The sequence below is a fragment of the Nakamurella flava genome (assembly GCF_005298075.1).
GTDB classification, from domain to species: domain Bacteria; phylum Actinomycetota; class Actinomycetes; order Mycobacteriales; family Nakamurellaceae; genus Nakamurella; species Nakamurella flava.
The window spans coordinates 1,322,800-1,379,336 of the sequence record NZ_SZZH01000001.1; the positions used below are offsets into that span (position 1 = coordinate 1,322,800).

53 protein-coding genes and 2 tRNA genes (2 of these 55 only partly in view) are annotated in these 56,537 nt (G+C 71.6%); 23 read left to right on the plus strand and 32 right to left on the minus strand.

Translation table 11 applies throughout. From position 1 onward, the window contains the following. The 4 genes in view from FDO65_RS05935 to FDO65_RS05950 are tightly spaced (at most 41 nt apart) and all read left to right on the plus strand, a layout consistent with a single transcriptional unit that may run on beyond the window. Nucleotides 1–433, plus strand: the 3' portion of a protein-coding gene (locus tag FDO65_RS05935; protein ID WP_205849805.1) for a CaiB/BaiF CoA transferase family protein. Its footprint begins 770 nt before the window's first position; only the last 433 of its 1,203 coding nucleotides appear in the window; the start codon falls outside the window, past its left edge; it ends in the stop codon at nt 431–433. Then, complete coding sequence (locus FDO65_RS05940; protein ID WP_137448472.1) at nt 430–1,242, plus strand: enoyl-CoA hydratase-related protein; 813 nt, start codon at nt 430–432, stop codon at nt 1,240–1,242. The genes FDO65_RS05935 and FDO65_RS05940 overlap by 4 nt, the downstream gene beginning before the upstream one ends. Then, entirely contained in the window at nt 1,239–2,144 is a 906-nt protein-coding gene (locus tag FDO65_RS05945; protein ID WP_137448473.1) for a dihydrodipicolinate synthase family protein, read from the plus strand. The genes FDO65_RS05940 and FDO65_RS05945 overlap by 4 nt, the downstream gene beginning before the upstream one ends. Before the next feature lie 41 nt (nt 2,145–2,185). Next, a complete protein-coding gene (locus tag FDO65_RS05950) occupies nt 2,186–2,959 on the plus strand; it encodes an SDR family oxidoreductase (protein ID WP_137448474.1) in 774 nt (257 codons plus the stop codon). 19 nt (nt 2,960–2,978) lie between these two features. On the opposite strand, the gene mutM is transcribed toward FDO65_RS05950, so the two are convergent. The 11 genes from mutM to FDO65_RS06005 form a co-directional block, all read right to left on the minus strand. Then, nucleotides 2,979–3,923, minus strand: a complete 945-nt coding sequence (gene mutM, locus FDO65_RS05955; RefSeq protein WP_137448475.1) for a bifunctional DNA-formamidopyrimidine glycosylase/DNA-(apurinic or apyrimidinic site) lyase — start codon at nt 3,921–3,923, stop codon at nt 2,979–2,981. A 36-nt stretch (nt 3,924–3,959) separates the two neighbouring features. Beyond that, nucleotides 3,960–4,673, minus strand: coding sequence for a ribonuclease III (rnc, locus tag FDO65_RS05960; protein ID WP_205849806.1), 714 nt, complete (start codon nt 4,671–4,673; stop codon nt 3,960–3,962). Between the two features lie 65 nt (nt 4,674–4,738). Next, nucleotides 4,739–4,918: a 50S ribosomal protein L32 gene (gene rpmF / locus FDO65_RS05965; protein WP_137448476.1), complete on the minus strand. Its 180-nt coding sequence runs from the start codon at nt 4,916–4,918 to the stop codon at nt 4,739–4,741. 77 nt (nt 4,919–4,995) lie between these two features. Beyond that, entirely contained in the window at nt 4,996–5,628 is a 633-nt protein-coding gene (locus tag FDO65_RS05970; RefSeq protein ID WP_137448477.1) for a YceD family protein, read from the minus strand. 204 nt (nt 5,629–5,832) lie between these two features. After that, the gene (locus tag FDO65_RS05975; RefSeq protein ID WP_137448478.1) at nt 5,833–6,561 is read right to left on the minus strand and encodes a DivIVA domain-containing protein; all 729 of its coding nucleotides are present in this window, start codon (nt 6,559–6,561) and stop codon (nt 5,833–5,835) included. Between the two features lie 225 nt (nt 6,562–6,786). Next, on the minus strand, nt 6,787–7,272 hold the full coding sequence (gene coaD, locus FDO65_RS05980; RefSeq protein ID WP_137448479.1) for a pantetheine-phosphate adenylyltransferase: 486 nt from the start codon (nt 7,270–7,272) through the stop codon (nt 6,787–6,789). Next, nucleotides 7,269–7,850 carry an RsmD family RNA methyltransferase gene (locus tag FDO65_RS05985; RefSeq protein WP_137448480.1) on the minus strand — a complete coding sequence of 194 codons (582 nt, stop codon included), beginning with the start codon at nt 7,848–7,850 and terminating at the stop codon, nt 7,269–7,271. Before FDO65_RS05985 ends, coaD begins: the two co-directional genes overlap by 4 nt. A gap of 4 nt (nt 7,851–7,854) precedes the next feature. Beyond that, nucleotides 7,855–11,268, minus strand: coding sequence for a pyruvate carboxylase (locus FDO65_RS05990; RefSeq protein ID WP_137448481.1), 3,414 nt, complete (start codon nt 11,266–11,268; stop codon nt 7,855–7,857). Between the two features lie 69 nt (nt 11,269–11,337). Next, nucleotides 11,338–11,652: a hypothetical protein gene (locus FDO65_RS05995; protein ID WP_137448482.1), complete on the minus strand. Its 315-nt coding sequence runs from the start codon at nt 11,650–11,652 to the stop codon at nt 11,338–11,340. Between the two features lie 208 nt (nt 11,653–11,860). Beyond that, the gene (locus tag FDO65_RS06000; RefSeq protein WP_137448483.1) at nt 11,861–14,200 is read right to left on the minus strand and encodes an ATP-dependent DNA helicase RecG; all 2,340 of its coding nucleotides are present in this window, start codon (nt 14,198–14,200) and stop codon (nt 11,861–11,863) included. 86 nt (nt 14,201–14,286) lie between these two features. Further along, nucleotides 14,287–15,219 (minus strand): hypothetical protein, encoded by a 933-nt coding sequence (locus tag FDO65_RS06005; RefSeq protein WP_137448484.1) that lies wholly within the window; start codon nt 15,217–15,219, stop codon nt 14,287–14,289. 310 nt (nt 15,220–15,529) lie between these two features. Here FDO65_RS06005 and rpmB point away from each other — a divergent pair, with 310 nt between their 5' ends. Beyond that, nucleotides 15,530–15,721 (plus strand): 50S ribosomal protein L28, encoded by a 192-nt coding sequence (rpmB, locus tag FDO65_RS06010; RefSeq protein ID WP_137448485.1) that lies wholly within the window; start codon nt 15,530–15,532, stop codon nt 15,719–15,721. Nucleotides 15,722–15,867: 146 nt separating this feature from the next. Here the strand turns inward: rpmB and FDO65_RS06015 are convergent, their stop codons facing one another. The 3 genes from FDO65_RS06015 to FDO65_RS06025 are packed head-to-tail and all read right to left on the minus strand — an operon-like array spanning nt 15,868 to nt 19,334. Next, on the minus strand, nt 15,868–16,965 hold the full coding sequence (locus FDO65_RS06015) for a branched-chain amino acid aminotransferase (RefSeq protein WP_137448486.1): 1,098 nt from the start codon (nt 16,963–16,965) through the stop codon (nt 15,868–15,870). Between the two features lie 9 nt (nt 16,966–16,974). Continuing rightward, entirely contained in the window at nt 16,975–18,591 is a 1,617-nt protein-coding gene (locus tag FDO65_RS06020; RefSeq protein ID WP_137448487.1) for a HAMP domain-containing sensor histidine kinase, read from the minus strand. Continuing rightward, nucleotides 18,588–19,334, minus strand: a complete 747-nt coding sequence (locus FDO65_RS06025) for a response regulator transcription factor (protein WP_205849807.1) — start codon at nt 19,332–19,334, stop codon at nt 18,588–18,590. Before FDO65_RS06025 ends, FDO65_RS06020 begins: the two co-directional genes overlap by 4 nt. 211 nt (nt 19,335–19,545) lie before the next feature. Between FDO65_RS06025 and FDO65_RS06030 the strand changes: the two genes are divergently transcribed. Then, entirely contained in the window at nt 19,546–20,280 is a 735-nt protein-coding gene (locus tag FDO65_RS06030) for a hypothetical protein (RefSeq protein WP_137448488.1), read from the plus strand. A 58-nt stretch (nt 20,281–20,338) separates the two neighbouring features. On the opposite strand, the gene gcvT is transcribed toward FDO65_RS06030, so the two are convergent. Next, nucleotides 20,339–21,448: a glycine cleavage system aminomethyltransferase GcvT gene (gene gcvT, locus FDO65_RS06035; protein WP_137448489.1), complete on the minus strand. Its 1,110-nt coding sequence runs from the start codon at nt 21,446–21,448 to the stop codon at nt 20,339–20,341. A gap of 141 nt (nt 21,449–21,589) precedes the next feature. Between gcvT and FDO65_RS06040 the strand changes: the two genes are divergently transcribed. Then, nucleotides 21,590–23,134, plus strand: coding sequence for a leucyl aminopeptidase (locus FDO65_RS06040; protein WP_240757452.1), 1,545 nt, complete (start codon nt 21,590–21,592; stop codon nt 23,132–23,134). A 22-nt stretch (nt 23,135–23,156) separates the two neighbouring features. Here the strand turns inward: FDO65_RS06040 and FDO65_RS06045 are convergent, their stop codons facing one another. Further along, nucleotides 23,157–23,513: an oxidoreductase gene (locus tag FDO65_RS06045; protein ID WP_137448490.1), complete on the minus strand. Its 357-nt coding sequence runs from the start codon at nt 23,511–23,513 to the stop codon at nt 23,157–23,159. Between the two features lie 542 nt (nt 23,514–24,055). Here FDO65_RS06045 and lpdA point away from each other — a divergent pair. From lpdA to FDO65_RS06060, 3 genes are all read left to right on the plus strand, one after another. Then, complete coding sequence (gene lpdA / locus FDO65_RS06050) at nt 24,056–25,432, plus strand: dihydrolipoyl dehydrogenase (RefSeq protein ID WP_137448491.1); 1,377 nt, start codon at nt 24,056–24,058, stop codon at nt 25,430–25,432. 124 nt (nt 25,433–25,556) lie between these two features. After that, the gene (gene sucB, locus FDO65_RS06055; RefSeq protein WP_137448492.1) at nt 25,557–27,356 is read left to right on the plus strand and encodes a 2-oxoglutarate dehydrogenase, E2 component, dihydrolipoamide succinyltransferase; all 1,800 of its coding nucleotides are present in this window, start codon (nt 25,557–25,559) and stop codon (nt 27,354–27,356) included. Nucleotides 27,357–27,486: 130 nt separating this feature from the next. Beyond that, nucleotides 27,487–28,371, plus strand: coding sequence for a TIGR01777 family oxidoreductase (locus tag FDO65_RS06060; RefSeq protein WP_137448493.1), 885 nt, complete (start codon nt 27,487–27,489; stop codon nt 28,369–28,371). Between the two features lie 13 nt (nt 28,372–28,384). Here FDO65_RS06060 and FDO65_RS06065 read toward each other — a convergent pair whose 3' ends face one another. From FDO65_RS06065 to recO, 4 genes are read right to left on the minus strand one after another with little or no spacing between them, the layout of a single operon-like run. Continuing rightward, nucleotides 28,385–29,296 carry a TIGR03943 family putative permease subunit gene (locus FDO65_RS06065; protein ID WP_137448494.1) on the minus strand — a complete coding sequence of 304 codons (912 nt, stop codon included), beginning with the start codon at nt 29,294–29,296 and terminating at the stop codon, nt 28,385–28,387. A gap of 36 nt (nt 29,297–29,332) precedes the next feature. Continuing rightward, a complete protein-coding gene (locus FDO65_RS06070) occupies nt 29,333–30,373 on the minus strand; it encodes a permease (RefSeq protein WP_137448495.1) in 1,041 nt (346 codons plus the stop codon). Continuing rightward, nucleotides 30,370–31,236, minus strand: coding sequence for an isoprenyl transferase (locus FDO65_RS06075; protein WP_137448496.1), 867 nt, complete (start codon nt 31,234–31,236; stop codon nt 30,370–30,372). The genes FDO65_RS06070 and FDO65_RS06075 overlap by 4 nt, the downstream gene beginning before the upstream one ends. Before the next feature lie 3 nt (nt 31,237–31,239). Beyond that, a complete protein-coding gene (gene recO / locus FDO65_RS06080; RefSeq protein WP_137448497.1) occupies nt 31,240–32,061 on the minus strand; it encodes a DNA repair protein RecO in 822 nt (273 codons plus the stop codon). A gap of 210 nt (nt 32,062–32,271) precedes the next feature. Here recO and FDO65_RS06085 point away from each other — a divergent pair, with 210 nt between their 5' ends. The 3 genes from FDO65_RS06085 to FDO65_RS06095 all read left to right on the plus strand — a co-directional run bounded on the left by FDO65_RS06085 (nt 32,272) and on the right by FDO65_RS06095 (nt 34,467). Continuing rightward, the gene (locus FDO65_RS06085; RefSeq protein ID WP_137448498.1) at nt 32,272–32,766 is read left to right on the plus strand and encodes a GNAT family N-acetyltransferase; all 495 of its coding nucleotides are present in this window, start codon (nt 32,272–32,274) and stop codon (nt 32,764–32,766) included. Between the two features lie 67 nt (nt 32,767–32,833). Further along, entirely contained in the window at nt 32,834–33,658 is an 825-nt protein-coding gene (fdhD, locus tag FDO65_RS06090; RefSeq protein WP_137448499.1) for a formate dehydrogenase accessory sulfurtransferase FdhD, read from the plus strand. 161 nt (nt 33,659–33,819) lie between these two features. Further along, entirely contained in the window at nt 33,820–34,467 is a 648-nt protein-coding gene (locus tag FDO65_RS06095; protein ID WP_137448500.1) for a hypothetical protein, read from the plus strand. An 84-nt stretch (nt 34,468–34,551) separates the two neighbouring features. Here the strand turns inward: FDO65_RS06095 and clpX are convergent, their stop codons facing one another. The 6 genes from clpX to FDO65_RS06125 form a co-directional block, all read right to left on the minus strand. Beyond that, nucleotides 34,552–35,820, minus strand: coding sequence for an ATP-dependent Clp protease ATP-binding subunit ClpX (gene clpX / locus FDO65_RS06100; protein ID WP_137448501.1), 1,269 nt, complete (start codon nt 35,818–35,820; stop codon nt 34,552–34,554). A gap of 232 nt (nt 35,821–36,052) precedes the next feature. Then, a complete protein-coding gene (locus FDO65_RS06105) occupies nt 36,053–36,703 on the minus strand; it encodes an ATP-dependent Clp protease proteolytic subunit (protein ID WP_137449524.1) in 651 nt (216 codons plus the stop codon). Nucleotides 36,704–36,740: 37 nt separating this feature from the next. Beyond that, complete coding sequence (locus FDO65_RS06110; RefSeq protein ID WP_137449526.1) at nt 36,741–37,334, minus strand: ATP-dependent Clp protease proteolytic subunit; 594 nt, start codon at nt 37,332–37,334, stop codon at nt 36,741–36,743. Between the two features lie 282 nt (nt 37,335–37,616). Next, nucleotides 37,617–39,050 (minus strand): trigger factor, encoded by a 1,434-nt coding sequence (gene tig, locus FDO65_RS06115; RefSeq protein WP_137448502.1) that lies wholly within the window; start codon nt 39,048–39,050, stop codon nt 37,617–37,619. A gap of 521 nt (nt 39,051–39,571) precedes the next feature. Further along, nucleotides 39,572–39,648, minus strand: a tRNA-Pro gene (locus tag FDO65_RS06120). Nucleotides 39,649–39,695: 47 nt separating this feature from the next. After that, nucleotides 39,696–39,766: transfer RNA gene (locus tag FDO65_RS06125), tRNA-Gly, on the minus strand. A 160-nt stretch (nt 39,767–39,926) separates the two neighbouring features. On the opposite strand from FDO65_RS06125, the gene FDO65_RS06130 reads away from it, so the two are divergent. Continuing rightward, nucleotides 39,927–41,381 carry a cytochrome ubiquinol oxidase subunit I gene (locus FDO65_RS06130; RefSeq protein ID WP_137448503.1) on the plus strand — a complete coding sequence of 485 codons (1,455 nt, stop codon included), beginning with the start codon at nt 39,927–39,929 and terminating at the stop codon, nt 41,379–41,381. A gap of 11 nt (nt 41,382–41,392) precedes the next feature. After that, complete coding sequence (gene cydB, locus FDO65_RS06135) at nt 41,393–42,448, plus strand: cytochrome d ubiquinol oxidase subunit II (protein ID WP_137448504.1); 1,056 nt, start codon at nt 41,393–41,395, stop codon at nt 42,446–42,448. On the opposite strand, the gene glgX is transcribed toward cydB, so the two are convergent. Beyond that, nucleotides 42,363–44,546 carry a glycogen debranching protein GlgX gene (glgX, locus tag FDO65_RS06140; RefSeq protein WP_137448505.1) on the minus strand — a complete coding sequence of 728 codons (2,184 nt, stop codon included), beginning with the start codon at nt 44,544–44,546 and terminating at the stop codon, nt 42,363–42,365. The two genes, cydB and glgX, sit on opposite strands and share 86 nt — an antisense overlap. A 133-nt stretch (nt 44,547–44,679) precedes the next feature. Between glgX and FDO65_RS06145 the strand changes: the two genes are divergently transcribed. The 3 genes from FDO65_RS06145 to FDO65_RS06155 all read left to right on the plus strand — a co-directional run bounded on the left by FDO65_RS06145 (nt 44,680) and on the right by FDO65_RS06155 (nt 46,796). Further along, nucleotides 44,680–45,621: an aldo/keto reductase gene (locus FDO65_RS06145; RefSeq protein WP_205849808.1), complete on the plus strand. Its 942-nt coding sequence runs from the start codon at nt 44,680–44,682 to the stop codon at nt 45,619–45,621. Nucleotides 45,622–45,642: 21 nt separating this feature from the next. After that, the gene (locus FDO65_RS06150) at nt 45,643–46,086 is read left to right on the plus strand and encodes a MerR family transcriptional regulator (RefSeq protein WP_137449530.1); all 444 of its coding nucleotides are present in this window, start codon (nt 45,643–45,645) and stop codon (nt 46,084–46,086) included. Between the two features lie 212 nt (nt 46,087–46,298). Beyond that, on the plus strand, nt 46,299–46,796 hold the full coding sequence (locus FDO65_RS06155) for a hypothetical protein (protein ID WP_137448506.1): 498 nt from the start codon (nt 46,299–46,301) through the stop codon (nt 46,794–46,796). Here FDO65_RS06155 and FDO65_RS06160 read toward each other — a convergent pair. Then, nucleotides 46,793–48,514: a sensor histidine kinase gene (locus FDO65_RS06160; protein ID WP_137448507.1), complete on the minus strand. Its 1,722-nt coding sequence runs from the start codon at nt 48,512–48,514 to the stop codon at nt 46,793–46,795. The two genes, FDO65_RS06155 and FDO65_RS06160, sit on opposite strands and share 4 nt — an antisense overlap. A gap of 148 nt (nt 48,515–48,662) precedes the next feature. On the opposite strand from FDO65_RS06160, the gene FDO65_RS06165 reads away from it, so the two are divergent. Next, complete coding sequence (locus FDO65_RS06165) at nt 48,663–49,664, plus strand: zinc-dependent alcohol dehydrogenase family protein (RefSeq protein WP_137448508.1); 1,002 nt, start codon at nt 48,663–48,665, stop codon at nt 49,662–49,664. A 148-nt stretch (nt 49,665–49,812) separates the two neighbouring features. Here FDO65_RS06165 and FDO65_RS06170 read toward each other — a convergent pair whose 3' ends face one another. Continuing rightward, nucleotides 49,813–50,418, minus strand: coding sequence for an Rv1733c family protein (locus FDO65_RS06170; protein WP_137448509.1), 606 nt, complete (start codon nt 50,416–50,418; stop codon nt 49,813–49,815). Nucleotides 50,419–50,668: 250 nt separating this feature from the next. Between FDO65_RS06170 and FDO65_RS06175 the strand changes: the two genes are divergently transcribed. Beyond that, a complete protein-coding gene (locus tag FDO65_RS06175) occupies nt 50,669–51,727 on the plus strand; it encodes a zinc-dependent alcohol dehydrogenase (protein ID WP_137448510.1) in 1,059 nt (352 codons plus the stop codon). Here FDO65_RS06175 and FDO65_RS06180 read toward each other — a convergent pair. Beyond that, a complete protein-coding gene (locus tag FDO65_RS06180; protein ID WP_137448511.1) occupies nt 51,716–52,408 on the minus strand; it encodes a response regulator in 693 nt (230 codons plus the stop codon). The genes FDO65_RS06175 and FDO65_RS06180 overlap by 12 nt on opposite strands. Before the next feature lie 186 nt (nt 52,409–52,594). Here FDO65_RS06180 and FDO65_RS06185 point away from each other — a divergent pair, with 186 nt between their 5' ends. Together FDO65_RS06185 and FDO65_RS06190 are read left to right on the plus strand one after the other, a co-directional pair. Continuing rightward, nucleotides 52,595–53,413 carry a DUF6544 family protein gene (locus FDO65_RS06185; RefSeq protein ID WP_205849809.1) on the plus strand — a complete coding sequence of 273 codons (819 nt, stop codon included), beginning with the start codon at nt 52,595–52,597 and terminating at the stop codon, nt 53,411–53,413. Nucleotides 53,414–53,457: 44 nt separating this feature from the next. Beyond that, nucleotides 53,458–54,369, plus strand: a complete 912-nt coding sequence (locus FDO65_RS06190) for a universal stress protein (RefSeq protein WP_137448512.1) — start codon at nt 53,458–53,460, stop codon at nt 54,367–54,369. A 64-nt stretch (nt 54,370–54,433) separates the two neighbouring features. Here the strand turns inward: FDO65_RS06190 and FDO65_RS06195 are convergent, their stop codons facing one another. Both FDO65_RS06195 and FDO65_RS06200 read right to left on the minus strand, forming a co-directional pair. After that, a complete protein-coding gene (locus tag FDO65_RS06195) occupies nt 54,434–54,640 on the minus strand; it encodes a hypothetical protein (RefSeq protein ID WP_137448513.1) in 207 nt (68 codons plus the stop codon). Between the two features lie 100 nt (nt 54,641–54,740). After that, nucleotides 54,741–54,959 (minus strand): DUF1918 domain-containing protein, encoded by a 219-nt coding sequence (locus FDO65_RS06200; protein ID WP_137448514.1) that lies wholly within the window; start codon nt 54,957–54,959, stop codon nt 54,741–54,743. A 204-nt stretch (nt 54,960–55,163) separates the two neighbouring features. Here FDO65_RS06200 and FDO65_RS06205 point away from each other — a divergent pair, with 204 nt between their 5' ends. Beyond that, nucleotides 55,164–56,537: the 5' portion of a SulP family inorganic anion transporter gene (locus tag FDO65_RS06205; RefSeq protein WP_137448515.1), read on the plus strand. The gene runs 369 nt beyond the window's last position; the window shows 1,374 of its 1,743 coding nt (coding positions 1–1,374); the start codon lies at nt 55,164–55,166; the stop codon falls past the right edge of the window.

Consider the following 56,537-nt stretch of genomic DNA (forward strand, 5'->3'; position numbering starts at 1 on the left):
GCTGCGTGACCTCTGCGGTGCCCTGGACCTCGACGACGAACTCTGGCAGCGCCCCGAACTGCAGGACCATGACGGTCAGATGGCCAACAAGGCCGAGCTGCAGGAGGTCTTCCGGCGGGCATGCGCCACCAACACGACCGCGCACTGGATTGAACGCCTGGAGGCGGCCGACCTGCTGTGCGCTCCGGTGCTGTCGATGGTCGAGGCGCTCGCCGACAAGCAGACCGAGATCAACGGGATGATCGTGAAGATGGACCACCCGACCGAGGGCACCGTCGAGGTGCTGAACGCGCCCATCGGACTGTCCGCGACCCCGGCCTCCATCCGGCACCGGGCACCCACCCTGGGGGAGCACTCGGCCGAGATCCTGCGTGACCACGGCTTTTCCACCGACCGCATCGCCCGGCTGACGCAGGACGGGGTGATCTCGTGACGACGGACCAGGATCCCGGCGCCGGGATCGACTGGCAGGTCCAAGACGGCGTCGGCCGGCTCACCATCGACCGGCCACGGGTGCTGAACGCCCTGGACGGGGCGGCCACCGCCCGAATGGTGCAGATCTGGACGGAGGCCGAGAAGGACCCGACGCTCCGGTGCATCGTGCTGACCGGTGCGGGCGACCGGGCCTTCTGTGCCGGGGCTGACATGTCCTCCGCGGCAACGGGTCCCAGTGGTCTGGAGTATTGGGCGGCGCTGACCCCGGACGGTTTCGGAGGTATCAGCCTGCGCCGCACCCTCGACGTACCGGTGATCGCTCGCGTCAACGGGTACGCGCTCGGCGGCGGGTTCGAGATGGTCCTGGGCTGCGACATCGTCGTGGCTGCGGAGACTGCATCGTTCGCCCTGCCCGAGCCGCGGGTCGGCCGATTACCGCTGGACGGCGGGATGGTGCTGCTGCCCCGCAAGATCCCGCACAACCTGGCGATGGGGATGATGCTCACCGGCCGCCGCGTTCCGGCCGCCGAACTACAAGCGTTCGGCGTGGTCAACGAGGTCGTTCCGGCCGCGGAGCTCGACACCGCCGTCGACCGCTGGGTCACCGACATCGTCGCCTGTGCCCCGCTGTCCGTCCGGGCCGTCAAACAGTCGGTCCAGCGCACCGCCGAGCTCGATCCGCGGACCGCCCGCGATGCCCGGCTGCCCGCCGTCATCGACGCGCTCACCAGTGCCGACGCCGACGAGGGTCCCCGGGCGTTCCGGGAGAAACGCGCACCGGTGTGGACCGGAAAGCCCAGCCGATGACCGGCCCGAGGTTGGCGTCCGGGGTCTGGGGGGTTGTCGCCACCCCGTTCACCAATGACCTGCAGGTGGACGAGCGAAGTCTGCGGCGCCTGGTCCGGCACTACGCCGACATCGGGGTCACCGGACTGACCGTCCTCGGGGTGTTCGGCGAGGCCGCCGCCCTGGACGCGGACGAGCGCGCGGCTGTCCTGCGCGCCGTCGTCGACGAGGTCGATCTTCCGCTCACGGTCGGCCTGACCTCGCTGGCCACCGCACCGGGCCGCCAGGAGGCCACGGCAGTGCTGGCCGCCGCGGGCGACCGGGTGGCCGCGGTGATGGTGCAGGTCAACAGCCCGGTCGTCGAGATCGTGGTGGACCATCTCGACGCGATCAGTACGTCGGTCGACCTGCCGGTCGTGGTGCAGGACTACCCCGTCGCCAGCGGGATCACCATCGCCATCCCGGCGCTGCGCATGGTGGTGCAGACCGCGGCCCGGGTCGCCGCCGTCAAGGCGGAGGCCCCGCCCACTCCTCCGGCCATCGCTGCACTGTCCGACCTCGGTGTCCCAGTGTTCGGCGGACTCGGCGGCATCGGACTGCTGGATGAGCTGGCCTGTGGCTCGGCCGGGGCCATGACCGGCTTCTCCTACCCGGAGGCGCTGCTCGACTGCGTCGCCGCCCACCGGTCCGGCGGCTTCCCCGCAGCCCGGGCGGTGTTCGCCCCCTGGCTACCGCTGGTCACCTTTGAACAACAGGCCCGGATCGCGCTGGCCATCCGCAAGCAGTGTCTGGTCGAGCGCGGCCTCATCGACCACGCGACCGTCCGACCGCCGGCCGCGTCGCTGCCCGACGCGCTCCGGGGTCCGCTGCGGGTGCAGATGGCTGCCGCCGCCCAGCTGCGCACCGGCCGGCCCGCGGTCTGACGTCGACCTCGGCCCACCCCCGACCGTAAGGAGCACTCCACATGGATCTCGGAATCGCTGGCCGCACCGCCCTGGTGTGCGCTTCCACCGCCGGGCTGGGAGCGGCCACCGCCCGTGCGCTGGCCGCCGAAGGCTGCCGGGTGGTGTTCACCGGACGCCGGGGCGAGCGGGCCCGGGCTCTGGCCGCGGAATTCGACCACTGCATCGGCCTGGAAGCCGATCTCGGCTCGGTCGCCGGCGCCCAGCGGTTGTACGAGGACACCCTCGACGCGGTCGGCCCCCCGGACATCCTGGTGCTCAACGGTCCCGGACCACGGCCGGGGACGGCCAGCACCGTGACCCCGCAGGATGCAGCGGCCGCGGTCACCACGCTGGTCGAGGTCCCGGTCGCGCTGATCAGCGCGGCCCTGCCCCACCTACTATCCCAGGGCTGGGGCCGGATTGTGGGCATCGGGTCCAGCGGGGTGCAAGCCCCACTGACCGGCCTGGCGTTGTCGAACCTCGGCCGAGCCGGGCTGGCCGGCTACCTCAAGTCCCTGGCCACCGAAGTGGCCAAGGACGGGGTCACGGTGAACATGCTGCTGCCCGGCCGCATCGACACCGACCGGGTTCGCTCGCTGGACGCCGCCGCCGCCGAAAGCACCGGCCGGTCACCGGCCGAGGTGGCCGCAGATTCGGCCGCATCCATCCCGCTCGGCCGGTACGGGCGGCCCGAGGAGTTCGGTGCGGTGGCCGCGTTCCTGTGCAGTGCGCCCGCTTCGTACCTGACCGGCCTGGCGGCCCGCTGCGACGGCGGCCTGGTACCGGTGCTGTGACCGGGGCGAGGGGCGTGACTCAGCGCTGGGTGCGTCGGGGCGCCCGCGGCGGGCGCTGGCACTGCGGACAGAAGAATGACGACCGGTTCATGAACGCATCCCGCTTCATCGGAGTGCCGCACCGATCGCACGGTTCACCGACCCGGCCGTAGGCGTGCAGCGACCGGGCGAAGTAGCCGGACTCGCCGTCGACGTTGACGTACAACGCGTCGAACGACGTGCCCCCGACGGCCAGCGCCGCCGTCATGACCTCGGTGGCGGCGGTGAGCACCCCGGCGGCCGCGGCCCGGGTCATCGTGGCGGTGGGCCGGGCGTAGTGCAGACCCGCCGCCCACAAAGCCTCGTCGGCGTAGATGTTGCCGATCCCGGAGACGACGGTCTGGTCGAGCAGGACGCGCTTGATCTCGCTGCGCTTGGCGCGGATCGCGGCGACGGCGGCGTCCGGGTCGAATGCGGGGTCCAGCGGATCGCGGGCGATGTGCGCGAGCACGTCGGGCAGGTCGGCCCCACCGGGGGCGAACGCCATCCCGCCGAACGTCCGCTGATCGAGGAAGTCGACCGTGCTGGCGGGGGCCTCGGGGTCCGCCGGATCGGTCAGGGTGAACCGGATCCGCAGATGGGGATGCCGTCCCGCGGACGGCGGCAGGTCGGGCTCGTCGTCGACGACCGGGGGCGGCGGGAGCGGTACGTCGCCGGGCCGGTCGGTCCCGACGCGGAACTGGCCGCTCATCCCCAGGTGGGCGACGACGGCGTCGCCGTCGTCCAGGGCCCACCACAGGTACTTGCCCCGTCGACGGACCGCCTCGATGCGACGGCCGATCAGGACCGCACGAAAGTCATTGGCTCCGCCGGGATGTCGCCGCACCGCGCGATCGTGATGAACCTCGACGGCCCTGATGGTCCGGCCGGCGACATGCGGCTGCAGGCCGCGGCGGACGACCTCGACCTCGGGCAGCTCAGGCATGGGGAACGATCTCGGCGCAGACGCGGTCGACGGCGATCAGGCGGACGGCGCGTCAGGGGCCGGCGCGTCGACCGGGCCCTCGATGGAGGTGTACGCCGCCGACGCGGCGTTCTGCTCGGCTTCCTTCTTCGTCCGACCGCTGCCCTCGCCGTACACCTTGCCGGTCAGCAGCACCCGGGCCGCGAAGACCTTGGCGTGGTCGGGCCCCTCCTCGGACACCCGGTACTCGGGCACCCCGAGACCCTGGGCCGCGGACAGCTCCTGCAGGGAAGTCTTCCAATCGAGACCAGCGCCCAGGCGCGGCGCGCTGACCAGCAGATCGCCGAACAGTCGCAGCACGACCGTGCGGGCGACGTCCAGACCGTGCTCGAGATAGACGGCTCCGATGACCGCCTCGACCGCGTCGGCGACGATGGACGCCTTGTCGCGGCCGCCGGTGAGTTCCTCACCGCGGCCCAGACGCAGTTGCTCACCGAGCCCGATACCGCGACCGACCCCGGCCAGGGCGTGCATGTTGACCACCGAGGCGCGCAGCTTGGCCAGGCGGCCCTCCGGAAGATCCGGGTGCGTGCGATAGAGCGTCTCGGTGATGACGACCCCGAGGACGGAGTCCCCGAGGAACTCCAGCCGCTCGTTCGTCGGCAACCCACCGTTCTCGTACGCGTACGAGCGGTGGGTCAACGCCAGCAGCACCAGCTCGGGGCCGAGTTCGACCCCGAGCGCGGCGCTGACCACGTCCGCATCCGGCACGGCAGGACCGGATGACCGGGCTGTGCGCCCGGCATCGGTCGCTGCGTCACCGGAGCGCACGTCGATCAGACCCCGACGACCTGGCGACCCTTGTACTGCCCACAGGTCGGGCACACCGCATGCGGGGGCTTGAGCTCACCGCAGGCGCGGTTCTCGCAGCTGACCAGCGTGGGGACGGTGGTCTTCCACTGCGAACGGCGGGCGCGGGTGTTGCTCCGCGACATCTTCCGCTTCGGGACAGCCACGATCGTTCTCCTTCAGTAAGACGTTCTCATCGGTCTGGGCACGCCGCGTGACGCACCCGGTCTGGGTGACCCGGGGGTCAATCGGCCGAACCGGCCGGTCCCGTCTGGTCCGGTCGCGGCGCGAACTTCTCCTGCAGCGCAGCCCAGCGGGGGTCCAGTATCTCATGCGAATGACCCGGTTCGAGGTCGTCGAACCGTTCGCCGCAGTCGGGGCAGAGCCCCGGGCAGTCCGGCCGGCACAGCGGAGCCAGCGGCAGCGCCAGGACGATCTCGTCCCGCACCACCGGCTCCAGGTCGACCAGATCGTCGATCAGCCGCTCCACCTCGTCGTCCTCGGTGGTCGCCGCGGTGGCCGATTCCGGGTAGGCGTACAGCTCACGGAGGCTCACCACGACCGGCTCGGTCAGGTCGACCAGGCAGCGGGCGCACTGCCCCTCCGCGGTCGCCGCGGCCGATCCGGAGACCAGCACACCCTCGGCCACGGACTCCAGGCGCAGGTCGAGGTCGACCACGGCGGTGTCATCCGTCGCCGGGACGACGTCGCGACCGGCCGCCGGTACTCCGACCACCTCGTTGCCGATGCGTTGGGTCACCGGCACGGCGATGCGGACCGTCCGCATCGAACCGGGACGCCGACCCAGCGTCCGGGTGTCGATGACCCAGGGGGACGCCGGGGAGGGACCCGGGGACGGACGCGGGGAGGCGGACATGACGAGACTGACCTTCTGGGGAGAGTGCGGCCGGACGGTGCGCTCCCCGGGACCGCCCTGCGGGCTGGTCACGACGAGGGGCACGGCGCCGGACGCGCGGTGTCGCTGGCTGTGGTGCGGTGTCGCTGATGGTTCCTGTGATGTCGCCCGGGCGCCGTCCGTGGGGACGAACCAGCCGTAGGCAACCGTTCCAGAGTACCCGGATCAGCGGTACTCGGCTACTCCGCCGGTCCGCAGGGACGTCCGGCCCCGGCCGATGGTGCGCAACGTCCCGGTCAGGGTCTCCTCGAAGGACGCGAGCGTCGCGTCCACGTAGGTGTCGCATTCCTGGCGCATCCGGTCGCTCTCGGCGGCGGCAGCGTCGAGGATGCGGGCGGACTCCAGGTGCGCCGCCTGGACGACCTCGGTCTGCGAGACCAGCCGGGCCTGCTCGTGCTGACCGTCGGCCACCGCGGCGTCATAGGCGGCCCGGCCGGCGGAGACCGTCCGTTCGGCCTCGGCCCGGGCGCGCGTGACCAGCGCCTCGGCCTGTTCCTGGGCCTGCTGCCCGATGCGGGCGGCGTCGTCCTGCGCCCGGGTGATCATCTGCTCGGCCCGGGCATGCGCGTCGGTCACCAGGCGGTCGGCCTCGGCCTGCGCCGACGCCACCATCGATTCGGCCTCGGACCGCGCCGAGGTCACCAGCTGGTCGGCGTGGGCCTGCGCGTCGGCCACCGTCTTGGTGGCCTGCTCGGTGGCATCGCCGATCATCTGGTCACGGTGGTCGAGCACGTCCTGAGCGTCGTCGACCTCGCCGGGCAGGGCGTCACGGACGTCGTCGAGCAGTTCCAGCACGTCGCCGCGGGGCACGACACACGACGCCGTCATGGGCAGCCCGCGGGCCTCCTCGACGATGGTCACCAACTCGTCGAGCGCCTCGAAAACCCGGTACACGATGCAGCCTCCTGTCTGACCCCGCCCAGGCCGTACACCGACGGCGGGCGGATGGGGCCGGTCGGGTGCGTTACGGCGTCGGGGAACGCGCGCAGCGGTGTGTCCAGTCTGTCGTCTGGCCAGCTCCGGGCTGTGCCAACACGCCCGGCCCGACCCAAGCCGCATGCAGTTCACACTCGCGGGGCCGGAGCCCGTCCGACGGGCCGTTCGGACCGGTCCCGCCGGTCAGCCGGCCGGTGGGCGCAGCCGCGTGGTCAGCGCCTGCGCGACCGACGGCCAGACGTAGGCAGTGATGTCGCCTCCGAGCCCGGCGACCTGTTTGACCAGGGACGACGACACGAAGGAGAACTCCGGACGGGCGGTGAGGAAGACCGTCTCCACCCCCGTGAGGCTGCGGTTCATGTGGGCCATCGGCTGCTCGTAGTCGTAGTCCGACACGGTCCGCAGGCCCTTGACGACCGCCCGGATGCCATGCGCCGAGCAGTAGTCGACGAGGAGACCCGAGAACGAGTCGACCACGACGTTCGGCCAGTTAGCAGTCGCCTCCCGTAGCAGGTCGGACCGCTCCTCGACGGAGAACAGACCCCGCTTGTCCGGGTTGACCAGGACCGCCACGGTGACCTGGTCGAAGAGGGCGGCGGCCCGCTCCAGGACGTCGAGATGGCCGAGGGTGGGCGGGTCGAAGGACCCGGGATACACGGCGCTGGTCACGGCCAGCGACCGTAACAGAGCACCGTGTCCCCGTAGCGCTTCTCGCGGTCGGGCACGACCGGCGCCGGCCAGGCGAAGGTGTCCGCGCCGACCGGGGCACCGCGGACGACACCGCGTTCGACCACCAGGTCGGCCCCGCGCGACAGGGATCCGGCCGCCCCCAGGTCGGCGATCACCGCGCACAGTTCGGCGTCGGAGACCGCGTACGGCGGGTCGGCGACCACCACGTCGAACGGACCCACGTCCCCCGGTCCGGGTCCGGCCGCCCACCCGGTCACATCGGCGGCGACCACCTGCAGGTCACCGCCGAGCGCGGTGGCGTTCTCCCGCAACGCGGCCAGGGCGGCGCGGTCCCGTTCCACCAGCACCGCCCGTCGGGCCCCGCGGGAGACCAGTTCCAGGCCGAGGGCTCCCGAGCCGGCGTACAGATCCAGCACGACGGCGTCCTCCAGCGCCCCGCCGGCGGCCAGGGCGTTACCGAGCGCGGCGCGGATCTTCTCCGCCGTGGGCCGGGTCGTCGCACCGCGGGGTGTGCGCAGCGAGCGCCCACCCCATCGCCCTGCGACGACCCGGGTCACCGACTCAGCCGGCGGTCAGGACGACGAGCAGGTCGCCGCCCTCGACCTGCTGCTGGGCGGTGATCGCGGCGCGCTGCACGGTGCCCGCCCGCGGCGCGGTGATGGATGCCTCCATCTTCATCGCCTCGATGGTGGCGACCACCTGACCCGACTCGACCTGGTCGCCCTCGGCGACCTTCAGCGTCACGACCCCCGCGAACGGCGAGGCCACGTGGCCGGGGTTCGCCGGATCGGCCCGCTCGGCCACCGGCACGTCCACGCTGACCGTCCGGTCCCGTACCTGCAACGGCCGCAGCTGCCCGTTCTGGGTGGTGACCACGGTGCGCAGACCGCGCTCGTCGGCATCGCCGATGGCCTCCAGGCCGAAGTACAGGCGCACCCCGGACTGCAACTGGATGGCCAGTTCCTCACCCCTCGGCAGGCCGTACAGGAAATCGGCCGTGGCCAGCGGGGACAGGTCACCGAACGCTTCCCGGGAAGCGGCGAACTCGCGCGTCGGACCCGGGAACAGCAGCCGGTTCAGCGTCGGACGGGGATCGGCGGCCAGCGCGGCGGCGTCCTGCTCGCTCAGTTCGGCCGTCGGCGGGGCCCAGGAGCGGCCGGCCAACGCCTTGGTGCGGAACGGCTCCGGCCAGCCACCGGGCGGGTCGCCCAGCTCGCCGGACAGGAACCCGATGACCGAGTCGGGGATGTCGAACCGGCCCGGGTCGGCCTCGAACTCCGCCGGGTCCACGCCGGCGCCCACCAGGTGCAGGGCCAGATCGCCGACCACCTTCGACGACGGTGTCACCTTGACCAGCCGACCGAGCATCGTGTTCGCCGCGGTGTACATGGCCTCGATCTGCTCGAACTTGGCGCCCAGCCCCAGCGCGATGGCCTGCTGTCGCAGGTTCGACAGCTGCCCGCCCGGGATCTCGTGGCGGTACACCCGGCCGGTCGGCGCCTTCAGGCCCGACTCGAACGGCGCGTAGACCGCGCGCACCGCCTCCCAGTAGGGCTCCAGGTCCTCCACCGCGGACAGTGACAGGCCGGTCGGCCGGTCCCCGTGCTCGGTGGCCGCGACCAGCGCCGACAGCGGGGGCTGCGAGGTCGTCCCGGCCAGCGGGGCACTGGCTCCGTCGACCGCGTCCACGCCGGCGGCCGCCGCGGCCAGGTACGTCGCCAGCTGCCCACCGGCGGTGTCGTGGGTGTGCAGGTGAACGGGCAGGTCGAACCGGCTCCGCAGGGCCGTGACCAGGGTCGCCGCGGCCGGGGCGCGCAGCAGGCCGGCCATGTCCTTGATCGCCAGCACGTGCGCGCCGGCCTGCACGATCTGCTCGGCCAGCCGCAGGTAGTAGTCCAGCGTGTAGAGCTTCTCGTTCGGATCGGACAGATCGGCGGTGTAGCAGAGGGCGACCTCGGCGACCGTGGTGCCGGTCGCCCGCACGGCGTCGATGGCCGGACGCATCTGCTCGACGTCGTTGAGCGCGTCGAAGATGCGGAAGATGTCGACCCCGGCGGACGCCGCCTCCTGGACGAACGCGTCGGTCACGGCCGTCGGGTAGGGCGTGTAGCCGACCGTGTTCCGCCCGCGCAGCAGCATCTGCAGTGCGATGTTCGGCATCGCCGCCCGCAGGTCCGTCAACCGCTCCCACGGATCTTCCGAGAGGAAGCGGAGAGCGACGTCGTAGGTCGCCCCGCCCCAGGCTTCCACGGACAACAGCTGCGGCGTCGTCCGGGCCACCACGGGCGCGGCCACAAGCAGGTCACGGGTCCGCACCCGGGTGGCCAGCAGTGACTGGTGGGCATCCCGGAAGGTCGTGTCGGTGACCAGCAGCTCAGGGGCCTGCCGCATCCAGGTCGCGAACCCCTCCGGGCCCAGCTCGGCCAGCCGCTGACGCGACCCGGCCGGCGCCTCGGCGCGGGTGTCCACCGCCGGCAGCTTGACCGCCGGGTCGAGTAGGCCGGCCGGTCGGGGACCGTGCGGCTGGTTGACCGTGACGTCGGCCAGGTAGGTGAGCAGCCGGGTGCCACGGTCGGCCGAGCGCCGCGCGGTCAACAGCTGCGGGTGGGTCTCGATGAACGACGTGGTGACCCCGCCGGCGGCGAAGTCCGGATCGTCCAGGACGGCCTGCAGGAACGGGATGTTGGTGGAGACACCGCGGATGCGGAACTCGGCGAGTGCGCGCTTGGCCCGGGCCACGGCCGACGGGAAGTCCCGCCCACGGCAGGTCAGCTTGACCAGCATGGAGTCGAAGTGGGCGCCCACGGCCGCCCCGGCGTGCGCCGTGCCACCGTCGATGCGGACCCCCGCGCCGCCCGGCGAGCGGTAGGTGATGATCTTGCCGGTGTCGGGCCGGAACCCGTTCGCCGGGTCCTCGGTGGTGATGCGGCACTGCAGCGCCGCGCCGCCGATCTCAATGTCGTCCTGACGCAGTCCGAGATCGGCCAGGGTGGCCCCGGCGGCGATACGGATCTGGGTGCCGACGAGGTCGACGTCGGTGATCTCCTCGGTCACGGTGTGCTCGACCTGGATGCGCGGGTTCATCTCGATGAACACGTGCTTGGCGTCCGCACCGCTGCCTTCGACGAGGAACTCGACCGTGCCGGCGTTGAGGTAGCCGATCTGCCGGGCGAAGGCCACGGCGTCGGCGCAGATGCGGGCGCGGACGTCCGGGTGCAGGTTGACCGCCGGCGCGATCTCGATGACCTTCTGATGCCGCCGCTGCAGGGAGCAGTCGCGCTCGAACAGGTGGATGACGCCCTCGGGATCGCCGGCGGCGGCGGTCCGGTCGGCGAGGATCTGCACCTCGATGTGGCGGGGTTCGACGACCGCCTTCTCCAGGAAGACCGTCGGGTCACCGAAGGCCGACTCGGCCTCACGCATCGCCGTGGCTAGCGCGTCCGGCAGTTCGTCCGGCGAGGCGACCCGTCGCATGCCGCGACCGCCACCACCGGCGACCGCCTTGACGAAGAGCGGGAAGCCGAGCTGCTCCCCCGCCTCGATCAGCTCGTCCACGTCCTGGCCGGGAGCGGACGACTCCAGCACCGGCAGCCCGGCGGCGCGCGCGGCGGCCACCGCCCGGGCCTTGTTGCCGGCCAGTTCCAGCAGGTCGGCGGACGGGCCGATGAAGGTGATCCCCGCCTCGGCGCACGCGGTGGCCAGGCCCGGGTTCTCGGACAGGAACCCGTAGCCGGGATAGACCGCGTCGGCCCCGGATTCGCGGGCAGCCCGGATGATCTCGTCGACGTCCAGGTAGGCGCGCACCGGGTGGCCGGGCTCGCCGATCTCGTAGGCCTCATCGGCCTTCTGCCGGTGTTCGGAATTGCGGTCCTCGTACGGGAAGACGGCGACCGAGCCGATCCCCAACTCGTACGCGGCCCGGAAGGCCCGGATCGCAATCTCGCCTCGGTTGGCGACCAGCATCTTCGAGAACACGGCTTCGCTCCTGTCGCGTCCATCACCATCAACGCCGCGGCGGGCGCCGAGGTCTTGTCGCCAGGGAACTTAACGTGCCGCACCGACGGTGCGGTCATCCACGGTACGAACGGGCCGATCAGAGACCCGCCCGGCCCCACTCGCGCCACCGTTCGGAACGGCACCGACGATGTCCCTGATACGGCTCGGAGACGGCGACGGCCGGCGGCCGCAGCCCCCGGCCCGCGCCGGGGTCGGGGCAGGGGCCGCGAAGAGGTCGGGGGCGCCCCCCGGGGTGCGGACCAGCTCGGTGCGCACCAGCCGCGCGGTGATCAGACCGGGCAGCAGGGGAACGACGGTCAGCAGGGCGACCATGCTCAGCAGCAGCAGGATGTTCAGGATCATGATGGGTACCTCTCGGTCAGGGGCAGGGATGGCCAGGTCCGGCACGTCGTTGTCCTGACGGTGTTCGAATGCGATTCTGAATGCATTCAGTGACCGTTCTGAGGACGCCATGCCGCCCGGGGCGTTGCGTTCTCCTGCCCGGATGCGCGGTGTCCTGCCTCACAGCCCGACCATCCCCGTCCGGGGTGTCACGGACGCGACCGACCGCTCAGCCCTTCTCCAGGTACTCCTGATCGGCCGCGGCGATCGTCGTCGCCACCCACTCGGCCAGGGCCGGACGGCGGGTGAGCTCCGGATCGTCGGCCACCAGATCCTGCGCGTCGATCCGGGCCTGCTCGATGACGGACCGGTCGCGCAGCAATCGCAGCATCTTCAGCGAGGTCGCCGCGCCGGCCTGGTGCGTACCGAGGACGTTGCCCTCCCGCCGCATCTCGAGGTCGATCTCGGCCAGCCGGAAGCCGTCGGTGGTGGCCGCGATCGCGTCGAGCCGCTCCCGCCCGGCCGAGCCCGGCGGCGCCTCGGAGACCAGCAGGCAGACCCCCTCGGCCGTCCCCCGACCAACCCGGCCGCGCAGCTGGTGCAACTGCGAGAGGCCGAACCGCTCGGCGTCCATGATCACCATCATCGTCGCGTTGGGGACGTCGACCCCGACCTCGATGACCGTCGTGGAGACGAGCACGTCGATCTCGCCCGCCGCGAACCGCAGCATCGTCCGCTCCTTGTCCACCGCCGGGAGCCGGCCGTGGAGGATTTCCAGCCGCAGCCCCGCGAGCGGACCAGATCCCAGGTGTTCGGCCACCTGGACGACCGAGAGCGGGGGGCGACGTTCGTCGCCGTCGTCGTCGGGGGCGCTGCCCCACTCGTCGTCGGCGTCCTTGCGCCGTGCCCTGCGGGCCTTGCCGGCGGACCGACCGGACCCGCCCCCGTCCTCCTCCGGATCGGTCTCGTCGTCGCCGATCTTCGGGCACACGACATAGATCTGGTGACCCTTGCCGACCTCCTCCCGCACCCGGTCCCAGGCCCGTTCCAGCCACGCCGGCTTCTCCGCCGCCGGCACCACGGTGGTCTTGATCGGCGACCGCCCCCGCGGCAGACCCTCCAGCGTCGACGTGTCCAGATCGCCGTAGACCGTCATCGCCACGGTGCGCGGGATCGGAGTCGCCGTCATCACCAGCACGTGTGGCGGGGCCGCCCCGACCTGGCGTCCGCGGAGTGCGTCCCGTTGCTCCACCCCGAACCGGTGCTGCTCGTCGACGACCACCAGACCCAGATTGCTCACCACCACGCCTTCGGACAGCAGGGCGTGCGTTCCCACGACGATGCCGGGCTGACCCACCATGAGGGCCGACAGCGCCTCGCGGCGGGCCCGGGTGGACAGCGATCCGGTCAGCAGTGTCACCGCGATCGCCTCCGGCGGAGCCCCGAGTTCACCGCCGCGCCCCAGCGGGCCGAGCATGGCCCGCAACGAGCGGACGTGCTGGCCGGCCAGCACCTCGGTCGGGGCGAGCAGCACTGCCTGCCGGCCGGCGTCCAGCACCTGCAGCATCGCGCGCAGGGCGACCACCGTCTTCCCGGAACCCACCTCCCCCTGCAGGAGCCGGTTCATCGGGTGCAGCGTCGACAGGTCCCGGGCGATCTGCTCGCCCACCTGCTGCTGACCGTCGGTCAACGCGAACGGCAGGGCGGCGTCGAACGCGCTGAGCAACCCGCCCTCGATCGGCGGACACGGCTCGGCGGGATCGTGGCGCGCCCGGGCGCGGCGCTGGGCTAGCACCAGCTGGATGGCCAGCGCCTCGTCGTACCGCAACCGTTCCTGCGCCGCCGTCAGCGCGTCCTTGCTCCGCGGCCGGTGGATGTCCCGGAGCGCCGTCCCCAGATCGACAAGCTCCCGACCGGCCACGAGAAGCTCGGGAAGCGGATCGGGTGGGTCCGGCACCAGGTCGAGCGCGAGCTTGACGACCTTCTGCAGCAACTGCTGGGTGACCCCCTCGGCCAACGGATAGACCGGCGCCAGTCCGCCGGCGAACTCCTCGATCGCCTCGGTCACCGCATCCGAGCCCGCCCCGCGACCATCGGCGCCGTCCGGGGTCGCCTCGTCGGACCGGCCGATGACGGCGACACTCGGCGTCGAGATCTGCCGCTCACCGCGGAACTCGCTGACCTTGCCCGAGAACATCGCTTCGGTGCCCACCGGAAGCCGGTGCTTCCATCCGCGCTGGTTGAAGAACGTGCAGGTCAGCCGACGACCCTTGCCGTCGGCCACGGTGATCCGGGTGATGTGCGAGACCCCGCCCCGACCACGACCTCTCGGGGGTGCACCGCCGCCGCGGGGTTGGATCTCCTGGATGTCGACCACCCGGGCCAGGACGGTGGCCCGTTCGCCGACCACCAGGCCGGCGATGTCGGTCAACTGGCCGCGCTGGTCGTAGCGGCGCGGGTAGTGCGCCAGCATCTGCCCGAGGGTGACCACTCCCAGGCTCTCGGTCAGCCGAGCGGCCGTCCGGCCACCGACGGCCTCGCGCAGCGGGGTCTGCAGGGTCGCGTTCATCGCCCCCCATCATGTCGCCCGCCCCCGACAACGACCGCCCGGCACCGCCGCACCGTCAGCCGGGGCGTCCTCAGTCCTGGGCGGGGTCAGTCCAGGGCGGCGATCTGCAGATCGAAGACCGACCCACTGGCGAACAGGACCTCGACCACGGCCCCCGGGCGGTCGGTGTGCACGTGGACCCGCTGCCAGCTGTCGGACGACGCGTCGACCGTCCCGCCCGGCCCGCCGGACGACCGCGGCCAGAACCGGACCAGCACGGCCAGCTCCTGCAGTTCGCCGCGCACGGTCGCGACCTGCGCGGCAGCGATGGCGATTTCACAGGTGATCTCGGCGGTGAAGACCCGGCCCAGGACGTCACCGGGGCCGGCGCCACACGGCGCGGGGTGGGCCGGCGGCTCGGGCGGGCGGGTGGCCTGCTGGAGCCCGACGAGCACCCGCCCGACGAGCGCCCGGACCCGCACCTGCACGACGTCACCGTCACCGATCGGGTCCGCCGGCCCGGCGTCCCAGCCGGACAACCCGGCGGCCGCGGCGCGCGTGGCCACCGCCGCCAGGTCGGCACCCGCGACGGCTGCCTCGGCCGCCGCCTCCCCGGCGCGGCGGGCCGCTTCGGCCGCGATGGGCACCGGACCGGTCCGGTTGCCGGCCAGCGCGGCCGCCCCGGCGTTGATCCCGGCCGCCACGGCCAGGGCGTCGGCCCGGACGGGCCCCGCCGTTCCCGTCGCGTCCAGGGTCTGCAGCGCGTCTCCGACGGCCGCGGAGAACACCTCGAGGAAGGCACCCACCGGGCGGCACACCGGATCCCGCCGCCAGTCGGGTGCGTCGGCACCGCGATCGTCGTGCCGGTCCGGCTCGTCCAGCGCCCGCCGCAACTGCCGATGCCCCTGCCGCACGACGGCAGCCTCCAACGGGGTCAGCCGCAGATCCACCGCGAGCGGCCAGTGACGGCCGGGCTCGACGGACGGCGTGACGACGCGCTCGAACCAACGGTCGACCAGGCCCGCGGTGAGAGGGGACATGGCACCATCGTGCCCGGCCTCGAGAGCCGCTCGGAGCCGGGCGAACCCCCAGCCGGCGGTCCGATGAGCGGGTGTCGTGGCCGGGCCGGATCGGTGACGGGTCGCTGGCCACATGACGGCCGGGTCGGATCCGCGACGAGCGATGGCCCGGTGATTTGGCGGGAACGGCGTCCGTCAGTACCCTGGGGAGGTTGCCCGAGCCGCAGCGACAGCTGACGGCTGGGCGGAAGACAGTCCTGAACGTACCGATCGGAATTGGCTGACCACTGTCGCGGCCGATCCGCATGATCATCGAGTAGAGGTGTTCCGCGTGGCTGCGGTGTGTGACGTGTGTGGCAAGGGTCCCGGGTTCGGCATGTCGGTGTCGCACTCGCATCGGCGGACCAACCGACGGTGGGATCCGAACATCCAGCCGGTGCGGGCGCAGGTCGCCCCCGGCACGGTGCGCAAGCTGAACGTGTGCACCTCCTGCATCAAGGCTGGCAAGGTCGTCCGCGGCTGACGCCGACCCCTGTGCTTGCACGAAGCGGCGGGAACCCCTCGGGGTCCCCGCCGCTTCGTCGTTCCCGCCGGTCGGCAGGTCTGGCCGCTGCAGCCGCGGTGTCCGGGGACACCGCGGCCGCTACGCCCGACTCAGACCAGCCGAACTCAGACCAGCCGGGTCATCCAGCCGTGCGGATCCTCCCGATGGCCGTACTGCAGAGCGGTCAGCTCGGCCCGTAGCCGGCTGGTCACCGGGCCGGTGACTCCCCCGGAGATCTCGAAGCCGCCGTCGGCGTGCTTGACCGCACCGACCGGCGTGATGACGGCCGCGGTCCCGCAGGCGAAGACCTCGGTCAGCTCACCGCTTTCGACCCGCTTGGCCCACTCATCGGTCGAGATGCGCCGTTCGCTCACCGAGTAGCCCAGTTCCTCGGACAGCGTCAGCAGTGAATCGCGGGTGATGCCCGGGAGCAGCGAGCCCGTCAGTTCCGGGGTCACGACCTCGGCGCCGGCGTCCTCGCCGAAGACGAAGAACAGGTTCATGCCGCCCATCTCCTCGACCCACCGCCGTTCGATGGCGTCGAGCCAGACGACCTGGTCGCACCCCTGCTCGGCGGCCTGGGCCTGGGCGGCCAGCGAGGCCGCGTAGTTGCCACCGGTCTTGGCCGCGCCGGTGCCACCCGGGGCCGCCCGGACGTACTCGGTGGACCACCAGACGGTGACCGGCTTGACCCCACCCGGGAAGTACGGGCCCGCCGGGGAGGCGATGACGCTGTACACGTACCGGTTGGCCGGCCGGACCCCCAGCCCGACCTCGGACGCGAACATGAAGGGCCGCAAGTAGAGGGAGGACTCACCACCTGACGGCACCCAACGGCGATCGACCTCGACGAGCTCCTGCAGCGACCCCAGGAAGATCTCCTCCGGCAAACGGGGCATGCCCAGCCGGTCGGCGGAGCGGTTCAACCGGGCCGCGTTGGCCTCGGGACGGAAGCTGGCCACCGAACCGTCCGGCTGTTCATAGGCCTTGAGTCCCTCGAAGATCTCCTGCCCGTAGTGCAGGACCATCGACGCCGGGTCGATGACGAACGGCGCGTAGGGCACGACGCGGTGGTCGTGCCAGCCCTGCCCGGCGGTGTAGTCCACGATCACCATGTGGTCGGTGAAGTGACGCCCGAAACCGGGGTCCGCATGGATGCGGGCCCGCTGCTCGTCGGTGACGGGACTGCTGTGCAATTCGCGGCGGAATGGTGCGGGCGTCATGGCACGATCCTAGCCATCGCTAGGACGTCCTACTAACTGCCCTGCGGTGGGAATGGTCGGCGCGCTCCGGAGGACCGCCGTGGCCTGCGGGCGCGGACCGGCCACCTCGGTCGCCTCCGCCACGTACCGGCCGGCGAGCGGCAGCACGAGCTCGAAACAGGCGCCCGGACGGTCATCGTCGCGACCCCGACACACCAGGTCCCCACCGGCTCGCCGGGCCAACCCGCGGGCGATCGGCAGTCCGAGGCCACTGCCCGGTCCGGACCGCGCGGCCGACAGGCGCAGGAACCGGTCGAAGATCCGCTGACGGTCCGCCGGAGCCACGCCGGGGCCGTCGTCGACGACCCGGAGCGCCAGCAGGTCCGGGCGGACCGACCAGCTCACCTGGACGACCCCGGAGGGCGGGCTCACCGCCGCGGCGTTCTCCAGCAGGTTGCCCAGGATGCGCCGCAGTTCGTCGGGCTCCACGGCCACCGTGGCGGTCTGCGGTCCGGTCGCCCCCCACCGCACCTCCGGCCGGCGCAGGGCGATGTCGTCGATCATCGCCCGGGCGACCACGGCCACGTCCGCGCTCCGCCCGGGCGTCCGATCCGGCACCGGGGACGTCGCGCCGGACTCGGCGTCCAACCGGGCCATCGTCAGCAGATCATCGACCAGGCGAGCGGCCTGACGGCCCTGCCGCACGATCGCCACCAGCCGCGCCTCCTGATCGGCGCGCGACATCGTCGTCGGGTCGGCGCGCAGCAGTGCGTCGGCCGCCGCCACCACCCCGGCCAGGGGCGTGCGCAGGTCGTGCGAGGCGTCGGCCAGGAACCGGCGCATGGCCGCCTCCGCCGTCTGCGCCGCGGTCTCCGCCGACTCGAGTTCGTCGAGCATGTCGTCGAACGCCGCCGCCGTCCGGCCCAGTTCGGTGTGCGGATGCGTGGGTCGCAGCCGCCGGTTGCGCGCGCCGGCCTGGATCCGCCGGGCCACCGCCGTCATCCGTTCCAGCGGACGCAGGGATGCCGACACCACCTGCCGCAGCGCCAGCGCCGTCAGCAGCAGGGCGACCAGACCGACGACGATCTGGATGGTCCGCAGGCTGGCCAGGGTGCTGTCGACCGAGTCCTCGGTGGCGGTGAGGGTCGCAGTGCCCCCCGGCAACGTCACCGTCGCCGTCATCAGACCGTCGCCCTCGGCGATCGTCACCGAGGGTTCGACGGCCGGCTGTGGCAATTGCGGCGGGCCTCCCGGGCCACCGTCCGACCCCGGTCGCGGTGGATCGGCCGGACCTGCCGGGCCGCCCCGGCCGACGTAGTCGGTGCCGTCGCTGGCGAACGCGACGAACACTCCGCCACCGGACAGCTCGTCGGCCAGGTCCTGGCCGGTGACCCCCCGTTCCTGCAGCACGGCCGCGTACCCGGCCCGGTCCCGGAGTCGCTCCTGCAGATCGCCCCGCAGTTGCGACCCCAGCAGCGAGGTCACCACCACGGCGAACACCGTGATGACGACGGCGACCACCGCCAGGGTGGGCACCAGGACGCGACGTCGTAGCGACGCGGTCCGGATGCCGTCGCCGACGCCGTCGTCCGCGGGCCCCGGTCGATCCGCCCCCGGCCGCGGGTCCGCCGGGGTTGCCGCGGTCACCGCCCCACCATCGGGTCGGCGCCGGCCGGCACACTCTCCGCGGGCAGGGCCGGGAGCGAGAGCCGGTAGCCGATCCCCCGCACGGTCTGCACCAGCCGCGGCCCGTGCAGTTCGAGTTTGCGGCGCAGGGTGGAGACGAAGGCCTCGACCAGGTTGGGGTCGTAAGCGTCGTACCCCCAGACCTGCGTCAGGATCTGGGTCTTCGAGAGCACCCGGTCGCGGTGCCGGGCCAGGTAGCCGAGCAGGCGCAACTCGGTCGCCGTCAGCTGCAGGTCGCGGCCGGCCCGGGTCGCCGCACCCGCGTCCTCGTCGATGACCAGGTCCCCGACGACCACCCGCCCCACCCCCACCCGACCGGACCGCCGGAGCACCACGGCGATCCGGGCCAGCAGCTCGGCCAACGCGAAAGGCTTGGTCAGGTAGTCGTCCGCACCGGCGGCGAAGCCGGCCAACCGATCGTCGACGGCGTCCCGCGCGGTCAGGAAGAGCACCGGGACATCGGAGCCGGCCCGGATCGAGCGCGCGACGGACAGCCCGTCGCGGCGGGGCAGCATGACGTCCAGCACGGCCACATCGGGGTGTTCGCGCTCCGCGAGCTCGATGGCTTCGGTTCCGTCGGCCGCGGTCAGCACCCGGTATCCGGCGTCCGCGAGGCACTCCCGTACGGCCTCGCGCACGGTGTCGTCGTCCTCGGCGACCAACACGCAGGGGGCACCCGGCGCCCCGCTCACCTGATCGTTCATCGCATTCCGCCGACCGTCACCGCTCCACTATCCGCCGGACCCGACCGGCCGGACGGCGGCCGCGTCTGAAGATCGCCTGAAGACCCGACCGATCCCCCGGTGTCTTCAGGTCCGCTTCAGGACGGGAACGCAGCATCGGAGACGTCGGATCGTCCGACCGCCGCACGGCCCACCGGGTCGGTCGCGGCGCCACGCACCGGAGGTTCCTTCCGTGTCGTACCGACCCCTGACCCCCACCAACCCGGACGGGCTTCCCGCTTCCACCCGTTCCACGACCGAGCCCACCGGTGGTCGCCGTCGCCGCTGGACCACCGGCGCGCTGGCCCTGCTGCTGGCCGGCGGCGCCGTCGTCGGGGGCCACGCCATGGCCCAGGCCGACGAGCCGGTGACCTCCGGCGCGAGCCCGACGGCGTCGGCGCCGGCCGCGCCCGCCGATGCCGGTAGCAGCTCCGTCGCCGGTCCGCTGGCTCCGCCCGCTCCCGGTCAGGACGGGTCCCGGCCGACCCCGCCGGATCCCGACGCCGCGCACACTCCCCACCTCGGCGGGGAGGTGGTGTCCTCCGACGGATCCACCATCGAGATCACCGACCACGAGGGCTTCCTGCGGACCATCCACACGAACTCCAGCACCACGTTCGACGGTGTCTCGAACCCCGTCGGGGTGGGCACGCGGATCGACGCGGAGGGCTCGGTCGACAGCGACAAGACGTCGCTGCTGGCGACCGTCGTGCGGGCGGCCCCGACGCCGCCCGAGCCCGGATCGGCTCCGGCGGGTCCCGCGGCCGGCGGCCCCGGTGGCGTAAGCGCGCCGACTCCGCCGTCGGACGCCCCCGCTCCGCCGTCGGACGCCCCCGCGCCGCCGTCGGGTGGGGTGACCCCCCCGTCCGGAACGGGCGGCTCCGGCTCGCCGGCGGCTCCGAGCACCAGCGCGGCGCCGACCAGCTGACGCTGGCGCGAGGAACCCGCTCGGGGTGCCGGTCCGGCCGACCGGCACCCCGGGCGACTCACCGCACGTGCGACTCGACGAACGGCGGCTTGGTCACCTCGACCCGCAGCTTGCGACCGCGGACGTCCACGGCCAGTTCGTCGCCCGGACCCACCCCGGACGCGGTGTCGAGCAGCGCGAGGGCGATCCCCACCCCGAGGGTGGGTGAGAAGGTGCCCGACGTCGTCTCCCCGACCGGGCTGCCGTCGGCGGCCACGACCGTCTGGTGGGCGCGGGGCACTCCCCGGTCGAGGGCCCGTAGGCCCCACAGCTGACGGGCCGGCCCCGCCTGCTTCTCCGCGAGCAGAGCCTCACGCCCGAAGAACGCCGGCTTGGACCAGCCGACGGCCCAACCGGACCGGGCCTGTACCGGGCTGATGTCCGGACCGAGGTCCTGGCCGTGCAGGGGGTAGCCCATCTCGGTCCGCAGGGTGTCGCGGGCTCCGAGGGCGGCGGGTCGTCCGCCGGCGGCGGTGACCTCCAGGACCAGGCGGTCCCACAGCGCGGGGGTCGCGTCCCATTCCGGGAGCAATTCGTAACCGTGCTCGCCGGAGTAGCCGGTGCGGCAGACCCGGACCGGTCGTCCGGCGAACTCGCCGTCGGCCCAGGCCATGTACGGCAGGTCGTGGGGCAGCCCCAGCTCGGCGAGCACGTCGGCCGACCGCGGACCCTGGACGGCCAGCACCCCGAAGTCACGGTGGCGGTCGGTGACGGTGATCTCGGGCGGTGCGGCGGCGGCCAGTGCCTGCACCACCTGCGCCGTGTTCGCCGCGTTCGGCACCAGGAACACCTCATCCGGTGAGACGAGGTAGGCGATCAGATCGTCCAGCACCCCGCCGGACGGAAGGCAACACAACGTGTACTGGGCCCGGCCGGGTCCGATGCGCGTCAGGTCGTTGGACAGGCAGGAGTTGACGAAGTCCGCCGCCCCGGGCCCGACCACCGAGGCCTTGCCCAGGTGGGAGACGTCGAAGAGGCCGACCGCCGTGCGGACCGCGGTGTGCTCGGCCACCACCCCGCCCCCGGCGTAGGACAGCGGCATCGACCACCCCCCGAAGGCACCCATGGTGGCGCCGAGTGCGCGGTGGCGGTCGTCCAGCGGGGAGGTGAGCAGCTCGTCGGTGGCCATGGTTGGCACGGTAGCCAATGCCGCCGTTCCACCGATCGCGGACACCGCCCCCACGCTGTCGTACCCCTCGTTTACGGTCGGGTGCGACGGGGGTGAGCCCCCGGCCACCGCGCATCACCGAACGGATCAAGGAGTCCCACCGTGTCCCAGCCGGACCTGCTGCCCACCGCCCCACCCCTGCCCGAGGTGACGGTCACCGCCGAGGCCGCGGTGACGGTGGCCGCGGACGCCGTGGTCGTCGGGCTGTGGACCGGTGCGGACGGGCCGGTCGCCGCCGACCCGTCCTTCGAGTCGGTCGTCTCCGCCGTCCGACTGGCCGGCGCATCCGGCAAGGCCGGGTCCGTCACCGTCCTTCCGGCCGCGGCCGCCGGGATCGAACTGTCGGCCGATCGGCTGGTCACCGTCGGGCTGGGCCCGCGGCCGGTCGGAACGGGCCTGTCGGACACCGAACGTGACCGGGTCCGTACCGCGGCCGGCGCGGCCACCCGCGCACTGGCCGGACGGACGGTGATCGTGTCGACCCTGGGCGCCGTCGACCTGACCGCCGCGGTCGAGGGACACCTGCTGGGTGGCTACGTCTTCGACACCTACAAGAAGCCGGGCGAGGCTCCGGTCGGCCGGATCGTGCTGGCCGGGGTCGCCGCGAGCGACGCGGCCGATCAGGTGCGCTCGGCCGCGGTGGGCGTGCAGGCCGCCGCCCTGGCCCGATCCCTGGTCAACACCGCACCGAACGACCTCTTCCCGGCCGAGTTCGCCGCGCGAGCCGAGGTCGCGGCCCAGGAGCTCGGCCTCGACGTCGAGGTGCTGGACGAGAAGGCGCTCGCCGCCGGCGGGTACGGCGGCATCCTCGGGGTGGGTTCCGGCTCGTCCCGGCCGCCCCGGCTGGTCCGTCTCGCCTGGTCCCCGGCGGATCCGGTGGCCACCGTCGCCCTGGTCGGCAAGGGCATCACGTTCGACTCCGGCGGCCTGTCGATCAAGCCCGCCGCAAAGATGGACCAGATGACCTCGGACATGTCCGGGGCGGCGGCCGTGGTCGCCACCGTGCTGGCTGCCGCCCGCCTGGAGCTGCCGGTCCGGGTCATCGCCTACGCCGCACTCGCCGAGAACCTGCCGTCCGCCACCGCCTACCGCCCCGGCGACGTGCTGCGTCACTACGGGGGTGACGGCCCTGGCAAGACCGTGCACGTCCTGAACACCGACGCCGAGGGCCGGCTGGTGCTGGCCGACGCCCTGGTCCGGGCCGGTCAGGACGGGCCGGACGCGATCCTGGAGACCTCGACGCTGACCGGCGCCCAGATCGTGGCGCTGGGCAAACGCACGATGGGCGTCATGGGTGACCCGGCGCTACGCGATCGGGTCGCCGAGTTGGCCCGTTCCGTCGGGGAGGGCGCCTGGGCCATGCCCCTGCCCGAACACCTCGGTGAGGGCCTCGACTCCGCGCTCGCCGATCTGCAGAACATCTCCGGGGAACCGAGCGGCGGGATGCTCGTCGCCGGCCACTACCTGTCGCGCTTCGTCCCGGACGGTGTGCCCTGGGCCCACCTCGACGTGGCCGGGCCGGCCTTCCACGACGGGAAGCCCTACGGGTACATCGGCACCGGCGGGACCGGGGTGCCGGTGCGCACCCTGCTCGCGGTCCTGCAGGACATCGCCGTCCATGGCGTCGGCGAGCGGACCGAGGTCTGACGAACGGCTCGCGGGCGGGGGATCAGCCGCGCTGCTCCCTCGCCCGTCGCTCGAGGATGTTCTGGCGGCGGGAGTAGTCCCGCATGCGCTGCGGATAACCGACGATGGTCGCGTCGTAGATCGGCAGTTGATGGTCGTGGGCGAAGGCGCGGGCAGCCTCCGGCGACGGCACCCGTCGGCGCGTGAATTCGCCGTCCGCGGCGACCAGCACCACGCTGCTCTCGGTGACGGCGGTCTTCGGCTCGACGAACACCTCGACGCCGCGACGGCGTTCAGCCCACTCGGCGAGATCGGTCACCACCGCCTTGCGTTCGGCCCGGCCGGGGCGCGACGCACCGTCCGATCGTCGTCCCCGCCCGAACCAAGACCGCAGACCCATCAGACCGCCCTCCCTGTCGTCCGGTCCGCCGAGCCCGTCGGACCTGCGTTGCACCCGCCGATCATCACCCGCCGGCCGGCGACGACCCGCCGGTCCGGCGGCCGACAGGCCGTTCGGCCCCGAAAGCCTGGCCGCCACACGGCCGGGTCCGGTGCCGGACGGCGTGGCCGTTCGGTGTGATCAACGTCCCGGAGACGGGCTGGGTTCCTGGGTTCGAGCCCCGGGCGGCCACCCCCCGGCCAATTCCGAATCGTTCAAGTGGACCGTCCGGCGGCCCCGATGCGTCCCGACCCCGGCCAGACGACCCTCGCGGAGGGGTCGACGGTGACCACCGTCACCGACCGGCGGCCCCGGGAGGGACCGGCACCGAAAGAGTGCGGACGGCCCGAACGGCGCACGCCGAACGGGGATGCCAAGATGGGACCCGCGAGACGGTCGACGGGGCGAATGGCCCCGTGATGACGGGGCACTGCCGGTTCGGACGGCGCTGGCCCGCGGATCCGCCCGCGCGTTCGTCCGACGACACGAGGAGTCCTGCATTCATGAGTGAGACCAACGTCGACCTGGTGGTCCTCGGGGGCGGTTCCGGCGGATACGCCGCCGCCCTGCGAGCCGCGGAACTCGGCTCGTCGGTCGTCCTGATCGAGAAGGAGAAGGTCGGCGGGACCTGCCTGCACTGGGGCTGCGTCCCGGCCAAGACCCTCCTGCACGCCGCCGAGGTCGCCGACGAGGCCCGCGAGGGCGCCTCGATCGGCGTGAAGACCAGCTTCGACGGGGTTGACGTCCCCGCGCTGCTGAAGTACAAGGACGGCATCATCAACCGGCTCTACAAGGGCCTGCAGGGTCTGGTGAAGTCGCGCAAGATCCAGCTGGTCGAGGGCGAGGGCAAGTTCGTCGGACCGAACAAGGTCGTCGTCGGCGGCGACACCTACGTCGGCAAGGACGTCATCCTGGCCACCGGCTCGTACTCCCGCAGCCTGCCCGGCCTGGAGATCGAGGGTCGCGTGATCACGTCCACCCAGGCGCTGAGCCTGGAGTGGATCCCGGAGAAGGCGATCGTGCTGGGCGGCGGTGTCATCGGCGTCGAGTTCGCCTCCACCTGGGCCTCGTTCGGTACCGAGGTCACCATCATCGAGGCGCTGCCGACCCTGGTTCCGCTCGAAGACCCGTGGGCTTCCAAGCTGCTGGAGCGCGCGTTCCGCAAGCGCAAGATCAACTTCAAGACCGGCGTCCGGTTCCAGGGCGTCAAGCAGGACGACTCTGGCGTCACCGTGTCCCTGGAGGACGGGACCACCCTGTCCGCCGACCTGCTGCTGGTCGCCGTCGGCCGCGGTCCCGCGACCGCGGGCTGCGGGTACGAAGAAGCCGGCATCACCATGGATCGCGGCTTCGTCATCACCGACGAGCGGCTGCACACCAACCTGCCGAACGTGTACGCCGTCGGCGACATCGTCCCCGGCCTGCAGCTGGCCCACCGTGGCTTCCAGCAGGGCATCTTCGTCGCCGAGGAGATCGCGGGCCTGAACCCCAAGGTCATCGCCGACGTCGACATCCCGAAGATCACCTACTGCGACCCGAACGTCGCCTCGGTCGGCTACAGCGAGGCCAAGGCCAAGGAGAAGTTCGGCGGCGACGCGATCGAGTCGTACGTCTACGACCTGGGCGGTAACGGCAAGTCGCAGATCCTCAAGACCGCCGGTGGCGTCAAGGTCATCCGGGTCAAGGAGGGCCCGATCATCGGCGTGCACATGGTCGGCGCCCGGATCGGTGAACTGCTGGCCGAGGCGCAGCTGATCGTCGGCTGGGAGGCCTACCCGGAGGACGTCGCACCGTTCATCCACGCCCACCCGAGCCAGCAGGAAGCCGTCGGCGAGGCGATGCTCGCGCTCGCCGGCAAGCCGCTGCACGTGCACGACTGACCACCAGCGCTCCGTCCCGACCCCTTCGCCGTCCCACCCCACGTCCGAAGCCCCTCGGGGACGCCCACCCGGCGTCCCACCGGTCGCGCCCGTCCATCAGTAGCTGCAGGTAGGAGAGCACCGCATGTCCCAGTCCGTACAGATGCCGGCCCTCGGTGAGAGCGTCACCGAGGGAACCGTCACCCGCTGGCTCAAGAACGTGGGCGACCAGGTCGAGGTCGACGAGCCGTTGGTCGAGGTCTCGACCGACAAGGTGGACACCGAGATCCCCTCCCCGTTCAGCGGGGTGCTGCAGAAGATCACGGTGGGCGAGGACGAGACCGCCGAGGTCGGTGCCGAACTCGGCGTGATCGGGGACGGATCCGGGGCCGGTGACGGGGACGCGGCCGAGGAGGCTCCCGAGGCGTCGGAGCCGGAACCGGAGCCGGAGGCCACGTCGCAGTCGGACGCCCCGGCCGAGGCGCCGTCGACCGAGACCGACGAGCCCGCTGAGAAGCCCACCGCCGGCACCGGTGGCGGTTCGGCCGGCGGCACGTCCATCACGCTGCCGGAGATGGGCGAGTCGGTTACCGAGGGCACCGTCACCCGGTGGCTCAAGGCCGTCGGTGACGAGGTCGCGGTCGACGAGCCGCTGGTCGAGGTGTCCACCGACAAGGTCGACACCGAGGTGCCCTCCCCCATCGCCGGCACGCTGCTGAAGATCACCGCGGGCGAGGACGAGACCATCGAGGTCGGAGCCGAGCTGGGTGTCATCGGCGACGCGTCCGCCGCGGCCCCGGAGCCCGAGGCCAAGCCGGAACCCAAGCCCGAGCCCAAGCCGGAACCCAAGCCCGAGCCCAAGCCGGAACCCAAGCCCGAGCCCAAGCCGGAACCGAAGCCCGAGCCCAAGCCGGCGCCGCCGGCCCCGAAGCCGCCGGCCCCCAAGCCGGCCGACTCGGCGCTGCCGCCGGCCAAGGCCCCGGAGGGCGTCTACGTCACCCCGGTCATCCGCAAGCTGGCCTCCGACACCGGGGTCGACCTGTCCACGATCACCGGCAGCGGCGTCGGCGGGCGCATCCGCCGTGAGGACGTCGTGGCCGCGGCCGAGGCCGCCAAGAAGGCCGCCGCCGAGCCCGCAGCCCCGGCTGCAGCACCGGCCCCGGCCGCCCCCGCGGCCAAGGCCGGCGGCGGAGCCCCGAAGCCGGACGCGGCGGCCGAAGCCCTCATCGGTACGACGCAGAAACTGCCGCGAATCCGTCAGTCCATCGCCAAGAACATGCGTATGGGTCTGGACGTCGCCGCTCAGCTGACCACCGTCATGGAGGTCGACGTCACCCGGGTGGCGGCCCTGCGGGCCAAGGCCAAGGCGTCGTTCTCGGCGCGCGAGGGCGTCAACCTCTCGTTCCTGCCGTTCTTTGTGAAGGCGGCGCTGGAGGCGGCGAAGGTCTACCCGGTGATCAACTCGACGCTGTCGGACGATCTGAAGGAGATCACCTACCACGGCAACGTCCATCTGGGCATCGCGGTCGACACCCCGCGTGGCCTCATCGTCCCGGTCATCAAGAACGCCGATGACCTGAACATCGCCGGGATCGCCCGCAAGATCGCCGACCTGGCCAAGCGGACCCGGGACAACAAGATCGGTCCGGACGAGCTGTCCGGCGGCACGTTCACCATCACCAACACCGGTTCGGTGGGCGCGCTGTTCGACACCCCGATCTTCGTGCCGCCGCAGTCCGCCATCCTGGGCACCGGGGCCATCGTCAAGCGGCCGGTGGTCATCGCCGACGCCGACGGCAACGACGTCATCGCCGTCCGGTCGATGATGTACCTGGCCCTGTCCTACGACCACCGCAACATCGATGGTGCCGACGCCAGCCGTTTCCTCGGCCTGGTGAAGAAGCGCATCGAGTCCGGTGAGTTCGAGGGCGAACTGGGGCTCTAATCCCCATGCACCACTGACGCGAAGGCCGGGCCTCCCCCACGGGGGCCCGGCCTTCGCCGTCGGCGGGAGGATGTCCCGGCGTCCGGGGGCGGGCTGCGTACCGCGGCGCCCCGCTGGGTACGGTCGGACCATGCGCATCATCGCCGCTGGTGTGAGCGGATTCCTCGGTGCCCGGCTGACGTCGGCGTTGACCGCCGACGGGCACGACGTCGTCCGTCTGGTCCGCCGACCGGCCCAGGGACCGGCGGAAAGCACCTGGGACCCGGACCGCGGTCAGCTCGACCACGCGGTGTTCGACGGCGCCGACGCCGTGATCAACCTGTGCGGCGCCGGCATCGGTGATCACCGCTGGACCCATCAGTACAAGCAGCTGCTCTGGTCGTCCCGGGTCACCCCTACGCGGGTGCTGGCCGAGGAATGCGCGCAGTCGGGTGTGCCCACGCTCCTCAACGCGTCCGGCACCGGCTTCTACGGAGCCCGCCACGACACCCGCATCGACACCGAGCGCTCACCGGCCGGTGAGACGTTCCTGGCCGAGGTCTGCGTCGATTGGGAGGCGGCCACCGACGCAGCCGTCCAGGACGACGTCCGGGTGGTGCTGCTGCGGACCGCCCCGGTCATCGGCCGGGACGGGGGCATGCTCACCCAGCTGGCCCCGGTGATCAAGCTGGGTCTCGGTGGCCGGCTCGGCCGCGGCGACCAGTGGTTCCCGTGGATCTCGGTGACCGACTGGGTCCGCGCGGTCCGGCACCTGCTGGGCTCGACGGTGGACGGGGCGGTCAACATGACCGCGCCCTACCCGGTGACGAACGCCGAGTTCATGTCCGCGTTGGCCCGCCAGTACCACCGGCCGGCTCCCTGGGTCGTTCCCGCCCCCGCCCTGCATCTGGTCCTCGGTCAGTTCGCCGAGGAACTCCTGGGCGGACAGCGGGCCGTCCCGACGGTGCTGCACGACGACGGGTTCGAGTTCTCCCACCGGACCCTGGACGTCGCGCTGGCCGCCGAGCTGGGCTGAACCGGAGCGGGTCCTAGTTCTCGTACGGGTCCGCGGGCTGGTCGATCGGCGTCAGCGACGTGACGGTGACCGTCGGGACGTACCCGTTGTCGAGGGTCGCGGTGTTGTCGACCGGGGACACGACCGCCGACACCCAGGTGTCGACCGGGTACGGGGCCGGGCCGTCGACGTGCAGCTGCATGGGGTTGGCGTCCGCCGCGCAGCAGCTGATGACCATCCGGGCGATGGTGTAGCCGTCGCTGTATCCGTCTCCGGGTGGGGCGATGAAGCCGACGACGGTGACCGGGCGACCGGTCAACGAGTTGTCGGCGTCGTACAGCGCCCGCAGCACGAAATCCTTCATGCCGATGGTGGGGTTGTCGCCGTCCGGCAGCGCCGGGAAGTGCTGGATGCGCCGGGAACCGCTGGCGTCGGTCACCGAGCCGCTGCCGTCGTTGAACGCGTATCCGCCCGTGGAACCGCCGCCGGCGCCGGACTGGTCGTTGAGTGTGGGTGCGTTCTGCACGGCCCCGTTGAGCGCCTGCGAGGTCGCGTTGCGGGCGACGGCGTCCGCGCCCAGGGCCGGCGGGGCGACGAGCAGCAGCACCAGCACCGGGACGACGATGAGCCAGGGAGCGCGCGACCTGTCGTGGTCGTGCCCGTGAGCGTCCTCGACCGGGGTGGCGGTGTCCGCCGAGTTCGTCCCCGGCGCGCCGATCGCTGACGCCGGCCCGTGCCCGGTCGTCGCGGCCTTCCGCTGCCGGGAGTCGTCCCGCAGGGCCAGGATCAGCGACACGACACCGACCACGATCAACACGCCGCCGCCGATGAGCAGCAGCGGCGCGAAACCCGGCTTGACGTAGGACGTGAACCGTCCCGACAGGGTGATCGACACCAGCAGCCCACCGAGCAGGCTGACCACGACGGACTGCGTTTCCTTGTTCATCTCTGGCTCACGTTCATCTCCGGCCCCACCCCTGCCCTACCCCAGTCCCCAGAACGCCAGCCCCACCACGGTACCGACGACGATCGCGACGGCCAGGGTGAGCGGCGAGAAGCGCACGGCGAACTTGCGCCCGAACACTCCGGCCTGCATGGCCGCGAGCTTGACGTCGACCGCCGGGCCGACGGTCAGGAAAACCAGCTTGCCGACGAACGGGATGGTCGAGAACGACGCGGCGACGAACGCGTCGGCCTCGGAGCAGAGGGCCAACAGGAACGCCAGGGCCGCCATCAGCAGGATGGACAGCCAGATCGACCCGCCGATGCTCTCCATGATGTGGGCGGGTACGACGGTCTTGAAGGTCGCCGCGGCCGCCGCACCGAGCACCAGGAACCCGGCGGCCTGGGTGAAGTCGCCGAGCATCGTGCCGGTGAACAGCCGCCAGCGGGGCCCGGTGCCAGTGACCTCGACGACGTCGTCCCGCCGGCGGGGCCGCATCCACTCGGGCCGGCCGATGCGTTCCCAGATCCAGCCCACGATGACGGCGGTCAGCAGACCGGCGATGAGCCGGGCCCAGACCATCGACGGTTCGGCACTGAAGGCGACGGCCGTCGCGACGAGGACGATCGGGTTGATTGCGGGGGCCGACAGCAGGAAGGCCAGTGCGGCGGACGGCCGCACGCCCCGGGCCATCAAGCGGTTGGCGATCGGGACGGACCCGCACTCGCAGCCGGGCAGCAGCGCCCCGCAGGCGCCGGCCGCGGGGACGGCCAGGGCGGGAGAGGACGGCAGCAACCGGGTGAAGACCGAACTGGGGACGAAGGCTGCGATCGCCCCGGACACCACGACCCCGAGGACCAGGAACGGCGTGGCCTGCACGCAGACCGCGATGAAAACGGTCGACCAGCTCTGCAGGATCGGTTCGTCCAGGGCCCGCGCCAGTGGTCCACGCAGCAGGATGGCGGTGAGCAGGATCAGACCGAAGATCTCCAGGGAGCCGGGGCGGTAGCGGCGCCGGCCGGTGCCGGGCTCGGCCGGGCCGGAGGCGCTGTGTCCGGCGTGCGTGTCCTGTGCGGTCATCCGGTCGGGTCCCCCTGCGTCTCGTCCGCCGATCCCCCCGGCGGTGTGGTCGTCCCGTCGATCGGTGTCGGCACCGTCTCGGCGCCGAAGCGTCGGTTGCGGGCGGCGTAGATCTCGCACGCCTGCCACAGGTGGCGGCGGTCGAAGTCAGGGAAGAGCGTGTCCAGGAAGACGAACTCGGCGTAGGCCGACTGCCAGAGCAGGAAGTTGCTGGTCCGCTGCTCACCGGACGAGCGCAGGAAGAGATCGACATCGGGCATGTCGGGCTCGTCGAGGTACCGGGCCAGCATCTTCTCGTCCACCTTCGCCGGATCGATGCGGCCGGCCGCGGCGTCCAGAGCCAGGGCCCGGGCGGCGTCGGCGATCTCGGCGCGGCCGCCGTAGTTCACGCACATCGTCAGGGTGAGGACGCGGTTGTCGGCCGTGAGTTCCTCGGCGACCTCGAGTTCCTTGATGACACTGCGCCACAGGCGCGGCCGGCGGCCGGCCCAGCGCACCCGGACGCCCAGGGCGTGCATCTCGTCGCGTCGCCGGCGGATGACGTCGCGATTGAAGCCCATGAGGAAGCGGACCTCGTCGGGCGAGCGCCGCCAGTTCTCGGTGGAGAAGGCGTAGGCGGACAGATGCGTGACACCGATCTCGATGGCGCCCTCGACGACGTCGAACAGGGAAGCTTCCCCCCGCTTGTGCCCTTCGGTGCGGGGCAGGCCCCGCGCCTTGGCCCAGCGACCGTTCCCGTCCATCACCAGGGCGACGTGGCGGGGGACCGATTCCGGCGGCAGGACCGGCGGACGGGCCCCGGTCGGATGCGGACGCGGGAGGGCCGGGGCGACCGGCTGCGATCGCGTGCGGCGGAGCGCCATGTCCTAGGACTCCAGAGCGAGGTCGGGCCGGCGGGGGCCGGCGGTGGGTTCAGGGGTCACGGCGACCCGGTCGACGAGCGGCAGCGACCGCAGCGACCGTTCCAGGTGCCACTGCAGCAGTGCCGCGACCAGACCGGAGGCCTCCCGACGGTCGGGTCCGGTGGCCGCCTCGGCGGCCGGCCAGTCCCCCTCGGCCAGGGCGGCCATCAGTTCCAGGGTCGTCGGAGCGGGCCGGACGGCTCCACCGGCGCCCGCCCCTCGACAGTCGGGACACAGCGAACCGCCCGAGGCGACGTGGAAGGCCGAATGGAAGCCCGGCTCGCCGCCCACCGTGCCCCCGGGGATGCCGCAACGCGCGCACTCGCGCAGGGCGGGGGCCCACCCGGACAGCGCCAGGGCCCGCAGCAGGAACGCATCGAGCACCAGGGCGGGGTCCCGGTCGGTCTGGACCAGGGCGCGTAATGCGGAGACCACCAGCAGGAACAGCCGCAACGCCGGTTCGCGTTCCTCGGCCGTCATCCGTTCGGCGGTCTCCACGATGGCGGTGGCGCAGGTGTAGCGCGGGTAGTCGGCGGCCAGTGCCGGACCGAAGGTGTCCAGGCTGACGGCCTGGGTCACGATGTCGAGGTTGCGACCGGCGTACAGCTGCAGGTCGACGTGCCCGAACGGTTCCAGCCGGCCCCCGAACTTGCTCCGGGTGCGGCGCACGCCCTTGGCGACCGCGCGGATGCGACCGTTGCGCCGGGTCAGCAGCGTCACGATCCGGTCGGCTTCCCCGAGCTTGGTCACCCGGAGCACGACTGCGGAGTCGCGGTACACGGTCACCGAGCCATCCTGCCACCGCGGGTGACCAGCTCATCGCGCTCAACACGCCTGACGGCCGGTGTGCCGGGGGCCGGTGCCCCGCTCCGCCGGGCGCTCCGGCGATCCCGGCGCGTAGTGGTGCACTAGCCTGGAGCTGCACCGCGAACGCTCGGAATACCCGCATGTCGGCCGTCTCCGGGGTGCCCGCGCGTCCTGTTGAAAGGGAACCAGATGACTTCGTCCCCCACCGTGCGTCGGGCCACCACCGACGATGCCGAGGCTTTCGCCGCCTGCCATCTGGCCTGCTGGCGGGAGGCGTACGCCGACCTGTGGGGGTCAGATCGCCTGGAAGCGCTGGATCTGGATTCGATGGCCAACCGGCGCCGCAACGAGATCGAGTCCGGTCTGGGTGACCACTGGTTGTCCGAGCTCGACGGCCAGGTCGTCGGGATCGCGATCGCCGGTCCCAGCCGCGACGACAACCCGCCGCCCGGGCCCGCCGGCGAGCGCGAGCTGTACGCGATCTACGTGCGCGAGGAGTTCAAGGGCAAGGGACTGGCCGACGACCTGCTGGAGGCGGCGGTCGGTAACGGGCCGGCGTCGCTGTGGGTGTACCGGGACAACCCGCGGGCGAGCCGCTTCTACGTGAACCACAACTTCATCCCGGACGGCGAGGACCGCACCGATTCGTTGGGCATCCTGGAGATCCGGATGGTCCGGAACTGACCGTCCGCGGACCACTGCCCGACAGAACGCCCCGGGCCCCTCGGGCTTCCCGGGCGGGAGGACGACGATGTCACGTCTGACCGTGCCGACCGCGGTACGCCGATTCTCCGACGGACGCTTCGTGTCCCGTCCCGATGTGGTCGCCGGCGAGGAACCGCTGGAGATCCGGGTGGACGGGGTCTCGCTGACCACGACGATGCGGACCCCGGGAGCCGACATCGATCTGGTGCACGGGTTCCTGCACGCCGAGGGTGTCATCACCGCGGCCGGCGACGTGCGCGAGGCCCGCTACTGCGACGGGGTGGACGCCGACGGCCGGCAGACCTACAACGTCCTGGACGTGGAACGGGCCCGGTCGGCCGTCCCGCCAACGCCGATCATCGCCCGCAGCTTCCCCACCACCTCGGCCTGCGGGGTGTGCGGGTCGGCGTCGATCGAGGCGTTGCAGCGGGACCTGCGGCACCCGCTGGACGACGGCATCGCCGTGCAACCCGCAGTGCTGCAGGCCCTTCCGGATCGGCTGCGGGAACGGCAGCGGACCTTCCAACGGACCGGCGGGGTCCATGCGGCCGCGCTGGTGACGTCGGCCGGCGAGATCACCCTGGTCCGGGAGGACGTCGGCCGTCACAACGCCGTCGACAAGGTGATCGGCGCCCTGCTCCTGCAGGGGCGGGTACCGGTCCGCGACGCCTTCCTGCTGACCTCGTCGCGGGCGTCCTATGAACTGGTCCAGAAGGCGGCGATGGCCGGAGTGGGTCTGCTGGTCGCGGTCTCGGCTCCGTCCTCGCTCGCGGTCGATCTGGCCCGGGCCACCGGGATGACGCTGGTCGGCTTCACCTCGAGCCGCGGTTTCAACGTCTACTGCGGGCCCCAGCGCATCGTCGGCGCCTGACCGGCACCTTCGTTGCCGGGCGCGGTGGTGGGTCGACGGAACGACCCGGTCGGGTGCCGCTCGATGCGCCGGCGGGCCCATGGGTATCAGCGCGGCTCGGCGCTTCTCCTGCCCACCGTTGCAGAGCAGCCCGCGTCCCGATCGTCCCGCAGGAGTCCTTCATGCCCTCCCCCTCCCGTCCCCGTCAGCGCCGCTCGGTGTTCCGCCTGACGGCGGCCGCAGCCGTGGTCGCCGCGACCGTCATCACCGTGAGTGCCTGTGGCGCGTCCGTGACCGGCGCACCGCAACCGAATGCTGCGGCCGTGACCACGACGGTCGCCCCGCCGACGACCTCCGAGCCGTCGACGACCGCGCGCACGTCGGCGACCAGTACCCGTCCGACGACCGCGCGTCCCACCGCGCCGAGTGACCCGACGGATCTGACCGAGTTGACCGACCCGACCGAGCTGAGCGACATCACGGCACCGACCGATCTGACGATCCCCACCGATCTCGGGTCGATCCCCGGGTTCTCGGAAGAATGCACCTCGGTCTCGATCGCCTACCTCACGATCGCTGTCGCACCGTTGAGCGCGCTCGGCGGGACGGGCCAGTTCGACGACACCGAACTGCAGAAGGCATTGTCCGATCTGGACGCATCCGGCCAGATCCCGGACGCGCTGACCGCCGATTTTCAGACCCTGAGCCAGATCTCGGCTCAAGCGGCGGGGGGCAGTCTCGAACAGGCTGGCGACTTGTTGAGCAGTGCCGAGTTCACCACGGCCAGCGAGCACGTCAACACCTGGATCGAGACCAACTGCGGTAGCTGACCTGCGCCCCCGATGACGAGAGCCCCCGACCTGCGGTCGGGGGCTCTCGTCATGTCGGTCGGCGCCGGGCGGGCGCCGGGTCGATCAGGCCGATTTCTCCCGTGGGGCCCGCTTGGGCTGCCGAGGCACGATGGTCGGATAGACGTTGGAGCGAACGGTCTCGGCGGTGACGACCACCCGCTCGACGTCGTCACGGCCGGGCACCTCGTACATGGCCGGGAGGAGGACCTCCTCCATGATCGCGCGCAGACCGCGGGCGCCGGTGCCCCGCAGGATGGCTTCGTCGGCGATGGCTTCCAGCGCGTCGGGCGCGAATTCCAGCGCCACGCCGTCCATGTCGAACAACCGCTGGTACTGCTTGGACAGCGCGTCCCGCGGCTCGGTGAGGATCTTGACCAGGGACTCCTTGTCGAGGTTCGTCACCGACGCCACGACGGGCAGCCGGCCGATGAACTCGGGGATGAGTCCGAACTTGATGAGGTCCTCGGGCATGACGTCGGCGAAGACGTCGGAGCCGTCGATCTCGAACTTGCTGCGGACCTCCGCGCCGAACCCGAGGCCCCGCTTGCCGACCCGCTCACCGATGATCTTGTCCAGTCCGGCGAACGCACCGGCCACGATGAACAGCACGTTCGTCGTGTCGATCTGGATGAACTCCTGGTGCGGGTGCTTGCGTCCGCCCTGCGGCGGCACCGAGGCCTGCGTGCCTTCGAGGATCTTCAGCAGCGCCTGCTGCACGCCCTCCCCGGAGACGTCACGGGTGATGGACGGGTTCTCGGACTTGCGCGCGATCTTGTCGACCTCGTCGATGTAGACGATGCCGGTCTCGGCCCGTTTCACGTCGTAGTCGGCCGCCTGGATCAGCTTGAGCAGGATGTTCTCGACGTCCTCGCCCACGTACCCGGCCTCCGTGAGCGCGGTCGCGTCCGCGATGGCGAACGGGACGTTGAGCATCTTGGCCAGCGTCTGGGCGAGGTAGGTCTTGCCGCAACCGGTGGGGCCGAGCATCAGGATGTTGGACTTGGCCAGCTCGACCGGCTCGGGCCCGCGGTCGGGGCCGGCCTGGATCCGCTTGTAGTGGTTGTAGACGGCGACGGACAACGCCTTCTTGGCGGTGTCCTGACCGATGACGTACTGGTCGAGGTACTCACGGATGGCCGTGGGCTTCGGCAGCTCGTCGAGCTTGACCTCGCTGGTCTCGGCCAGCTCTTCCTCGATGATCTCGTTGCAGAGATCGATGCATTCGTCGCAGATGTAGACGCCGGGGCCGGCGATGAGCTTGCGGACCTGCTTCTGGCTCTTCCCGCAGAAAGAGCACTTCAGCAGATCGCCTCCGTCGCCGATGCGTGCCATGTGCCCCTCGATCTGTTGGACGGTCTGGACCTGGGACGTTACCCGGTGGTCATGCCCGGACGGCGGTGATGACACCCCGACACGACCACCAGGGTATCCGCCCGGTGGGGCGGCGGGCAGGTGAAATACCGGCCGGCCGCGAACGTTCACTGGTAGGAGAAGGGCCCCGCCGCGTTCCCCGGCGATGCTGGTGCCGCGCGAGGGAATGCGGTGGGGCCCCGATCGGACTTGCTCAGACCTCGAGCTTGCGGTAGCCGAGGACCTCGTCGACCAGGCCGTAGTCCTTGGCCTCCTGGGCGGTGAGGATCTTGTCCCGGTCGATGTCCTTGCGGACCTCCTCGGGCGTCTTGTTGGAGTGCCGCGACAGGATCTCTTCGAGCGCGGACCGCATACGGCCGATCTCCGCGGCCTGGATCTCCAGGTCGGACACCTGGCCGTAGACACCTTCGGTGGCCGGCTGGTGGATGAGGATCCGCGAGTTCGGCAGCGCCAGACGCCGGCCGGGGGTGCCGGCGGCGAGCAGCACGGCGGCGGCCGAGGCCGCCTGACCCAGGCACACCGTCTGGATGTGCGGGCGGACGAACTGCATGGTGTCGTAGATCGCCGTCATGGACGTGAACGAGCCACCCGGCGAGTTGATGTACATGATGATCTCGCGGTCCGGGTCGGTGGACTCCAGCGTCAGCAGCTGGGCCATGACGTCGTTCGCGGACGCGTCGTCGATCTGCACGCCGAGGAAGATGATGCGCTCCTCGAAGAGCTTGTTGTAGGGGTTGGATTCCTTGACGCCGTAGCTGGTGCGCTCGACGAAGGACGGCAGGATGTAGCGGGCCTGCGGCATGTTCAGGGCGTTGCCGTGGGCCAGGCCCTGGGGACCGCGCATGTTCGAGTTCATCTGTGGTGTCTTCCTCGGGTGCTGGTCAGTTGCCGGGCGGGGTGCTGGCCGGATTCTGCGAAGCACGGGCCACGACCTTGTCGATGAACCCGTACTCCAGCGCCTCCTGGGCGGTGAACCAGCGGTCGCGGTCCTGGTCGATCTCGATGCGCTCGAGCGGCTGGCCGGTGTGCAGCGACTGCAGCTCGGTGAGCTCACGCTTGGACTTGATCAGCATGTCCGCCTGGATGGCGATGTCCGCGGCGGTACCGCCGACGCCGGCGCTCGGCTGGTGCATGAGGATGCGTGTGTGCGGCAGGGCGGCGCGCTTGCCCTTGGCCCCCGCGGTGAGCAGGAACTGGCCCATGGAGGCGGCCAGGCCCATCGCGGTGGTGGCGACGTCCGGCTCGATGAGCATCATCGTGTCGTAGATGGCCATCCCCGCGGTGACGCTGCCCCCGGGCGAGTTGATGTAGAGGGTGATGTCCTTCTCGGGATCCTCCGCGGCGAGCAGCAGCAGCTGCGCGGTGATCTCGTTGGCGTTGGTGTCCCGCACCTCGGATCCGAGGATGATGATCCGCTCCCGGAGCAGACGCTCGGAGACCGAGTCGGACAGCGACAGGCCGGGGGTGCCGCGCATCAGCGGGGCGGACAGGCCGGGGACGGCGGACTCCAGCTTGCGCAGGGGTTCGGGCACCCGCGCCTGCGAATGGCGGTCGCTCACTGCACTCTCCTTCTGGTGTGGCGCCGATGACCGGGTCCGGTTCGATCGGGATCCGGGCGAGAGCCGGGCGTCGGCCCCGAGGGGACGACCCGGCTGCACCATCGCGCGCCGTACGTTGTCCCGACAGTAACGACAGACCCCCGGCCTACCGTGGTAGCCGGGGGCCTGTTCGCTGACGGCGTGACCTTGCGCCGCAGGTCAGCGCTCGGTGTCGGCGGCCTTGTCCTCGGCCGGGGCGGACTCGGCCTCATCGGTACCAGCCTGATCGACCGCGGTGTCCTCCGGGGCCTCGACCTCGTCAGCCGGGACCTCCTCGACACCGAACAGGGCGGCGATGTCGACAGTGGCTCCGGAGGCGTCGGTGACGGTGGCCTGCTCGACGGCGGTGGCCAGCGCCTTCCCCCGGCGCACGTCGGCGAAGATCGCGCCGACCTGGTTGCCCTGGGTGACCCGCTGGAAGTACTGGTCGGGCGACATACCGAGCTGCTGGGCGTTGAACATCACACGCTCGACGAACTCGGACTGGTCGACCTGCACGTCGTTCTGCTCGGCCAGGGCGTCCAGCAGCAGCTGGGTCTGCACGGCCTTGACGGCGGACTCGCGGACCTCGGTGTCGAACTCCTCGCGGCTCTGGCCCTGCTTCTCCAGGTAGGCGGCGAAGGCGTCTTCGTTGTGGTCGAAGGAGTGCACCGCGTCGTGCTGACGGGCCTCGACCTCGGCCTTGACGACGCTCTCCGGGGCCGGAATGTCGGCGGTGGCCAGGAGGGCCTCCAGCACCTTGTCCCGGGCCTCGATGCCCTGCTCGCGTCCCTTGACCCGGCGGATCTTCTCGGTCAGGTCCGCCCGCAGCTCCTCGACCGTGTCGAACTCGCTGGCCAGCTGGGCGAAGTCCTCGTCCACCTCGGGCAGCTCGCGGCTGCTCACCTTCTGGACGGTGACGGTGACCTGGACCTCCTGGCCGGCGTGGGGGCCGGCGACCAGGGCGGTGGTGAAGGTGGCGGACTCGCCGGCACCCAGTCCGCTGACGGCGTCGTCGAGGCCGTCGATGAGGTCACCGGAGCCGACCTTGTAGGTCAGGCCGTCGGCGGTGGCGTCGGCCAGGATCTCGCCGTTGCGCTCGGCGGACAGGTCGATGGTGACCAGGTCGCCCTCGTCGGCGGCCCGCTCGACCTCGGTCACGGTGGCGAAGCGGTCGCGCAGCGCCTCGACCTGCTCCTCGACATCGCCGTCGGCGACCTCGACGTCGGCCACCTCGACGGAGACGGTGGACGGGTCCGGGACGGTGAACTCCGGTCGGACGTCGACCTCGGCGGTGAACTCGAGGGTCTCGCCGTCCTCGATGCGGGTGACCTCGATCTCCGGCTGTCCGATGACCGACAGATTGGCCTCGCTGATCGCCTCGCCGTACTTGGCCGGAACGGCCTCGTTGACGACCTCGGACAGCACCGCGCCACGGCCGAGGCGGGCGTCGAGGATGCGGGCCGGGACCTTACCGGGGCGGAAGCCCGGGATACGGACCTGACCGGCGAGGGCCTTGTAGGCCTTGTCGAACTGGGGCTTCAGTTCGTCGAACGGAACCTCGACGTTGATCTTGACGCGGGTCGGGTTCAGCTGTTCGACGGTGCTCTTCACGGTGGGATTACTCCTCGGACGGGTATCGGCAGGCTGCCGCAGGGTCGTGGGCCGGCTTGGGTCGGCCCGCGGTACGCCCCCGTCCACGACGGCGGCGGACGGTGCACGAACCGGGCACAGCCGCGGCCGAGTCTAGAGCGTTCCGCGAAACCGGGAGGACATCTGCGCCTGCGTTCGACGGAGTCGGGCGACTGGACGCGGAGACAGCATGAGCGGGCCACTTGTGAGCCGCGCGAGCATTCGGTGGTCGGGGTGACAGAATTCGAACCTGCGACGTCCTGCTCCCCGACGACTCGGCCGCGCGGGTGTTCGGTGGTCGGGGTGACAGGATGTGAACCTGCGACATCCTGCTCCCCGACGACTCGGCCGCGCAGGTGTTCGGTGGTCGGGGTGACAGGATGTGAACCTGCGACATCCTGCTCCCCGACGACTCGGCCGCGCAGGTGTTCACTGGTCGGGGTGACAGGATGTGAACCTGCGACATCCTGCTCCCCGGACGACTCGGCCGCGCGGGTGTTCGTTGGTCGGGGTGACAGGATTTGAACCTGCGACATCCTGCTCCCAAAGCAGGCGCGCTACCAAGCTGCGCTACACCCCGGCGAAGGGCCGGTCCGCGACCGGTGGGACAGCGGGGGCCATTCGTTGAGCGGGCGACGAGAATCGAACTCGCATCATCAGTTTGGAAGACTGAGGCTTTACCACTAAGCTACGCCCGCATTTGCGCCGCCGGACTCACGTTCCGGACGATGCAGAGAACATCGTAGCCCATCGAGCGAATTCCCCGGCTCACGCTCCCGCATCAGCCGCGAACGCTGTGACACTGACCGTCACGGCTGGTTGCGCTCGGTGCCCGGTCCCGAGTCGGTGGAGTGCCGCATGGACCAGCTCGACCTGGCTCGCATCCAGTTCGCGACCACCAGCATCTACCACTTCCTGTTCGTCCCGGTGACGATGGGACTGGCCGTCTGTGTCGCCGTCCTGCACACCCACTGGTATCGCACCGGCCGCGCCGAACCGGCCCGGGTGACCCGGTTCTTCGGTGGACTGCTGCTGCTGTCGGTGGCGGTCGGCGCGGCGTCCGGTCTGGTCCAGGAGTTCCAGTTCGGGCTCAACTGGTCGCGGTACTCGGTCTTCGTCGGGGACGTGTTCGGTGCTCCGCTGGCCATGGAGGGTCTGGCCGCGTTCTTCCTGGAGGCCACGTTCCTCGGGCTCTGGTGGTTCGGCTGGTCGGTGCTCCCCCGCCGCGTCCACCTGTTCACCGCGTGGATGATCCCGCTGGGCGCGATGCTGTCGGCGGTGTTCATCATGGCCGCCAACTCGTGGATGCAGCATCCGGTCGGCTACGAGATCAACCCGGTGACCGGGCGCGCCCAGTTGACCAGCGTCGTCGACCTCTTTGCCAACCGGATCTTCGTCTGGGGCTATCTGCACGTGGTGCTGGTCGCGCTCAGCTTCGGCGGCACCGTACTCCTGGCGGTCGGGGCCTGGCACTTGCGCCGGGCCGCCCGTGCCCGCCGGGCCGGCACCCCGGACCCAGCCCTGGACGAGCAGGCCCGGCTGCTTCGCGGCAGCACCAAGGGCGGCCTGTGGCTGATGCTCGTCGCCACCGTCCTGCAGTTCCAGGTCGGTGGGCAGCTCGGCATCAACGAGACCACGTTCCAGCCGATGAAGATCGCGGCGGCCGAGGCCAACTGGGACACCTGCTCGCCGTGCTCGTTCTCCGTCCTGCAGATCGGTGGCTTCGATTCCGGCGAGACGCCGGTGAAGATCATCGAGGTGCCGCACCTGCTGTCGCTGTTGGCCACCGGCAGTTGGGACGGACAGGTGCAGGGCCTGGCGCAGCTCGATGAGCAGTACAACCAGCAGTACGGTCCCGGCGACTACGTCCCCAACGTCGTCATCCAGTACTTCTCGATGCGGGTGATGGCCTACGGCGCCGGCGGGCTGGCCATGCTCGGCCTGTGGGGCGCATTCCTGTTGTGGCGCCGCCGGTTCGACGATTCCCGACTGTTCCTGTGGGTGTCGTCCTGGGTGGTGATCGCACCGTTCGCGATGGCCACGGCCGGCTGGCTGCTGACCGAGTCGGGCCGGCAACCGTGGCTCGTGCAGGGCCTGTTGCTGACGAAGGACGGGCTGTCGGGTTCCGGCGGTGCGGGGCAGATCGTCGTCAGTCTTCTCATCGTCGGTGTCCTCTACGCCACCATCGGGATCACCGCCGCGGTGCTGATGATCCGCCACGCGCGGCGGGGTGTCGGGCCACTGCCGCCTGACGACCAGTCCCCGGGCGACCGCCCGACAACGAGGGCGGCCGGCGCGGCTGCGACCTACTGACGGAGGACGACATGGATCTGCCCACCGTCTGGTTCGTGCTCATCGCCGTCCTGTGGACCGGGTTTTTCGTCCTGGAGGGCTTCGACTTCGGGGTCGGCGCCCTGCACGCCGTGGTCGGCCGCACCGACGCCGAGCGGCGCAGCGCGCTGTCGGCCATCGGTCCCTGGTGGGACGGCAACGAGGTGTGGCTGGTGGTGCCGGTCGCCGGCACCTTCGCCGCGTTCCCGCCCTGGTACGGCGCCTGGCTGTCCGGCCAGTACCTCGTTTTCTGGGGCGGACTGGCCGCCCTCATCGTCCGCGGTGTCGCTCTGGAGTTCGGCAGGCATGCCGACGGGGCGGCGGCCCGGCGGGTGTGGACGGTCCTGCTGTCGGTCGCCTCGCTGCTGGCACCCGCCTTCCTGGGTCTGGCGCTGGGCGATCTGGTCGCCGGTCTGCCGCTCGACGGGGCGGGCGACCTGGTCGGCGGTGCCGGAGCGGCGTTCACCCCCTACGGCCTCCTGGTGGCCGCGACGCTGACAATGCTGTGCCTGGCCCACGGGGCGACATTCCTGACCCTGCGCACCACCGGCACCGTGGAGGGGCGGGCCAGCACGCTGCGTCGCCGGTTGCTGCTGCCGGCGACCACGCTCGTCGTGCTGCTGGCGGTCGTGACGGTGGTCGCGCATCGTCCGGGGGCGGTGGCGACCGTCGCCGTGCTGGTTCCGGTGGCTGCGGCAGTCGTCGCGACCCTGTGGTCGGGGGGCGCGTCCGCGGGCCGGACGTTCGCGGCGTCCGCGGTGGCCATCGGCGGCACGGTGGCCGCGATCTTCGTCGGGCTGTTCCCCAACGTGCTGGTCTCGACCGATCCGGCGACGACCCTGACCGTCGCCGGGACCGCGGCCAGTCCCTATGCCCTGCAGGTCATGTCGATCACGACCGCCGTCCTGCTGCCGATCGTGCTGGCCTATCAGGCGTGGGGCTTCTGGGTGTTCCGGGCCCGGGTCAGCGGGTCGTCGCCGGACGGTCCATCGACGAAGGCGTCAGCAGCAGCAGACTCCGCGGGCCGACCGTCACCCGACCCGCGCTGACGGTCGTCCCGGCCCGGTCCGGGGTCAGGCTGTCGACCACGACGCACCAGTCGTCACCGGCGCCGACGACGTCGGCCGGGACGGTGAAATCCAACGGTTCCCACCAGGCGTTGACGAGGACGGCGAGGACATCGGTGTCGGCGGCGACCGCGCCGGGGGCCCGTTCGGGGTCGCTGCCGACCGGTTCGACCCGGCCGTCCAGCACGATGGTCACGCTCTTGGCCGCCCCGTCGGCCCAGTCCGTACCGGTCATCGGGTCGCCGGCCGGCGTGTAGCAGCGCTCCCCCGCCGCCGGTGGGTAGCGGTGCCGGCGCAGTACCGGGTGATCGCGGCGCACGCGGAGCAGGTCCCGGGTGAAGGCATGCAGGGCCTCGGCCGCGGGCGTCCGCAGCGCGGTCCAGTCCCACCAGGACAGCGCGGAGTCCTGGCAGTAGGCGTTGTTGTTGCCCTGCTGGCTGCGGCCCCGCTCGTCGCCCCCGAGTAACAGCGGCACCCCGCGGGCCAGCAGCAGGGTGGCCAGCAGGGCCCGGGTCTGGGCGGCCCGCAACCCGACTACCGTCGGATCGTCGGTCGGGCCCTCGACACCGCAGTTCCAGGAACGGTTGTCGTCGGTGCCGTCGCGGTTGTCCTCCCCGTTGGCCTCGTTGTGCTTGTGGTCGTAACTGACCAGGTCGGCCAGGGTGAACCCGTCGTGCACGGTGACCAGGTTGATCGAGGCGTCCGGTCCGCGCCGGTCGGCCAGCCGGTCCCCGCCGTAGAGGTCGGCCGAGCCGAGGAACCGGGTGACCAGGTCGGGCAGCCGGTCGTCGTGACTGCGCCAGAAGTCGCGGACGGTGTCCCGGAAACGGCCGTTCCACTCCGACCACCCGGGCGGGAACCGGCCGATGTCGTAGCTGTCGCCCTGACCCACGTCCCACGGTTCGGCGATCAACGTCACCTCGGCGAGGACCGGATCCTGGGCGGCGATCTCGAAGAACGCGGCGTGGTCGGAGAACGCCCCGTCGGAGCGGGCCAGGGTGGGAGCGAGGTCGAAACGGAAGCCGTCGACGCCCATCTCGGTGACCCAGTAGCGCAACGAGTCCAGGATGAGCCGCAGGGTCGTCGGGTGGCCGACGTTCAGCGAGTTGCCACAGCCCGTGGTGTCGATGTATGCCGAAGGGTCCTCGGGAGCGAGCCGGTAGTAGTTCGCGTTGTCCAGGCCGCGGTAGGCCAGGGTCGGTCCGGTGGGGCCGGCTTCGGCGGTGTGGTTGTAGACGACGTCCAGGATGACCGCAATGCCGGCGGCGTGCAGCGTGCGCACCATGTCCTGGAACTCGTCCACCGCACCGGCCGGGTCGCCGGCCCGGGCCGCGGCCGAGTAGCCGGGGTGCGGGGCGTGGAAGCCGATCGTGTTGTAGCCCCAGTAGTTGTCCAAACCCTTGTCCAGCAGGAAGGTCTCGGCGACGTGGTGTTGCACCGGAAGCAGCTCGACGGCGGTGATGCCCAGATCGGTTAGGTGGGCGACGGCGGCCGGATGGGCCAGACCGGCGTAGGTGCCGCGCAGCTCGGCGGGCACATCGGGATGCAGCTGGGTGAAGCCCTTCACGTGCAGCTCGTAGAGCACGGTGTCGGCGATCGCAGTGTCCGGCCGGTTCCAGTCCGGACGAGCGCCGACCGCAGCGCCCGCGACGATCACACTGTGTGGGACGGACCCGGCCGAGTCGAGGGTGCTGGGCCGGGACGGGTCGTCGACGTCATGTGCGTAGATCGCCGGGCCGACGACCAGATCACCGACGACGGCGCGGGCGTAGGGGTCGACGAGCAACTTGGCCGGATTGGCCAGCTGGCCGGCGGCCGGGTCCCATGGCCCGTCGACGCGGAAGCCGTAGCGCTGCCCGGGGCGCAGGCCCAGGACGCGGCCGTGCCAGACCCCGGCGTCGACAGCGGGCAGTTCCACCCGGGTCTCGGTGACGCCGCCCGTGTCGGGATCGGTGTCGAGCAGGCAGAACCAGACCCGCTCGGCCGCCGACGAAGCGACGGCGACGTTCCAGCACCCGGGCCCGGCGTGCGGATCGGTAGTGACGCCCAATGGGTGCGGCCGACCCGGGATGACCTGCATGGCGGAAGCCTGACAGGTGGCGTCGGCACGCCGTGGCGAACGGTCCCGAACAGTCACCGATCGGAGGATTCCGACGCGAGCGCGGGGGGCAAGGGTTGACCTGGAGCGCGCTCCAGCTTGCAGGGTGCCGGGCATGGAACGCACGCCCTCCCCTGACCAGGACCTCGTTCTCGGCACCATGTACTTCGGGACCCGCACCCCGGAAAACCATGCCTGGGCGCTCCTCGACCAGTACGTCGCGGCGGGCGGAACCTGGCTGGACACTGCCGACAACTACGCATTCTGGGCCGATCCGAGCGGTCTGGGCGGCGCCAGCGAGCGTGTCGTGGGTTCCTGGCTGCGCGTCAACCACGGTGCGCCGGTCAAGGTGGCCACCAAGGTCCGGTGGGCGCCACTGGTGCCCCATCGCTGGCCGGAGAGCGCGGCGGGACTGTCGGCCCCCGCCGTCCGGCGTGCCGTGGAGGGCAGTCTCGATCGGCTGGGCCTGGATGCCGTCGACCTGCTCTGGGCCCATGGGGAGGACCGGGACGTGCCCTTGAGCGAGGTGGTCGGGGTGTTCGGCGACCTCGTCGCCGAGGGCCGGGCCCGGCGCCTCGGCGCCGCCAACCATGCCGCGTGGCGGGTGGAGCGGGCCCGTGCCCTGGCGGTGGCCACCGGGCGCGAGACGTTCTCCGCCCTGCAGTTGCGTCATTCCCTGCTGCAGCCGCGGCCGGGGGCCGGCCTCCCGGACAGTGGGCACCGCCTGCTCGCGGACGAGGATCTCGACCTGGCGCAGGACGCCGGGCTGGCCGTGTGGGCCTACACGCCGCTACTCAACGGCGCGTACTCCCGTTCCGACAAGCCGTTGCCCGCCGCCTACGACCACCCTGGCACCAGGGCGGTGTCGGCGGTGCTCGACGACGTCACCGCCGAGACCGGCGCGACCCGCCATCAGGTGGTGCTCGCGTGGCTTCGAGCCCAGGGCATCACCCCCCTCGTCGGCGTCAGCACTCCCGGCCAGCTCGCCGAGGCCCTGGACGGTCGGGCGCTGCAACTCTCGGCGGACCACCTGGCGCGGTTCGCGGCTGCGCGATGAACCGGTGATGTCATGGAGACCATGAAGGTGACGCGACGACTCCCGACGGACGATCGGCCCGACGCGGCGGGTGGTCTCGCACCGGCGGATGCCGCCGCCCACTGCGGCGTCAGCCTGGACACCCTCCGCTACTACGAACGTGAGGGGCTGATCGGCCCGGTGGCCCGTACCTCGGGCGGCCGTCGCAGCTACGACGAGAACGATCTGTTCTGGGTCGGTCTCGTCACGTGCCTGCGGTCGGCGGGACTCGGTATCGCCGACTTGCGGGAGTTCACCACCCTGCTGCGCAGCGAAGGCGATCCCGGTGCCCGGGTCGACTTCCCGGCCCATCACCGTGCGGTGCTGCAGCAGCGCGCGGCCAGCATCGCCACCGCGCGGGGAGTCCTCGACGAGAAGATCGCGCACTACTCGGCCGTCCCGCCGCCGACGGATCGCCCCGGCGAGGCCGACCGGCCCGTGGTCTGATCCGGCGCGCCACCGGGGTCGAACCCACTCGTCAGGCCACACCGCCCGGCACCCGTTCGCGGCACACCGAGCCCCTTCCGAGCCAGGGGTGACCGGGGCGCCCTTGGAGACTTTCTGCCCTATGACGCTTTTCGATCCACCGTCAGCATGGCTGGGTCAGCGCCGCCGGCGACGTCACCGGCGGTGATCCCGCCCTTCTCGAGGTGGTCGAAATGCCGGAGCAGGATGGACGCATCGGAGCGGCGACCCGGCCGGGAGCGTTCCGGTGGTCGCGCGTGGCGCTCGAACTCGTCGTCGCGGCCGGGGCGGTGTACGGCGGTGTCGGGCTCATCGCCGGTAACAGCATCGGGATGCGGCCCGAATGGCTGGCGGCGACCCCGTTCTCGTCATGGGTGTGGCCCGGGATCCTGCTGCTCCTGGCGATCGCCGTGCCGATGACCCTCGCCGCGCTGCTCGAACTGCGCCGGTCACCGCGGGCGCACCGGGCCTCGCTGGTGGCGGCGGCCGCGCAGATCGGCTGGATCCTGGCGCAGTGGGTGATCATCCGGAAGTTCTTCCTCCTGCAGCCGGTCATGCTCTCCGCTGGTCTGCTGCTCGTTCTCCTGGTCTGGCTGACCCATCGGAGCGAACCGAGACGGCGCCGTGGATGGTCCTGGGACTCGACCACAGCAGCCCGCTCCGATCCGACCGGACGTCCATACAAGGCCTAGGACGGCGCCGACCGGCTCGCGGGCAGCGGGACCGACCACCGGAGAACGGCCCCCGGTTGCCCGGGCGGGCTCAACCACAGGGTGCCGTGGTGCCGTTCCGCGCGTCGTCGCAGGTTGTCCAGACCGCTGCGCGACTGGTCGTCACCGAACCCGGGCCCGTCGTCGATCACCTCGAGAACCAGGACGCCGTCGGCGACGTCGACTCCGACCTCGACGTCGTCGGCGTGCGCGTGGCGCGCGACGTTGGCCAGTCCTTCCCGGAGGACGGCTTCGACATCGGCGTACAGGGACCGGGGAACCAGTGAATCCAGTGGCCCGCGCAGCTCGACCGTCGGCCGTCGCCGCAGTCCCGGGCTCAGCTCGTCGACGACTCGCAGGACGATGGCCCGCAAGGAACCGGACCCGGCGGTGGGCCGGCGGTTCAGTTCGAAGATCGTGGTGCGGATCTGCGTGATCGTGTCGTCGAGATCGTCGACGGCCTGGCCGATGCGGTCGGCCAGTTGCGGGGGTGCGGCCCGTTGGCCCCCCTGCAGCCGGAGACCGACGGCGAAGAGCCGCTGGATGACGTGGTCGTGCAGGTCCCGGGCGATGCGTTCACGGTCCTCGAGGATGTCGATCCGGGCCTGTGCAGCGCGGGCCTCCACGAGTTCGAGAGCGACGGCGGCGTGACCGGCGTACGTCGCAACCAGGTCGAGCTCGGCCGCGGTGAAGTCCGGGCGGTCCACCCGTCGACCGAGAACGAGGACACCCCGCGTGCCGTGCCCGCCGGTCAGCGGAACCATTATCAGTGGGCCGACCTCGTCGAGGTCGTCGAGTCGCAATGGCGGTGGGGTCTCGTTCCGGCCACCGATACGGGTGCGGAGCGACCGGCCGTTGTTGAGCACCTCTCGGGTACGGGTTCCCATCAGCGGGAACGTGGCACCGGTCAGTCCGTCGACGGACGGTCCGCTGACTACGTCGATGACGGCGAGGTCGGAGTCGGGTACCGGTGAGGCGTGGAGGCCGATGTCGGCGTCGGCGGTCTCCCGCGCGATGTCGACGACATGCTGGGTGTCGGCCGAGCCGGTGAGCACGTCGATCATGAGCTGATTGGACGACTGCAGCCAGCGCTGCCGGAGGTGGGCGGCGTCGAACAGGCGGGCGTTCTCGATGGCGGTCGCGGCGGTCGCCGCCAGCGCTTGGATGACCTCGGTGTCCTCGGTGGTGAACGCGGCGACCCGGGGGTCGGCGAGATACAGGTTGCCGTAGACCGCATCGCGCAGCCGGATGGGAACGCCGAGGAAGCTGCGCATGGGCGGGTGGCCAACCGGGAGGCCGGAGGAGCGCGGATCCCCCGCCAGATCGTCGAGTCGGATCGCTTCGGCCTCGGAGATGACCGCGCCCAACAGTCCCAATCCGCGGGGCAGGTGATCGATTCCGGCGACTGCGTCCGGTGCCATCCCGGTGTGCAGGAACTGCTCCAGCCCGCCCTCGGGGCTCAGTACGCCGAGGGCCGCGTAGGTCGCGCCCGTGAGGTCGGCGGCGGCGGTCGTGACCCGTTGCAACACATCAGGCAGTTCCAACTGGGCCATGACGAGCCGACTGGCGTCGATGAGTTTGCGGAGCCGATCGCGGACCAAGAGCACCTCCTCGGCCTGGTCGATCAACTCGCGCAGCGGACTGCCGATGCGCAAGCCGGGATCGCTGTCGCCCGGGCGCCCGTCACATTTGCGGACCACGGTACGAACGGTAACGGCACACTGCGCCCGAAGCGAGCGGTTCGTCCGTTTCGGCGGAGCGGTCTTCCCGCTGCAGTAGGGGCTTTCGCCTCAGGCCCGCAGCGGCGGAAACATCGATCGTGGACCGGTCGAACAGGAGGGACCGAAGATGAAGGTGTGGTCGGTGGTGACCCCGGGGCCGATCGACAGCGGCCCGATCGCACGACAGGAGCGACCGATCCCTCTCCCGGGTCCCGGCCAGGTCGCGGTCAAGGTGCGCTGCTGCGGGGTGTGCCGGACGGATCTGCACGTCGTCGAAGGTGACCTCCCCCCGCACCGCCGGGGGGTCGTTCCCGGACACGAGGTGGTCGGCGTGGTGTGGGCCGTCGGGCCGCGGGCCGACCGCTTCACCGTCGGGGATCGAGTGGGGGTGGCGTGGCTGGCGGCCACCGACGGCAGCTGTCGGTTCTGCCGCCGCGGCGACGAGAACCTCTGCGAAGAGCCGCAGTTCACCGGATGGGATCGGGACGGCGGTTACGCCGACGTGTGCGTGGCCGACGAGCGGTTCGTCTACGACCTGCCGGCGGGCGTCGACGACGAGCAGGCGGCGCCGATGCTGTGCGCCGGCATCATCGGCTTCCGCGCGTTGCGGGCCAGCGGAGTACGGCCGGGCGGACGGCTCGGGCTCTACGGTTTCGGCGGCAGCGCCCACCTCACCGCGCAGATCGCCCTGCACCTCGGGATGCGGGTCCATGTGATGACCCGGGGAGAGCAGAACCGCGGTCTGGCCACCGACCTGGGTGTGGACTCCGTCCGGGGCGCCGCCGATGCCCCACCGGAACAACTCGACGGCGCCATCCTCTTCGCCCCGGCCGGTGACCTGGTCCCGGTGGCCCTGCGTGCGCTCGATGACGGGGGAATCCTGGCGGTGGCGGGTATCTGGCTGTCGGGGATTCCGGCGCTGGACTATCAGACCCACCTGTTCCGCGAACGGTCGATGCGAAGCGTGACGGCCAATACCCGGCAGGACGGAGCGGATTTTCTCGCCCTAGCAACGCGTTTCGGGATCCGCGCGACCACAGTCCCGTACCCCATGGATCAGGCCCAGCGAGCGTTGTCCGACCTGCGCCACGGCCGGTTCGCCGGCGCGGCGGTCCTGGTGAACGACTGAGGGTTCGCGCCGACCTTCACCGTATGCGGACACCGCACGCGCCGGTCCCGGTCAGTGGATGTGGCCTCGCTCGAAGGCACCGACGGCGGCGACCGACAGGGGGCTGGGCGCGACGCGGGTGAGTGCTTGCGCAGACCGTGCCCGCTAATCACGGCGTCCACGGCCGACCTCCGGCATTGACGAGCGCCCATTCCTGCGCCCACTGCCGGTACCGCCCCCGGTCCAAAGCGCGTCGTCCCAGGCTCAGCACGCCGGCCAGCAGTCCCCCGAGGACGAGCCACGCGACGAACGCACTCACCACGAGCAGAACGCAGGCGGTCGTGGGTGTCATGGGCTGCGGCACCACGGACCCGTCCTGGGCCAGCCACACCTGCACCGGCCCGCCGGCCATCGACCCGGACGGCACCGTGACCGGACCCTGCACGGTCGCCCCCGACCGGTCGGTCCACTGCGCCACCGCGGCGTGGTCGACCGGCATCGACATCCGCGTCGGGGGTGGCGGTGTCCCGGTGACCAGCACGGCGTCCACCGCGACGACGCCGGAGCGATCGTGTTCGATCCGCTCGGAGATGCCCGGCCAGGCTGCACTGCCGGCCACCGCGATGATCGGCGCAGCCAACGCCCAGAGCGCGACCAGGAACAGCACCAGCAGGCTTTCGCAGCGGTCGCCGGGGCGGGCCAGCGGATTGCGCCAGACCCTAAGGCCCACCGGGATCCTCGGCATCGACAGCGGGGAGCGGGACGTGTCCAGCATGGCTCTCCTCCTGGGACGAATGACGTCCGCGACGCCGGACTGCGCGCCCGATGTCGTCGCCTGCATCGTGGGCGACGGGTGGGCGCCCGGTGAAGGTCCGAAGGTCCCCATCCGCGGCAGCGCGGGTGGTGCCCCCTGCGTCGTCGGACCGATTGGGGCCCAAAGCCCCAGTCCTACCGTCGAGTCATCGCGCAGGCTTGCCTGTCGGGACCCGGGCGAGCCGGGTACCGGACATGATCGGAGAGCCATCATGCGGGCAGCCGTGGTCACCTCGTTCGACGGTCCCATCACCATCCAGGAGCGGCCGATGCCGGTGCCGGGGACGGGTCAGGTGCTGGTGGGTGTCGAGGTATGCGGGTTGTGCCACACGGACATCCACGCCGCCCGCGGGCACTGGCCGGTCACCCCGCCGTTGCCGTTCGTTCCCGGCCACGAGGGCATCGGCCGGATCGAGCAGGTCGGTCCCGGAGTGGACCCGGGGCGCATCGGTCAGCGGGTGGCCCTGGCCTGGTTGGGGTCGGCCTGCGGGGTCTGCCGCTACTGCGTCTCGGGACGGGAGACCCTCTGCCCCCGGCAACGCAACACCGGGTACTCCATCGACGGCGCGTTCGCCGAATACGCCGTCGCTGACGCCCGTTTCGCCGTCCCGGTTCCGGACGCCGTCGCTTCGATCGACGCGGCCCCGCTCACCTGCGCGGGAGTGACCACCTATGCCGCCGTCCGGGCCGCCGCAGTGCGACCGTCCGAACGGGTCGGCGTCTTCGGGATCGGCGGCCTGGGACATCTGGCGGTGCAGTACGCGCGACTCGTCGGCGGTGAGGTCGTCGCGGTCGACATCCTCGATCACAAACTGCGTCTGGCCACCGAACTGGGCGCCGACCATGTGGTCAACGCCGCCGCGGTCGATCCGGTCACCGCCATCGCGGACCTCGGGGGCCTCGACGTCGCCGTGGTGCTCTCGGTCGCGCCCGCGGTGTTCCGTCAGGCGTTCGCCTCGCTCAACCGGGGCGGCCGCCTGGTCCTGGTGTCACTGCCCGCGCACGGCGAGCTGACCCTGCCCATCTTCGACACCGTCCTCAAGGGCATCCGGGTCATCGGATCCATCGTCGGTACCCGAGAGGATCTGGCCGAAGTGTTCCGTCTGCACGCACTCGGACGCACCACCGTCATCACTCAGACCCGAGTGCTGCAGGACGTCGAGCAGTCCTTCACCGACGTGCTGAACGGCGCTGTCCCCGCGCGCATCGTGTTCGACCTCGAAGCGGTTCCCGCCGACGATCCGCGGGACCGGGCTTCACTACTCGGATGATCGGAGCGCCGATCGTGTCGACGCCGCCGGTGACGGCACGCTCCCGGGTGTGCGGTGGCGTTCGGCGAACACGGCGGCTTGGGTGCGGCGCTCGAAGCCGAGCTTGGCCAGCAGGCGGGACACGTGGTTCTTGATGGTCTTCTCCGACAGCACCAGTTGCGCGGCGATCTGCCGATTGGTCAGCCCCTGACCGATCAGCCCCAGGATCCGGCGTTCCTGGCGGGTCAGCACGGCCAGGGCGGGATCCAGTTCGGGGCCTTCCCGTAGCCGTCGCATCACCGCCTCCACGGTGCCGGGGTCGAGCAGGCTGTGCCCGGCGGCGACGGCGCGAACCGCTTGCAGCAGGTCGCCCCCGCGGATCTGTTTGAGGACGTACCCGGCGGCGCCGGCCAGCACGGCGGCGGCCAACGCGTCGTCGTCGTCGTAGGAGGTCAGGATGATCGCGCGGATCGTCGGATCCTTGGAGCGCACCGCCCGGCAGACGTCGATGCCCGAACCGTCGGGCAGGCGGGCATCGAGGATCGCCACCTGCGGGCGCAACGCCAGTATCTGCCCCTGGGCCGAGGCACGTCCGGACTGCCCGATGACGGTGATGTCGCCGTCGCTCTCCAGCAGATCCCGCAAGCCCATGCGGACGATCTCGTGATCGTCCAGCAGATACACGGTGATCGACCCCGGCATCAGGCCATGGTGCGACCACGGCGGTGGTCCGGCAAGCCGACCACCGCAGATGGGGTCGCAAGTCCCTATGCGCGCAATCTTGGGCGCCGGACTCTGAAGGGGCACGCATCGGTCTGACCGCCGGGCGCCGCTCCGTCGGAACAGTCGACTCGGATTCCAGGTCACCTCGGCCCCAGGGAGCCAGTCATGCCCGGCCTCACCCGCTCACCCACCGGCACTCAGGCCGAGGCGACCGCCTGGAACATGTCGCCGCCGCGGGCGGCGCGACCGGTCACGCGTCTGTGGCAGCACCTGTCGACGACGACGTACCCCGAGCGGGTCTACGACCCGGCCGAGTGGGCCGACCATCCGGAGCCGGTCCGCCGCTGGCTCGATCACGCCATCGCGGCGGGCACGCCACTGTGGTCGGTGGGGCAACTGCGGATGACCGGGACGATCCGGTTGGGCCGGTGGCGCCCGTTCACCGCGACCCAGGTTCTGGCGCCGGAACGGGGCTACATCTGGTCGGCTCGGGCGAGGGTGGCCGGGCTTCCGGTCAGCGGCTACGACCGATTCGGCGACGGTGTCGGTGAGATGCGATGGCGAGGGTGCGGCATCATCCCGGTCCTGAACTCCGCCGGCCCGGATGTCGCGTTGTCGGCGGCTGGGCGACTGGCCGCCGAGATCGTTTTCGTGCCCACCGCTTTCATGATCGGCCACTGGACTGCCGACGATCGCGACCGTGACGTCCTGGTCGGTCACCTGCCCGGCCCGGCGACCCGGCGCGCCGTCCGTATCCGGCTAGACCCCGGCGGGCGGGTCACCCAGGTGAGGGTACGGCGATGGGGCGCCCCGGCCGGTCACCCGCTCGACTGGTACCCGTTCGTCGTCAGCGCCTCGGCGGAGACGACTGTCGGCGGCGTCACCATTCCCAGCGTCCTGCGAGCTGCGTGGTGCCCCGACGGATCACCGGCCGGCGACGGCGAGTTCTACCGCGCGACCGTCACCCACGCGATCTTCCACTGAACCACCGCTGCCGGCGGTTCCCGCGCCGGAGACAGGAGAGCACGATGTCCGTCGTCCGCATCAACACCATCGTCGTCGGTATCGACGGGTCGGCCGAGAGTGTGTCCGCAGCACTCTGGGCGGCCGGCGAGGCCCGTCGCCGGGACGCTGCCGTCCGCCTGGTCCACGGCTTCACCATGCCGGTGGGCGCTGTGCCGGGCAGCGAAATCAGCGCCGGCGATCTGCGCAACGCACTGCACAAGGAGGGGCAGGCCCAGCTCGCCCTGGCCGCCCACAAGGTCGGCGCCCAGTACCCCGACGTGCCGCTGACCACGGCTTGCTTCGGCGACCACCCGGTGCTGGCTCTACAGCACACCTGCGAGCACGCCCTCTTCGCGGTGGTCGGGGCCCACGGTCAACGTTCGTTCCCGGACACCCTGCTGGGTTCCATCGCCCGTCAGGCCGCCGGTCACCTTCCCTGCCCCGTGGTGGTCGTGCGTCGGGATCCTCGGACCGACGCCGTACGGATGCGCGGACCCGTCCTGGTCGGGCTGGACGGGTCCGCCCATTCGGATCGGGCGCTGGCCTTCGCCATGGAGGAGGCCTCCTGGCGGGGTGAGCCGCTGATCGCGGCGCACAGCTGGCTCGACTTCTCGGAGTGGTATGCGCTGTCCGTCGGGGTACCCATCTCGGAGCAACCGCTGGAGGGCCGGGAGGCCCGCCTGTTGTCCGAGCAGCTCGCCGGCTGGTCCGAGAAGTACCCCGACGTGACAGTGCACGAGACGCTCCGCGCCGGCGACCCCACCCCCACCCTGCTCGACATCGCCGAGCATTCGGTCGACGGGCTGCGGCCGCCGTCGCTGCTGGTCGTGGGCTGCCGGGGGCGCGGGGGCTTCCGGGGACTCGTCCTGGGCTCCAACAGCCAGCACCTGATCGCCCACGCCCCCTGCCCCGTGGCGGTCACCCCGGCCCACTGACCCGCCGGGCGGTGTGCCTGCGACACCCGGGATCCTCGCGGCCGGGCCGGCTCCCGCGACGCCATCAGTGCCGGGCCGTCCCCACCTCGAAGGTCGGTCGGAGCAGATCGAGTTCGCGCCACCAGGCGATGCCCGGAGCCGGCACGCGACAGGCCCGCGGGGCGGGTATGAAGAACGGCGTCCACCCGCTGGGAGGTGACGCGGGCCCGGCCGACGGATCGGCGGCGGCGCGATCGGCCAGAATCAGCTCCAGCTGCTGCTGCGGGGTCACACACCCCGTTCCGCTCAGATGGTGACGGATGGCCGTGGCCAGACGGCTCGCTGCCGTCGAGGGATCTTCGACGGTCCGTCGCACCGGCCGGCGACCCACGTCAGTCGTCCCCGGCCAGCTCGTCGAACAGCTGCTCGCTGGTGACGATCTCGGCGTCGGGCCCGGGGAACACGATGCCGTTCCGATCGTCGTCGGTCCATCGGACCGCGTACGGCGGAGCTCCCGACGGGCCGACCCGGAGGATCTGCGCTCGCCGCTCGGGCTGCCCCTGGACCCGCCCGTGAACGATCAGCCAATCCCCTGCCCGAGCGTGCATCATGTCGACCCGTCCTTCCGGCCCTGCCCATTTACGACCTTGGGTTCCTGGTGCAGGCCCACCCGGGCCCCGCGCAGTGATGTCATCACCGGCGCCCGCTGTCGGACAGGGCCGTTCGATCCCATTTGTCTGATCGGGTCGAGAACGTCTCCGTGGTAGGGCTTTCGGCCCTGGGCCCAGCACTGCTGCGGCTCTACCGTGCGAAGGGTGAGATGGCCGCCCGGCGGTTCCGCGGCGCGGGCCGCCGCGCACCACACCCGACGGACATCCGCGTCGCGGCAGTGGCTGTTCGCCGACACCGTGGCCGGACTCACGGTCTGCGCCTACCTCGTGCCGCAGGTCATGGCCTACGCGCAGATCGCCGGACTTCCCGCGGTCACCGGTCTCTGGGCGGTCATGGGTCCGTTGGCGGTCTACGCGCTGCTGGGGTCGTCCCGGCAATTGTCCGTCGGCCCCGAGTCCACCACCGCGGTGATGACCGCGGTCGCCCTGCTGCCCCTGGCCGCCGGCGACCCGACCCGCTACGCCGGTCTCGCCGCCCTGCTGGCCCTGCTGGTGGGCGCCGTCTGCCTGCTGGCCTGGGCGTGCCACCTGGGCTTCGTCGCCGACCTGCTGTCCAAGCCGGTGCTGACCGGCTACATGACGGGGGTCGCGCTCATCATGATGGCCGGCCAGCTCCACACCGTCACCGGTGTGCCGGTGACGGGAGACGGTGTGGTCAGCCAGGTCGTCGAGGTCCTGACCCACCTGGGACGGATGCAGTGGCCCACCATCACAGTGGCCGGCGGGACCCTCCTCACCCTGGTGGCCCTGCGGCGGTGGGCGCCTCGGCTGCCCGGCCCGCTGCTGGTCGTGGTCATCGCGGCGGCCGCAGTGGCGCTCTTCGGACTCGGGGCCAGCGGCATCGAACTCATCGGGGCGGTCCCGGCCGGCCTACCGATGCCGTCCGTGCCCCCGGTGACCGGCCCCGACGTCGTCGCCCTGGCGGTCCCGGCACTCGGCGTGGCGTTCGTCGGCTACACCGACAATGTCCTCACGGCCAGGGCTTTCGCATTCAAGCAACGGCACCCGCCGGTGGACGCCAACCGGGAGTGGCTCGCGCTGGGGACGGCCAACCTGTCCTCGTCGCTCCTGCACGGCTTCCCGGTCAGCTCCAGTGGCAGCCGTACCGCGATCGCCGTCAGCGCCGGTGCCCGCAGCCAGTTCTCCTCGCTCGTGGCCCTCGGAGGCGTCGTCGTCACCCTCGTCTGCGCGGGACCGCTGCTGTCCACCTTCCCGCGGGCGGCGCTGGGCGCCCTGGTCGTCTTCGCAGCGACCCAGCTCATCGACGTCGCCGAACTCCGGCGGATCGCCCGGTTCCGGCGCAGCGAGCTGCTCATCGCCCTGCTGACCACCGTCGCCGTCGTCGGCCTGGGGGCCGGTGCGGGCGTGGTGGTGGCGGTGGGTCTGTCGGTCGCCGATCTGCTGCGACGGGTCGCCCGCCCGCACGCGGGCATCCTCGGCGTCGTCCCCGGAGTGGCCGGTATGCACGACGTCGACGACTACCCCGGAGGGCACCGCATCCCCGGACTGGTGGTCTAC

Bases quoted from the DNA above. Each gene is read 5' to 3' on its own strand.
- FDO65_RS05945 (WP_137448473.1), top strand. From the start codon at position 1,239: ATGACCGGCCCGAGGTTGGCGTCCGGGGTCTGGGGGGTTGTCGCCACC.
- FDO65_RS05950 (WP_137448474.1), top strand. From the start codon at position 2,186: ATGGATCTCGGAATCGCTGGCCGCACCGCCCTGGTGTGCGCTTCCACC.
- mutM (WP_137448475.1), bottom strand. From the start codon at position 3,923: ATGCCTGAGCTGCCCGAGGTCGAGGTCGTCCGCCGCGGCCTGCAGCCG.
- FDO65_RS05970 (WP_137448477.1), bottom strand. From the start codon at position 5,628: ATGTCCGCCTCCCCGCGTCCGTCCCCGGGTCCCTCCCCGGCGTCCCCC.
- FDO65_RS05995 (WP_137448482.1), bottom strand. From the start codon at position 11,652: ATGATCCTGAACATCCTGCTGCTGCTGAGCATGGTCGCCCTGCTGACC.
- FDO65_RS06000 (WP_137448483.1), bottom strand. From the start codon at position 14,200: ATGAACGCGACCCTGCAGACCCCGCTGCGCGAGGCCGTCGGTGGCCGG.
- FDO65_RS06005 (WP_137448484.1), bottom strand. From the start codon at position 15,219: ATGTCCCCTCTCACCGCGGGCCTGGTCGACCGTTGGTTCGAGCGCGTC.
- FDO65_RS06015 (WP_137448486.1), bottom strand. From the start codon at position 16,965: ATGACGCCCGCACCATTCCGCCGCGAATTGCACAGCAGTCCCGTCACC.
- FDO65_RS06025 (WP_205849807.1), bottom strand. From the start codon at position 19,334: ATGAACGATCAGGTGAGCGGGGCGCCGGGTGCCCCCTGCGTGTTGGTC.
- gcvT (WP_137448489.1), bottom strand. From the start codon at position 21,448: ATGGCCACCGACGAGCTGCTCACCTCCCCGCTGGACGACCGCCACCGC.
- FDO65_RS06045 (WP_137448490.1), bottom strand. From the start codon at position 23,513: ATGGGTCTGCGGTCTTGGTTCGGGCGGGGACGACGATCGGACGGTGCG.
- lpdA (WP_137448491.1), top strand. From the start codon at position 24,056: ATGAGTGAGACCAACGTCGACCTGGTGGTCCTCGGGGGCGGTTCCGGC.
- sucB (WP_137448492.1), top strand. From the start codon at position 25,557: ATGTCCCAGTCCGTACAGATGCCGGCCCTCGGTGAGAGCGTCACCGAG.
- FDO65_RS06060 (WP_137448493.1), top strand. From the start codon at position 27,487: ATGCGCATCATCGCCGCTGGTGTGAGCGGATTCCTCGGTGCCCGGCTG.
- FDO65_RS06065 (WP_137448494.1), bottom strand. From the start codon at position 29,296: ATGAACAAGGAAACGCAGTCCGTCGTGGTCAGCCTGCTCGGTGGGCTG.
- FDO65_RS06070 (WP_137448495.1), bottom strand. From the start codon at position 30,373: ATGACCGCACAGGACACGCACGCCGGACACAGCGCCTCCGGCCCGGCC.
- FDO65_RS06075 (WP_137448496.1), bottom strand. From the start codon at position 31,236: ATGGCGCTCCGCCGCACGCGATCGCAGCCGGTCGCCCCGGCCCTCCCG.
- FDO65_RS06085 (WP_137448498.1), top strand. From the start codon at position 32,272: ATGACTTCGTCCCCCACCGTGCGTCGGGCCACCACCGACGATGCCGAG.
- fdhD (WP_137448499.1), top strand. From the start codon at position 32,834: ATGTCACGTCTGACCGTGCCGACCGCGGTACGCCGATTCTCCGACGGA.
- FDO65_RS06095 (WP_137448500.1), top strand. From the start codon at position 33,820: ATGCCCTCCCCCTCCCGTCCCCGTCAGCGCCGCTCGGTGTTCCGCCTG.
- clpX (WP_137448501.1), bottom strand. From the start codon at position 35,820: ATGGCACGCATCGGCGACGGAGGCGATCTGCTGAAGTGCTCTTTCTGC.
- FDO65_RS06105 (WP_137449524.1), bottom strand. From the start codon at position 36,703: ATGCGCGGTCCCCAGGGCCTGGCCCACGGCAACGCCCTGAACATGCCG.
- FDO65_RS06110 (WP_137449526.1), bottom strand. From the start codon at position 37,334: ATGCGCGGCACCCCCGGCCTGTCGCTGTCCGACTCGGTCTCCGAGCGT.
- FDO65_RS06130 (WP_137448503.1), top strand. From the start codon at position 39,927: ATGGACCAGCTCGACCTGGCTCGCATCCAGTTCGCGACCACCAGCATC.
- cydB (WP_137448504.1), top strand. From the start codon at position 41,393: ATGGATCTGCCCACCGTCTGGTTCGTGCTCATCGCCGTCCTGTGGACC.
- glgX (WP_137448505.1), bottom strand. From the start codon at position 44,546: ATGCAGGTCATCCCGGGTCGGCCGCACCCATTGGGCGTCACTACCGAT.
- FDO65_RS06145 (WP_205849808.1), top strand. From the start codon at position 44,680: ATGGAACGCACGCCCTCCCCTGACCAGGACCTCGTTCTCGGCACCATG.
- FDO65_RS06150 (WP_137449530.1), top strand. From the start codon at position 45,643: ATGAAGGTGACGCGACGACTCCCGACGGACGATCGGCCCGACGCGGCG.
- FDO65_RS06155 (WP_137448506.1), top strand. From the start codon at position 46,299: ATGCCGGAGCAGGATGGACGCATCGGAGCGGCGACCCGGCCGGGAGCG.
- FDO65_RS06165 (WP_137448508.1), top strand. From the start codon at position 48,663: ATGAAGGTGTGGTCGGTGGTGACCCCGGGGCCGATCGACAGCGGCCCG.
- FDO65_RS06170 (WP_137448509.1), bottom strand. From the start codon at position 50,418: ATGCTGGACACGTCCCGCTCCCCGCTGTCGATGCCGAGGATCCCGGTG.
- FDO65_RS06175 (WP_137448510.1), top strand. From the start codon at position 50,669: ATGCGGGCAGCCGTGGTCACCTCGTTCGACGGTCCCATCACCATCCAG.
- FDO65_RS06180 (WP_137448511.1), bottom strand. From the start codon at position 52,408: ATGCCGGGGTCGATCACCGTGTATCTGCTGGACGATCACGAGATCGTC.
- FDO65_RS06185 (WP_205849809.1), top strand. From the start codon at position 52,595: ATGCCCGGCCTCACCCGCTCACCCACCGGCACTCAGGCCGAGGCGACC.
- FDO65_RS06190 (WP_137448512.1), top strand. From the start codon at position 53,458: ATGTCCGTCGTCCGCATCAACACCATCGTCGTCGGTATCGACGGGTCG.
- FDO65_RS06200 (WP_137448514.1), bottom strand. From the start codon at position 54,959: ATGATGCACGCTCGGGCAGGGGATTGGCTGATCGTTCACGGGCGGGTC.